At 61.4% G+C, this 57,671-nt stretch carries 54 protein-coding genes and 1 pseudogene (1 of these 55 running past the window's edge); 12 read left to right on the top strand and 43 right to left on the bottom strand.

Going from position 1 to position 57,671, the window contains the following annotated elements; genetic code table 11:
- The 3 genes in view from tagH to E2I15_RS03210 are tightly spaced (at most 12 nt apart) and all read right to left on the bottom strand, a layout consistent with a single transcriptional unit that may run on beyond the window.
- Nucleotides 1-447: the start of a type VI secretion system-associated FHA domain protein TagH gene (gene tagH, locus E2I15_RS03220; protein ID WP_155262195.1), read on the bottom strand. The gene continues 930 nt to the left of window position 1, outside the view; the window shows 447 of its 1,377 coding nt (coding positions 1-447); it begins with the start codon at nt 445-447; its stop codon lies off the left edge, out of view.
- 12 nt (nt 448-459) lie between these two features.
- A complete protein-coding gene (locus tag E2I15_RS03215) occupies nt 460-1,023 on the bottom strand; it encodes a DUF6931 family protein (RefSeq protein ID WP_137479828.1) in 564 nt (187 codons plus the stop codon).
- Between the two features lie 5 nt (nt 1,024-1,028).
- Entirely contained in the window at nt 1,029-2,897 is a 1,869-nt protein-coding gene (locus E2I15_RS03210; protein ID WP_016843427.1) for a type VI secretion system Vgr family protein, read from the bottom strand.
- Nucleotides 2,898-3,248: 351 nt separating this feature from the next.
- Between E2I15_RS03210 and E2I15_RS03205 the strand changes: the two genes are divergently transcribed.
- From E2I15_RS03205 to E2I15_RS03165, 9 genes are all read left to right on the top strand, one after another.
- Nucleotides 3,249-4,562, top strand: a complete 1,314-nt coding sequence (locus E2I15_RS03205; RefSeq protein WP_137479829.1) for a type VI secretion system protein TssA — start codon at nt 3,249-3,251, stop codon at nt 4,560-4,562.
- 129 nt (nt 4,563-4,691) lie between these two features.
- Entirely contained in the window at nt 4,692-5,219 is a 528-nt protein-coding gene (tssB, locus tag E2I15_RS03200) for a type VI secretion system contractile sheath small subunit (protein ID WP_137479830.1), read from the top strand.
- A gap of 17 nt (nt 5,220-5,236) precedes the next feature.
- The gene (gene tssC, locus E2I15_RS03195; protein ID WP_018272201.1) at nt 5,237-6,739 is read left to right on the top strand and encodes a type VI secretion system contractile sheath large subunit; all 1,503 of its coding nucleotides are present in this window, start codon (nt 5,237-5,239) and stop codon (nt 6,737-6,739) included.
- A 53-nt stretch (nt 6,740-6,792) separates the two neighbouring features.
- Nucleotides 6,793-7,278, top strand: a complete 486-nt coding sequence (locus E2I15_RS03190) for an Hcp family type VI secretion system effector (RefSeq protein ID WP_016843423.1) — start codon at nt 6,793-6,795, stop codon at nt 7,276-7,278.
- Nucleotides 7,279-7,346: 68 nt separating this feature from the next.
- Nucleotides 7,347-7,895, top strand: coding sequence for a type VI secretion system baseplate subunit TssE (tssE, locus tag E2I15_RS03185; RefSeq protein WP_092082332.1), 549 nt, complete (start codon nt 7,347-7,349; stop codon nt 7,893-7,895).
- 1 nt (nt 7,896) lies between these two features.
- A complete protein-coding gene (gene tssF, locus E2I15_RS03180; protein WP_137479831.1) occupies nt 7,897-9,864 on the top strand; it encodes a type VI secretion system baseplate subunit TssF in 1,968 nt (655 codons plus the stop codon).
- Nucleotides 9,828-10,892 carry a type VI secretion system baseplate subunit TssG gene (gene tssG, locus E2I15_RS03175; RefSeq protein WP_137479832.1) on the top strand — a complete coding sequence of 355 codons (1,065 nt, stop codon included), beginning with the start codon at nt 9,828-9,830 and terminating at the stop codon, nt 10,890-10,892. The genes tssF and tssG overlap by 37 nt, the downstream gene beginning before the upstream one ends.
- Before the next feature lie 98 nt (nt 10,893-10,990).
- On the top strand, nt 10,991-13,627 hold the full coding sequence (gene tssH / locus E2I15_RS03170; RefSeq protein ID WP_137479833.1) for a type VI secretion system ATPase TssH: 2,637 nt from the start codon (nt 10,991-10,993) through the stop codon (nt 13,625-13,627).
- Between the two features lie 5 nt (nt 13,628-13,632).
- On the top strand, nt 13,633-15,219 hold the full coding sequence (locus E2I15_RS03165) for a class I SAM-dependent methyltransferase (protein ID WP_155262194.1): 1,587 nt from the start codon (nt 13,633-13,635) through the stop codon (nt 15,217-15,219).
- An 89-nt stretch (nt 15,220-15,308) separates the two neighbouring features.
- On the opposite strand, the gene E2I15_RS03160 is transcribed toward E2I15_RS03165, so the two are convergent.
- A complete protein-coding gene (locus E2I15_RS03160; protein WP_137479835.1) occupies nt 15,309-15,938 on the bottom strand; it encodes a hypothetical protein in 630 nt (209 codons plus the stop codon).
- A gap of 297 nt (nt 15,939-16,235) precedes the next feature.
- Between E2I15_RS03160 and E2I15_RS03155 the strand changes: the two genes are divergently transcribed.
- From E2I15_RS03155 to E2I15_RS03145, 3 genes are all read left to right on the top strand, one after another.
- Nucleotides 16,236-16,946 carry a hypothetical protein gene (locus E2I15_RS03155; RefSeq protein ID WP_246668163.1) on the top strand — a complete coding sequence of 237 codons (711 nt, stop codon included), beginning with the start codon at nt 16,236-16,238 and terminating at the stop codon, nt 16,944-16,946.
- A gap of 162 nt (nt 16,947-17,108) precedes the next feature.
- Nucleotides 17,109-18,194: a hypothetical protein gene (locus E2I15_RS03150; protein ID WP_137479836.1), complete on the top strand. Its 1,086-nt coding sequence runs from the start codon at nt 17,109-17,111 to the stop codon at nt 18,192-18,194.
- A gap of 27 nt (nt 18,195-18,221) precedes the next feature.
- Nucleotides 18,222-19,604, top strand: coding sequence for a hypothetical protein (locus E2I15_RS03145; RefSeq protein ID WP_137479837.1), 1,383 nt, complete (start codon nt 18,222-18,224; stop codon nt 19,602-19,604).
- A gap of 221 nt (nt 19,605-19,825) precedes the next feature.
- Here the strand turns inward: E2I15_RS03145 and dhaK are convergent, their stop codons facing one another.
- The 39 genes and pseudogenes from dhaK to E2I15_RS02950 all read right to left on the bottom strand — a co-directional run bounded on the left by dhaK (nt 19,826) and on the right by E2I15_RS02950 (nt 57,512).
- The gene (gene dhaK, locus E2I15_RS03140; protein WP_137479838.1) at nt 19,826-20,809 is read right to left on the bottom strand and encodes a dihydroxyacetone kinase subunit DhaK; all 984 of its coding nucleotides are present in this window, start codon (nt 20,807-20,809) and stop codon (nt 19,826-19,828) included.
- Between the two features lie 37 nt (nt 20,810-20,846).
- The gene (locus tag E2I15_RS03135; protein WP_137479839.1) at nt 20,847-21,269 is read right to left on the bottom strand and encodes a hypothetical protein; all 423 of its coding nucleotides are present in this window, start codon (nt 21,267-21,269) and stop codon (nt 20,847-20,849) included.
- On the bottom strand, nt 21,262-22,878 hold the full coding sequence (gene ptsP / locus E2I15_RS03130) for a phosphoenolpyruvate--protein phosphotransferase (protein WP_137480001.1): 1,617 nt from the start codon (nt 22,876-22,878) through the stop codon (nt 21,262-21,264). The genes E2I15_RS03135 and ptsP overlap by 8 nt, the downstream gene beginning before the upstream one ends.
- A gap of 1 nt (nt 22,879) precedes the next feature.
- Nucleotides 22,880-23,182, bottom strand: coding sequence for an HPr family phosphocarrier protein (locus tag E2I15_RS03125; RefSeq protein WP_246668164.1), 303 nt, complete (start codon nt 23,180-23,182; stop codon nt 22,880-22,882).
- A gap of 31 nt (nt 23,183-23,213) precedes the next feature.
- The gene (gene dhaM / locus E2I15_RS03120; RefSeq protein ID WP_028163196.1) at nt 23,214-23,606 is read right to left on the bottom strand and encodes a dihydroxyacetone kinase phosphoryl donor subunit DhaM; all 393 of its coding nucleotides are present in this window, start codon (nt 23,604-23,606) and stop codon (nt 23,214-23,216) included.
- A complete protein-coding gene (gene dhaL / locus E2I15_RS03115; RefSeq protein WP_137479841.1) occupies nt 23,603-24,226 on the bottom strand; it encodes a dihydroxyacetone kinase subunit DhaL in 624 nt (207 codons plus the stop codon). Before dhaL ends, dhaM begins: the two co-directional genes overlap by 4 nt.
- Before the next feature lie 21 nt (nt 24,227-24,247).
- Nucleotides 24,248-25,273, bottom strand: a complete 1,026-nt coding sequence (locus E2I15_RS03110; RefSeq protein WP_137479842.1) for an ABC transporter ATP-binding protein — start codon at nt 25,271-25,273, stop codon at nt 24,248-24,250.
- Nucleotides 25,266-26,363: an ABC transporter ATP-binding protein gene (locus E2I15_RS03105; protein ID WP_137479843.1), complete on the bottom strand. Its 1,098-nt coding sequence runs from the start codon at nt 26,361-26,363 to the stop codon at nt 25,266-25,268. Before E2I15_RS03105 ends, E2I15_RS03110 begins: the two co-directional genes overlap by 8 nt.
- 4 nt (nt 26,364-26,367) lie before the next feature.
- Complete coding sequence (locus tag E2I15_RS03100) at nt 26,368-26,577, bottom strand: hypothetical protein (RefSeq protein WP_137479844.1); 210 nt, start codon at nt 26,575-26,577, stop codon at nt 26,368-26,370.
- Nucleotides 26,574-27,551 (bottom strand): carbohydrate ABC transporter permease, encoded by a 978-nt coding sequence (locus tag E2I15_RS03095; RefSeq protein ID WP_016843403.1) that lies wholly within the window; start codon nt 27,549-27,551, stop codon nt 26,574-26,576. The genes E2I15_RS03100 and E2I15_RS03095 overlap by 4 nt, the downstream gene beginning before the upstream one ends.
- Nucleotides 27,548-28,522, bottom strand: a complete 975-nt coding sequence (locus E2I15_RS03090; protein ID WP_137479845.1) for a carbohydrate ABC transporter permease — start codon at nt 28,520-28,522, stop codon at nt 27,548-27,550. The genes E2I15_RS03095 and E2I15_RS03090 overlap by 4 nt, the downstream gene beginning before the upstream one ends.
- A 69-nt stretch (nt 28,523-28,591) precedes the next feature.
- Nucleotides 28,592-29,953, bottom strand: a complete 1,362-nt coding sequence (locus E2I15_RS03085; protein ID WP_137479846.1) for an ABC transporter substrate-binding protein — start codon at nt 29,951-29,953, stop codon at nt 28,592-28,594.
- Between the two features lie 678 nt (nt 29,954-30,631).
- Entirely contained in the window at nt 30,632-31,450 is an 819-nt protein-coding gene (locus tag E2I15_RS03080; RefSeq protein ID WP_137479847.1) for a family 1 encapsulin nanocompartment shell protein, read from the bottom strand.
- Entirely contained in the window at nt 31,443-32,504 is a 1,062-nt protein-coding gene (locus tag E2I15_RS03075; RefSeq protein WP_137479848.1) for a Dyp-type peroxidase, read from the bottom strand. Before E2I15_RS03075 ends, E2I15_RS03080 begins: the two co-directional genes overlap by 8 nt.
- 202 nt (nt 32,505-32,706) lie before the next feature.
- A complete protein-coding gene (locus E2I15_RS03070; RefSeq protein ID WP_137480002.1) occupies nt 32,707-32,901 on the bottom strand; it encodes a hypothetical protein in 195 nt (64 codons plus the stop codon).
- A gap of 258 nt (nt 32,902-33,159) precedes the next feature.
- Nucleotides 33,160-33,414 carry a DUF2171 domain-containing protein gene (locus E2I15_RS03065; protein ID WP_137479849.1) on the bottom strand — a complete coding sequence of 85 codons (255 nt, stop codon included), beginning with the start codon at nt 33,412-33,414 and terminating at the stop codon, nt 33,160-33,162.
- Between the two features lie 50 nt (nt 33,415-33,464).
- Entirely contained in the window at nt 33,465-36,080 is a 2,616-nt protein-coding gene (gene clpB / locus E2I15_RS03060; RefSeq protein ID WP_137479850.1) for an ATP-dependent chaperone ClpB, read from the bottom strand.
- A gap of 52 nt (nt 36,081-36,132) precedes the next feature.
- A pseudogene (locus tag E2I15_RS03055) lies at nt 36,133-36,650 on the bottom strand (DUF1269 domain-containing protein).
- A 67-nt stretch (nt 36,651-36,717) separates the two neighbouring features.
- Entirely contained in the window at nt 36,718-37,143 is a 426-nt protein-coding gene (locus E2I15_RS03050; protein WP_137479851.1) for a thioesterase family protein, read from the bottom strand.
- A gap of 3 nt (nt 37,144-37,146) precedes the next feature.
- Entirely contained in the window at nt 37,147-37,743 is a 597-nt protein-coding gene (locus E2I15_RS03045; protein WP_137479852.1) for a superoxide dismutase, read from the bottom strand.
- Nucleotides 37,744-38,155: 412 nt separating this feature from the next.
- Entirely contained in the window at nt 38,156-38,548 is a 393-nt protein-coding gene (locus tag E2I15_RS03040; RefSeq protein ID WP_137479853.1) for a hypothetical protein, read from the bottom strand.
- A 466-nt stretch (nt 38,549-39,014) separates the two neighbouring features.
- On the bottom strand, nt 39,015-41,045 hold the full coding sequence (locus E2I15_RS03035; protein WP_137479855.1) for a sensor histidine kinase: 2,031 nt from the start codon (nt 41,043-41,045) through the stop codon (nt 39,015-39,017).
- Entirely contained in the window at nt 41,024-42,412 is a 1,389-nt protein-coding gene (locus E2I15_RS03030) for a sigma-54-dependent transcriptional regulator (protein WP_137479856.1), read from the bottom strand. Before E2I15_RS03030 ends, E2I15_RS03035 begins: the two co-directional genes overlap by 22 nt.
- A complete protein-coding gene (locus E2I15_RS39110) occupies nt 42,405-42,893 on the bottom strand; it encodes a hypothetical protein (RefSeq protein ID WP_246668165.1) in 489 nt (162 codons plus the stop codon). Before E2I15_RS39110 ends, E2I15_RS03030 begins: the two co-directional genes overlap by 8 nt.
- A 43-nt stretch (nt 42,894-42,936) precedes the next feature.
- On the bottom strand, nt 42,937-43,218 hold the full coding sequence (locus E2I15_RS03020) for a chaperone modulator CbpM (RefSeq protein WP_137480003.1): 282 nt from the start codon (nt 43,216-43,218) through the stop codon (nt 42,937-42,939).
- A gap of 2 nt (nt 43,219-43,220) precedes the next feature.
- A complete protein-coding gene (locus E2I15_RS03015; RefSeq protein WP_137479857.1) occupies nt 43,221-44,129 on the bottom strand; it encodes a DnaJ C-terminal domain-containing protein in 909 nt (302 codons plus the stop codon).
- An 85-nt stretch (nt 44,130-44,214) separates the two neighbouring features.
- Nucleotides 44,215-44,397, bottom strand: a complete 183-nt coding sequence (locus E2I15_RS03010; RefSeq protein WP_137479858.1) for a hypothetical protein — start codon at nt 44,395-44,397, stop codon at nt 44,215-44,217.
- An 88-nt stretch (nt 44,398-44,485) separates the two neighbouring features.
- Nucleotides 44,486-44,974 carry a DUF992 domain-containing protein gene (locus tag E2I15_RS03005; RefSeq protein ID WP_422109853.1) on the bottom strand — a complete coding sequence of 163 codons (489 nt, stop codon included), beginning with the start codon at nt 44,972-44,974 and terminating at the stop codon, nt 44,486-44,488.
- 168 nt (nt 44,975-45,142) lie between these two features.
- Complete coding sequence (gene dnaK, locus E2I15_RS03000) at nt 45,143-47,068, bottom strand: molecular chaperone DnaK (protein ID WP_137479859.1); 1,926 nt, start codon at nt 47,066-47,068, stop codon at nt 45,143-45,145.
- 271 nt (nt 47,069-47,339) lie between these two features.
- Nucleotides 47,340-48,272, bottom strand: coding sequence for a DUF5996 family protein (locus E2I15_RS02995; protein ID WP_137479860.1), 933 nt, complete (start codon nt 48,270-48,272; stop codon nt 47,340-47,342).
- A gap of 128 nt (nt 48,273-48,400) precedes the next feature.
- Nucleotides 48,401-49,057 carry a nucleotide exchange factor GrpE gene (grpE, locus tag E2I15_RS02990; protein ID WP_196238882.1) on the bottom strand — a complete coding sequence of 219 codons (657 nt, stop codon included), beginning with the start codon at nt 49,055-49,057 and terminating at the stop codon, nt 48,401-48,403.
- 82 nt (nt 49,058-49,139) lie between these two features.
- Entirely contained in the window at nt 49,140-49,667 is a 528-nt protein-coding gene (locus E2I15_RS02985) for an HdeD family acid-resistance protein (RefSeq protein ID WP_246668167.1), read from the bottom strand.
- Between the two features lie 305 nt (nt 49,668-49,972).
- Nucleotides 49,973-50,086, bottom strand: coding sequence for a DUF2474 family protein (locus tag E2I15_RS02980; RefSeq protein WP_137479863.1), 114 nt, complete (start codon nt 50,084-50,086; stop codon nt 49,973-49,975).
- Nucleotides 50,086-51,090 (bottom strand): cytochrome d ubiquinol oxidase subunit II, encoded by a 1,005-nt coding sequence (gene cydB / locus E2I15_RS02975; RefSeq protein ID WP_137479864.1) that lies wholly within the window; start codon nt 51,088-51,090, stop codon nt 50,086-50,088. The genes E2I15_RS02980 and cydB overlap by 1 nt, the downstream gene beginning before the upstream one ends.
- Nucleotides 51,091-51,094: 4 nt before the next feature.
- On the bottom strand, nt 51,095-52,507 hold the full coding sequence (locus E2I15_RS02970) for a cytochrome ubiquinol oxidase subunit I (RefSeq protein WP_170991594.1): 1,413 nt from the start codon (nt 52,505-52,507) through the stop codon (nt 51,095-51,097).
- A 65-nt stretch (nt 52,508-52,572) separates the two neighbouring features.
- Nucleotides 52,573-54,840 carry an FdhF/YdeP family oxidoreductase gene (locus E2I15_RS02965; protein ID WP_137479865.1) on the bottom strand — a complete coding sequence of 756 codons (2,268 nt, stop codon included), beginning with the start codon at nt 54,838-54,840 and terminating at the stop codon, nt 52,573-52,575.
- Nucleotides 54,841-55,170: 330 nt separating this feature from the next.
- Nucleotides 55,171-55,380: a hypothetical protein gene (locus E2I15_RS02960; protein WP_137479866.1), complete on the bottom strand. Its 210-nt coding sequence runs from the start codon at nt 55,378-55,380 to the stop codon at nt 55,171-55,173.
- Nucleotides 55,381-56,063: 683 nt separating this feature from the next.
- Nucleotides 56,064-56,960, bottom strand: coding sequence for a bestrophin family protein (locus tag E2I15_RS02955; RefSeq protein WP_137479867.1), 897 nt, complete (start codon nt 56,958-56,960; stop codon nt 56,064-56,066).
- Nucleotides 56,961-57,239: 279 nt separating this feature from the next.
- Nucleotides 57,240-57,512, bottom strand: coding sequence for a DUF1488 family protein (locus E2I15_RS02950; protein WP_137479868.1), 273 nt, complete (start codon nt 57,510-57,512; stop codon nt 57,240-57,242).
- Nucleotides 57,513-57,671: the final 159 nt, after the last annotated feature.

Genomic DNA, 57,671 nt, shown 5'->3' with positions numbered 1-57,671 from the left:
CTGCTGCGGGTCGATTGGCGGCGGCACGTCGCGACCGGGAGCCCACAGCTCCTGGTAATCGGCGTGCTGCTGAGCGAGCGGAGCTTGCTGCTGCGCACCATGGCTCGGCGTGCCCTCGGCAGGCTCATCCAGGTCCAGCGAAACGCCAATGACATAGTGGCCGATGACGAGCCGATCGCCATTGCGCAGCCGATGCGCTCCCCGCATGCGCTGGTCGGCACCATTGAGAAAGGTGCCGTTGGTCGAGACGTCGTGCAACCAGTAGCCGCCGTCGCGATAATGGATCTCGCAATGCTTCCCCGAAATCATCCGTGCCGGATCGGGCAATGTCCAGTCGAGATGGCGGTCCCGGCCAATGTCGACCGAACGCCTTCCGGTGACGGTAAATGACACGGGGCCGCCGTCTGGAAGGTTCGGCTCGTTCTCGATGTTAAAGCGAAGCACCATCACATCGTCTCGTCAGCGTGGAGGGCGCGGTTCGCCGCGTGCCAATTGAATACCATCCTCCAGGCAGGCCGTCATTATCCGGTCCCTGGACTCACGGGTAAGCCGGCAGAGGCCGATCAGAAGGGCCGCGCGAACCGCTCGCGCCGTCTGATCCGGCTTGGCTTCGACCGGTGTAAATTCCGCGGGAACCACGCTTCCGCCGGACCAACCCGCCGCCAGCGCCAGCCAGGTCGCCGGCTGCTCGGGATCGTTGGCGTTGCCGACCGCCAAAGCCTTGTTGCGCGATTGCTCGTCCGGCTGCCGAACCCAGGTCTCGGCAAAATTGAGCGACCTGCCTTCATTGCCGTCGAAATGGTCGAACATCTGCCGCAACGAGCGACAGCCCCAGGCGACGGCCACTCGCCTGGGGAGCAGATACGCGCAGAAGGACACAGCCTGGTGCCAGTTGCCCGCATCGGCCGCCTCCTGCAGGAAGTCCAACGACAACTTGTCCGGAGCGGCTTTGCCGACGTCGTAGCGCGCCAGCGGATAGGCTTCGAAGAGATCGTGGACTGTGCTGAACCGAACCTGATTCATGGCTGTCAGCCGACAATGGTTGGCGTGCCGTGGGCAACCAACGGGCCGCCGGCCGCGAGCGCCATGGCGGCCTGCGCGGTCATGGTGATGGTCGGCGCGTTGATGACGATGCCGGCTGGAGACAGGATGATCTGGCTTGGACCAACCTGCAGGGTGATATTGACGTTGGCCGTGAGGGTGATGCTCAGGCCCGCATCGACCGACTGATCCATCGCCAGCTTGATGTGCTGACCGCCCAATTCGATATCGAGCTTGTCGTTGCCGTTCTTGAGCGTGGTCTTGCGGGTATCGCCGCCGAACGCGGCCTCGCCAATGGTCCTGGTCTCTGTATCGCGGACCGTGACGTCGTAGTCCTTCTCGGCGTGCACGGTGATCTTCTCGGACCCCTTCTTGTCCTCGAAGTTCCATTCGTTGTAACCGCCACCTCCCTTGGTCGAGTCGGACTTCAAACCCGCAATCGTCTTCTTGGACGGCAGGTCGTAAGGCAGCTTGTATTCATCGTTGTAGACGGTCCCTATCACCAATGGCCGGTCGGGATCCCCTTCCAGGAATTCCACGACCACCTCCTGCCCGACGCGCGGGATGATCTGACCGCCCCAGCGCTTGCCGGACCAGACTTGCGCCACGCGCAGCCGGCACGAGCGCTTCTTCTTCCGATCCCAGAAAAAGCGAACATAGATTTCGCCCAGCGACTCGACGTCGATTTCCTCGCTCGAATTGTCGTCCTTGGTCACCACCTTGGCTGTCTGAATGCCGTTGATCCTCGGCTTCGGCGTCGTCATGGGAGATCGAAACGGCCGATCGCTTGGCAGAAATTCGTAGCTGCCGAAGTAGACGTGCTGTCCGGCGTCGCCGGGGCCGCCAGTGCGATAGGATTCGATAGAAAACGAGTGAGCGGCTCGTACCACGAGATATTCGACGTTCTGCGAGTCTTTCGCGTGCTTCTCGAGCTTGGTTAGTCCGCCGGGGAAAAGGTTGACGGCGTCGCCGTTGCCCCGGCGGCGCCGATCCATCGCCTGTTCGGCCTGGAGCTGGATCTTCGCGTATCGCTCGCCGTCGGATTTTTCCTTGAACTTGCCGGGATAGTCGTAGAACTCCATCTCGGATCGTGTGTAGTGCTCGGAGCCCTTGGCGTCGCTGATCATCTGCGCGTTGGGCTTCTGGTAATTGTAATCGTTGAGCTCGATCTTCCCGGTACGGAACCGGCGTTCGGAAGCCCATTCATAAATATGCTGCTCGCCGCGACGGTCGGAGCCGGTGAGCGGGATATAGGGGATCTTGGCGAGACCGTTGATGGGGCTGTGCGAGGACTTGGAGTCAGCCAGCACCAGCGTGTGCTTGCCGCCTTCATGCTTGAAGAAGTAGTAGATCCCGTGCTGCTCCATCAACCGGCACACGAAATCCAGATCGGTCTCGCGATATTGAACGCAGTATTCGAGCTTTGGACATGAGCCCTCTTCGGTAAGCTTGGACTCATAATCCGTGAAACCGCGCTCGTTGAAGACCTCCTTGATGATGTCGGGCGCCTTCTTGTCCTGAAAAATCCGGCAATCGGTGGTCCGCGACAGCAGCCACAACCAGGGCCTCAACACGATCCGGTAACTGAAATAGTCGTTCTTCACCCCCAGCCATTGGGCTTCCGTGAGAATGCCGCTGAACTCGCGTTCCTTCTCGTGCAATTTGATGGTGAGGGTGCACTGCTTGCCGATGGCCCGATCGAAGTCGAGATCGGCCTCCTCGCTGAGACACTCGATGCGATATTCGAACAGTTCACTCAGACCTTCGGCGGCCTCGAACCGGGCAAAAACCAGAACGTCCTTGCCAAGGGGGGTCTTGAGCTCGCAGAGGCGGGTATCCTGGGTAAGCTGGCCCATGTGGGCGTTAAACTCCCTCGTTGACCGCACCAGCGGCGCAACCTGCGCATCAGGCGGTCAAGCACGAACAACCGAAATCCGAGCCGGCCATCGGTGGGATGGCCGACAAGTCCGCCCGAGGTCGCCCTCTCCTGACGCGGCAAAGCACCCGCCCGAGGAAACCGCTGCGGCACTCATGTAGTCGGTTCCAAGCGCTTGCCGGTTCACGGGAAACCGCCATCATGCCGGGAATGAACCGAGGCCGGCGTTGATCTGACCTAACAGTCAATCGGATCATGATCCCCCGCGTGATCCGCCAGATGTCACGGACCTGGTGGAGGGACCAGGGCCCCGCAGACGGATCCTCTTTGCATGCTCGACGTCGCATCCCTGACCCAGCCCATCGACCCGGACGATCCCTGCGGGCCAGACCTCGATGCGGCCGGCGACGTTCAGTACCTGAATTTCTTCGCAGCTGCGGAATCGCTGCTGCCGATGTCGTATTTCGAGGTCGTCAACGCGAACGGAGAGCGCGGACGCTTCGACCCGAAGGCCATCGATATTGCCGGCCAGTTCGCCGCTGCGCAGCCCCTGTTGGCTCGCACCCGCGATCTGCGCCTGACCATGCTGCTCGCCAAGTTTTCCATCCTGAACCGCGATCTCGACGGCTTCCTCAGTTGCCTGAGGGCGACCACCCAGCTGCTCCGCGAACAATGGGAAGCCGTTCACCCGAGGGGCGAAGACGGCGACTATGCTTTTAGGGCCGTCACCATCGAGGCGATCGACGTGTTTCCGACGGTGATCAACCCACTCCAATTCCTTCCCCTGATCGAAAATCGAAGGCACGGCAGCCTCAACTACCGTGCCTATCAGATTGCCAAGGGCGAAATTCCCGCCGGCGATGCCGATGTCGACATGCCCGATCTCGGAACCATCGAGCGCATCATCGGCGAGACCGACCTCGACACCCTCAAGGCGGTGAGCGCCCGCTGTTCGGCGGTCGCTGCCGAGATCGCCGGCATCAAATCGGTCTGGCACGAAAAGTTGAACTCGGGGCAACCCATCAGTCTCGACAGGCTGGCGGGTGTCGCGAATGGCATGGACGGCTGGCTCGCGACTCTGGTCACCGCACGCGATCCGGCCGCAATTGCCCCGTCCCCGGACGAGTCTGCTCAAGACGGCCCGCAGCTTCCGATCGAAATCGCCGGCGCAGTGACCTCACCCGGACAGGCATCCGCGGCGCTGGCGGCGGCTGCCGACTACTTCGCTCGGAAGGAACCGTCGAGCCCGGCGCTGTTGCTGGTGCGGCAGGCGCAGGACATGGTTGGCAAATCGTTTATCGAAGTGATGCGGATGCTGATGCCGGCCCACGTGGAGACCGCCGCCATCAATATCGGTCGCGACAAGGTCTTCGACCTGCCGATCGAACGCATGGCGGAATTTGCCACCTCGCTCCCATCCGCGGCCGAAAATGAGGCTCAAGATGCTGTTTTTGCGGCAGAAAACAGAGCCCAGGCGTTGGACCTGCTGGGCAAGGTTGCGTCCTTCTTCCGGGCCGCGGAGCCGTCCAGCCCGATCCCGTTCCTGGTCGATCGCGCACGCGAACTCGCACAGCGAGACTTCCTCAGCCTGCTGAACGAAGTGCTGCCAGAGGGCGCTCTAAAGGCGATCGATAAATCGAATTGAACCCGCCTTCCGTTCGACGGGACTAACTGAACGGAAGGAAGCTCCGCCGACGAAAGACCGAGGCTCTTCCCCCGCCTGCGTCGCGCAAGTCGGCTTCCGCAGAGATTTTTTTGTGAAGAGGGCAACCCAATGGCAACCGACAGCGGTCAAAAATTCATTCGCCGAAACCGCGCACCGCGCGTGCACATCACTTACGAAGATCCATACGATGCCGAGCGGCTGATCGAACTGCCGTTCGTCATGGGCGTCCTGTCCGATCTGTCCGGCAACAATCCCGGCGTCGAGAAGGCGAAGGTCGAGGAGCGCAAGTTCCTCGAGTTCGACATGGACAATTTCGACAACCGCATGGCGGCGATCCAGCCCGGCGTGACGGCGCGCGTCGCCAATCGTCTCAGCGACGGGTCTGACGAAAAGATCTCCGTCAACCTGCGTTTCAACAAGATGTCCGACTTCACGCCGGTGGCGGTCGCCCGCCAGGTGCCGGCGACGGCGAAGCTGCTCGAAGCGCGCGAACAGCTCGCCAACCTGCTGCGCTACATGGATGGCAAGGTGGGCGCCGAGGACCAGCTGAAGAAGCTCCTCGCCGATCCTCAACTGATGGCCGCACTGCGCGAGCGCGCGACCAGCCAGTCCACCGAAGCCGACAGCAACAGCTAAGGGAAGGAATGGGGACCATGGCAAAAGAAGCAATCCATAAAGAGACCACCACCAAGGTCGGGACCGTCGAGGCTGACGAGTTCGCCGCCCTGCTGAAGCAAAGCTTCAAGCCGCGCACCGAACGTGCGGCAACCGAAGTCGAGAACGCGGTGTCCACGCTGGTTCAGGAGGCGCTGAAGGATACGAGCGTCATCAAGTCGGACGTGCTCGACACCATCGAGGAGATGATCGCGCGGATCGATCAGAAGCTGACCGCGCAGATGAACGAGATTCTGCACGCGCCGGAATTCCAGGCGATCGAGAGTGCCTGGCGCGGCCTCCACTACCTCGTCTTCAATTCCGAGACCGACGCCAATCTCAAGATCCGGGTGATGAACGTCTCCAAGAACGAGCTGTATCGGAACTTGCGGCTTTATCCCGATGCGCGCTGGGACCAGAGCCCGCTGTTCAAGCAGATCTACGAGTACGAGTTCGGCCAGCTCGGCGGCGAGCCGTTCGGCTGCCTGATCGGCGACTATTATTTCAGCCACCTTCCCACCGACGTACAGTTGCTCCGCGATCTCAGTAAAATCGCCGGCGCGGCGCACGCCCCCTTCTTCAGCGGCGCTGAGCCTACGCTGATGGGAATGGACTCATGGACCGAACTGTCCAACCCTCGCGACATCGGCAAGGTGTTCGACACGCCGGAATACGCCGCCTGGAAGGGACTGCGCGATCAGGACGACTCGCGCTATCTCGGCCTGTGCATGCCGCGTGCGCTAGGCCGCCTCCCCTACGGCGCCAAATCGGAGCCGGTGGAAGAGTTCGCCTTCGAAGAGGAGACGGACGGACACACCGGTGACAAATACGGCTGGATCAACGCCGCCTATGCGATGGCAGTCAACATCAACCGCGCCTTCAAGGAGTTCGGCTGGTGCACGCGCATCCGCGGCGTCCAGTCCGGCGGCGAGGTCATCAACCTGCCGACGCACACGTTCCCGACCGACGATGGTGGCGTCGACCTGAAATGCCCGACCGAGATCGCCATCAGCGATCGTCGCGAGCACGAGCTTGCAAAGGCGGGGCTCATCCCGCTGATCCATCGCAAGAACACCGACAAGGCCGCCTTCATCGGCGCCCAGTCGCTCTACAAGCCGAAGAAGTATTTCGGCGACAAGGGCGTGGATGCAACCGCGTCCGACAACCTGTCGTCACGTCTGCCCTACATGTTCGCAGTATCCCGCTTTGCGCATTATCTGAAGTGCATGGTTCGCGACAAGATCGGATCCATGAAGGAAAAGGATGAGCTGACGGTCTGGCTGCAGACCTGGATCAACGAGTACGTTGATGCCAATCCGGCCCTGTCGTCAGAAGCTCAGAAAGCGCGCAAGCCGCTGGCCGCTGCGAAGGTTGAGGTCATAGCAAACGAGGAGAACCCGGGATATTACAACGCGCGCTTCTTTCTCCGTCCCCACTTTCAATTGGAAGCAATGGACGTCGGTCTCAGTCTTGTTTCGCGCCTGCCAGGCCCGAGCTCCTGACACCACGCTATCGCAAACCGTCTATCATCAGAGCATTTTGAAAGGGCTATGCTATGGCTGTCGACATCTTTCTGAAACTCGATCCGATCAAGGGCGAGTCGCTCGACGACAAACACAAGGACGAAATCGACATTTTGAGCTGGTCGTTTGGCGAGAGCCAAAGCGGCACGTTCCACAGCGGGTCGGGCGGCGGCGCCGGCAAGGTCGCCGTTCAAGACCTCCACTTCACGCACTTCGTGGACAAGGCGACACCCGAGCTTTTCAAGGTCTGCGCGAATGGAAAGCACATCGACAGCGCCATTCTCACGGTACGCAAGGCCGGTGAACACCCGCTCGAATATCTCAAGATCGAGATGAAGCACGTTCTGGTTTCCAGCGTCTCGACGGGCGGATCGCACGGCGAGGATCGCCTTACCGAAAACGTCAGCCTGAACTTCCAGAAGGTCAAAATGACCTACAAGACCCAGACGGAAAAAGGCGGCGCCGGCGCGTCTCCGGTATTCGGATGGGACGTTGCGGCCAACAAGGAATGGGCCTGATCGCAAGCTTCCTGCCCGGCGCCGGTTGCCAATGGCGGCAATCGGCGCTGGCGGTACGGGGACCGTCAATGACTGTTACGCCAAGGAAGGACCGGCTCTCTCCGCCATTGATGCTGGCCTTTCGTGCGGCTCATGACGCACGCGATGCGCGCAAGGCACTCGAACTGCGGGATCAGTTCGGTGAGCGAGTGATAGCGGGACGGCGCAGCGCCGGTCGTTTCCCGATCTCGGAGACGCTGCTGAGGCGCGAGGTTTCGCAGGACGTCGAAACACTCCTCAACACCATTGCCCTCGAATCGACGCTTGACCTGACGGGTCGCGGCTGCGTCCGCACCTCGATCCTGAACTATGGATTCCCCGATATCGCAAACCGTTCGATCGACGAAGTCACCGACGAGGAGCTCAGCGATGCCCTGCGCATGTCGCTCACGACCTACGAGCCGAGACTCGATCGCAAGTCCATCCGGGTGCGGCGCGACACCTCCGTGGGCGCCGAGCAGCTCAAGCTGCGCTTTGTCGTGCATTCCGACCTGAAGTGCGAACCGCTCAACGTGCCCGTGGAATTCGTCGCAGACGTCGACCTCGACAGCGGCGATATACAGATCAACCGACTATAACATGAATCGCGAGTTTCTCGACTTTTACAATCGTGAACTGTCGCTGCTGTACGAGCATGCGGAGGGTTTTGCCGAGGAGTATCCTGGTATCGCCGAGCGGCTCGGCGGCCTGGTCCGCGACCGCTCAGATCCAATGATCTCGGGCCTGTTGGAGGGCGCTGCATTTCTCGCCGCTCGCGTTCAGCTCAAGCTCAAGCACGAGTTTCCGGAATTCACGGCGAACCTGCTTGAGCAGTTGGTTCCGAACTACCTCGCGCCGACTCCGTCCGCCATGCTGGTCAAGATTCAGCCGACCTACGCCGATCCGGCGTTGCGCGACGGCAAGAAGATTGCGCGGGGCGCCTATTTCGACGCGAACTACCGCGAAAGGGAACGAAGCCTCGCCTGCCGGTTCCGGCTTTGCCGCGATATCGCGCTTTGGCCTTTTGCCGTCACCGGCGCCGAATATTTCGCAACCGCAGGCGCGTTGCAGGCCCTCGGGATTCCAGTCGGCGGAGAAGTTATCGCCGGGCTCAGGCTCTCCTTGACACACCGTACCGCCGCGCGGCTCGACGACGAGCCGACGGACGTGGAGGCTCGCAACAAGCCGGACACCTGGTTCGCCGGCTGCCGCACCAGCGAACTGCCGATCTACCTGACCGGGGCGGAGTCGGATGCCATCGCACTTTACGAACAACTGACCTCGAACTGCGTCGGGGTCTATTTTCGCTATCTCGACGATTTCGGCGATCCGGTCGTCATCCGGGCTCCGAACGACTGTGTGCAGCAGGTCGGCTTCAGCGAGGACGAATCCCTGTTTCCGAACGACAACCGGGTCTTTCGCGGCTCGGAGTTGTTGCGGGAATATTTCGTGTTTCCGCGCAAGTTCCTTGGCGTCAATCTGACGCAGCTTCGCGCTGTGATGCCGCGGCTACGCAGCAAGTCCATCGATATCGTCTTCGCGTTCGATGAGCACAACTCGCGGCTCGCCGCCTCGGTCCGGGCGGATACTTTCAGTCTCTACACCGCCCCGGCGATCAATCTGTTCGAGAAGACCAGCGATCGCATCCCGATCAAGTCGAATACCTACGAATACCACGTGGTACCCGACCGAAGTCGCTATCTCGAATACGAGCCGCACCAGGTGCTGGAGGTCTACGCGCACTTTCCGGCAGAAAAGGACAAGCGCCGCGTGCGTCCGTTGTACTCCGCCGCCGTCGACCGGACGGCCGGATCGGTCGAGGGACTTTATTATACGGTTCGTCGGCTGCCGCGGCGTCGCACAGTCGAAGAGAAGACCTATGGCGCAGCCTCGGACTATACCGGGACGGACATGTTTCTTTCGCTGCTCGAGCCCGGCGACCCGAGCGGCGGCGGATCCGCCGCCGAACTGAGCGTGCGAGCGCTGTGCTCCAACCGGCATCTCACGGAACATCTGCCGGTCGGTCAGGGCGGAGCCGACTTTCGCCTGCTGGACGACACCTCGCTCGAGCTCATGTGCATAGCCGGCCCCACCCGGCCACGCGAGCCGGTGGTGGCGCAGTTGCGCAGCCGCAGCGAAATCGCCAATAGCGGCGTCGTCAGCTGGCGCCTGATCAACATGCTGAGCTTGAACTATCTCGGCCTCGTGGAACGCAGCGGCGGCAAGAACGCCGGGGCGTTGCGCGAGATGCTGTCCTTGTTCGCCGACCAGTTCGACGACGCGACGGAACGAAAGATTCGTGGCGTGCGCAGCGTCGAGAGCAGGCCCGTGGTGCGGCGGGTGCGTGAGCGTACCGGCAGTGGCGCAGCGCGCGGCCTCGAGATCACGGTCACGCTGGACGAGAAGGCATTCGAGGGCAGCGGCGTGTTCCTGCTCGGGGCGGTGCTGGAACGCTTCTTCGCCGACTATGCGGGCTTCAACACCTTCACCCAGACCGTCATCTCGACTCCGGAACGCGGCGAGATCGTGCGATGGCCGGCTCGCATGGGCACCCGGAGGCCGCTGTGACGCTGATCGACCAGATGAAGGCCGAGCCCTGGCGGTTCGATTTCTTTCAGACGCTCCGCCAGCTCGAGCGATGCAATCCGGATCGGCCGCGGATCGGCGACAGTGCAGCGCGTCGCGAGGAGTTCGTCGACCTCGGTCAAACCCCCTATCTGGAATTTCCCGCCTCCAACCTGAGCTCCGTCGACGACCGCGATGGCAGGCTCCGAATTCTGGTCAAATTCCTCGGCCTGCTCGGGCCGCAGGGCGCGCTGCCGCTGGCCACCACCGACGAGAGCGTCGGCTGGCAGTTGATGCGGGATGACGCTTTCCCTCGTTTTCTCGACCTGCTGAACGGACGCTTCCTGCAATTGTTCTTTCGAGCCTGGGCAGACGCACGGCCGATCGCCCAGCACGATCGGCCATCCGACGACCGCTTCATTGCCTATGTCGGCTCTTTCGCCGGCCTCGGCTCCGACATTTTTGCCAATCGGGATACCGTGCCTGACATGGCGAAGCTGAGCTTCGCCGGACTGGTTTCACCGAGAGCGAAATCCGCTTCACGGCTGGCGCGGCTCCTGCAAGGGCTGTTCGATGTCAGGGTCGAGATCGACGAGTTCGTTGGCACCTGGCTCCCGTTCGACCCGAGCCACTGCAGCCGGCTCGGCGGGACGCACGCCAGGCTCGGTCACGACGCGCTTCTGGGCTCGCGCGTGTTCAGCGTCGAAGACAAGATCAGGGTTCGCGTATTCGTGAAGGATTTTGCTCAATACGAGCAGTTTCTGCCCACCGAAGCGCCGAACCTCTCCGAGCCCCTGGCTGACGCCGTCTACTTCTATATCGGCGATGAACTCGAGTGGGAGGTGGAACTCGCCATTCCGGCCGGAGCGGTTGTCCCGATGAAGCTGGGGCAGAGCGGACGCCTTGGATGGACCAGCTGGGTTTCGCCGAACTGGGCCTCGACCGAGGAGTACCGGCGCGATGCGCGCTTTCACCTTGCCGAGCGTCTAAGGGCCCGGCGCAGCGCTGCGACAGGTAGGCCGCCGGTTTGAACCTAAGCATCGCTCGGATTGTCCTAACATCATGGGAATTCGAGCCGATTTCCGCGACGACCCCGGCATCGTCCAGGGATTGAGCAGGAGGCGCCATCGTGACCGATATCAGCCTTGAGGCCGTGACTGGCAAACTGAACCGGGCCGGCTACGACGCTTTCATACAGGCCCTGCGCCACGCCAAGAGCGCCAGCAACCGTAACGTGGAGCTTGCGCACTGGCTGTTTCACATCCTGCAACAGGAGCGGACCGACCTCAGCCTGTCGGCGGATCACTACAAGCTTGACCGCGCGCGGCTGTTGTCGGACCTCGCAGGCGTCATCAACGGTTTCCGCAAGAACGAAACCGACATGCCGGGCGTCGCCAATTCCGTCATCGATATTCTCGACCGTGGCTGGCACTATGCCACGCTGTTCTTCGGCGAGACCCAGATCCGCACCGGCCATCTCCTGGTCGCCGGATTGAAATCGAATGAGATCCGTCGTGCGCTCAACAACATCTCGCAGGAATTCGCCAAGATAAATGTCGACGCATTGGCTGCGGAGCACCGCGCCATCTGGGCAGGCTCCGAGGAGGAGACGATGCGTCCTATGGACGGCTCCGGATTGGCCGGTGCCGGCACCGACGGTGCGGACCGGGCGAATCCCAAGGGGACTACACCGCTCGACCGGTTCTCCCAGGATCTCACCGCAAGGGCCAGATCGGGCGAGATGGACCCGATCCTCGGTCGGGACGACGAAATCCGTCAATTGATCGACGTGCTGATGCGCCGGCGGCAAAACAATCCGATCCTCACCGGCGAGGCCGGCGTCGGCAAAACCGCCGTGGTCGAGGGATTTGCCCAGCGCATTGCCGCCGGCGAGGTGCCGCCGCCGCTGCGCAACGTCAGGCTCTGCGCACTGGATATCGGCCTGATGCAGGCCGGCGCCTCGATGAAGGGCGAATTCGAGCAGCGCCTGCGCTCGGTGATCGACGAGGTTCAGAACTCGCCTACCCCGATTATCCTGTTCATCGACGAGGCTCACACCCTGATCGGCGCCGGTGGCGCAGCCGGCACTGGCGACGCGGCCAATCTCCTCAAGCCTCCCCTCGCCCGCGGCACGCTGCGGACCATCGCCGCCACCACCTGGGCAGAGTATCGCCAGTACATCGAAAAGGATCCCGCCCTCACACGACGCTTTCAGCCGATCCAGGTCGATGAGCCGGATGTCGAGACCTGCTGCATCATGCTGCGCGGCCTCCTCGGCCCGATGGAGAAGCACCACGGCGTTCGCATCTCGGACGCCGCGATCGTGACCGCGGTCAACCTGTCGCATCGCTACATTCCGTCTCGACAGCTGCCGGACAAGGCGGTCAGCCTGCTGGACACAGCCTCGGCGCGGGTCGCCATCAGTCAAAGCGCGACGCCGGCCCTGATCGAGGACGCTCGCGTCGCCATCGCGGCTCGCGAGGCCGAACGATCGGCGCTGGTCAGCGACGGCGATCTCGGGGACGAGAACAACGAGCGCATCACCGCGATCGACGGCGACATAGCGGCGCTCAAGGACAAGCTGACCGGCTTGGAGGCCGATTGGGCCAAGGAACAGGAGCTCGTCAAGGACATCCGCAGCATTCGCGAAATCCTCTCCGGGAACGGAGACGAAGATCGAGCCACCAAACGCGTCGAGTTGCGCGGCAAGTTCGAGACACTGGAGGGCATCAATCCGGAAAAGCGGATGATCTATGCCCATGTCGACCAGCAGTCGGTGGCCTCGGTCGTGTCCGACTGGACCGGTATCCCGACCGGCAGAATGATGCGCGACGAAATCGAGACCGTCCTGAAGCTGCCCGAAATTCTCAATCGCCGCGTGGTCGGCCAGTCCCATGGACTGACGATGATTGCGAAACGAATCGAGACCAGCCGCGCCAAGTTGGACAACCCGTCCAAGCCGATCGGCGTTTTCATGCTGGCCGGACCGTCCGGCGTGGGCAAGACGGAAACCGCCCTCGCGCTTGCCGAAACCCTTTATGGCGGCGAGCAGAATATGATCACGATCAACATGTCGGAGTTCCAGGAGGCGCACACGGTCTCGACCTTGAAGGGCGCACCTCCGGGTTACGTCGGCTATGGAGAAGGCGGTCGGCTCACCGAAGCGGTCCGGCGCAAACCCTACAGCGTTATCCTGCTCGACGAGGTGGAGAAGGCCCATCCCGACGTTCATGAGATCTTCTTTCAGGTGTTCGACAAGGGAGTCATGGAAGACGGCAACGGTCGGCGAATCGACTTCAAGAACACATTGATCATTCTGACCACAAACGTCGGCACCGATCTCATCATGAGCCTGGCGCGCGATCCCAAGTATCGCAACGAGCCGGAAGAACTCGCCAGGCTGCTGCGGCCGGAATTGCTGAAGGTGTTCCCTGCCGCATTGCTCGGGCGCATTGTCTCGATCCCCTACTTTCCGCTTTCGGACGAGATGCTTGCCGGCATCGTCAGATTGCAGCTCGACCGGATCGGACAGCGTCTCCGCGACAATCACAAGGCTGCCTTCGGCTACGACGATGCAGTCGTCGAGCACATCGTATCCCGTTGCAACGATCCGGACTCCGGGGGGCGGATGATCGATAACATCATCACCAACACGCTGCTGCCCGAACTGTCGCGCGAATTCCTGAGCAAGTCTCTCGCCAAGGAGGAGGTCAAGCAGACGCGCGTCTCGATCGTGAACGACAAGTTTGCATATTCGTGGAACTGATTGCGATGAACATCCAGACCGAGCACCGCCAGCCGACCGCCGGTACCACAGCATACGACGAGGTGTATTATCCCGGGCATGTCTACGGGCTCACCCACCCGAACCATCTGGCAACGATCGCTTCGGTGTATGGCATGCAGCCGGCTCCGGTCGAGCGCTGCCGGGTCCTGGAGCTCGGCTGTGGCGTTGGCGGCAATCTGTTGCCGATGGCTTTTCAATATCCAGACAGCGAGTTCATCGGTATCGACCTGAGCGGCGTGACGATCGAACGCGGACAGCGAAACATCGCCGCATTGGGCTTGTGCAACATCAGGCTTCTGCATTGCGACATCATGGATGTCGACGCTGCCTTCGGACAGTTCGACTACATCATCGCCCATGGCGTGTATTCATGGGTGCCACCGATCGTGCGCGAGAAGATGATGTCCATCTTCAAACGAAATTTGGCGCCACAGGGGCTGTGCTACGTCAGTTATAACGCGCACCCGTTCTCGCACCTTCGCGACATGGTCCGCGACATGATGCGGTACCACACCCGGCGCATCACCGGGATGAAGGAGAAGGTCGGACAAGCTCGCGCCATCGTGAAATTTCTCAGCGAAGGGTCGAAGTCCAACTCGGTGCACGGTACAGTCATGCGCGATCAGTGCACCCGCGTGCTCAACGCTCCGGACGAGTTGCTTTTTCACGACGATCTCGATTCCGGCGCGACGGCCTTCCTTTTGCACGAAGTCGTCGAAGACGCCGGCCGACATGGGCTGCAATATCTGAGCGACGCCGACTTCTCGCGACGCTATCTTGCCGGTTACACCGAAGAGGTCCGCGCCACGCTGCAGCGCTTTCCCGAAAGCGAGTTCATGGCGCGCGATCAGTATCAGGACTTCATCGACGGCAACGGGTTTCGGCGTACGTTGCTCTGCCACGAAGGCATTTCCCTTGACCGCAAGGCCGATCTCGACTTCATCACCGCCTTCTATCTGCTGAGCACCGCCAGCCCATGTCGGCCCGACGGCTGCCTGACTGACGATTCCGAGATGGAATTTGAAAATCAGGACGGCAGCCGGATCACGGTGACCAATCCGCTCCTGAAGGCCGCACATCTTTGTCTCGGTCAGGCCTGGCCGCGCGCACTCTCCTTCACCGAACTGCTCGATGGCGCCCGGACGCTGCTGGAGGGCCGGCAAACAGCCGATGACCAACGGATATTGACGGAAGCGCTCTATATCCTGGCTTGCAGCGGCGAGGTCTCCTTTCTGAAATCACGGCCGTTTCTCGTGAAGGAAGTCACGGATTGTCCGCAGGCCAGCCTGCTCGCCCGCAGACAAGCGCAGAGCGGTCCGCTGGTCACCAATCTGCTTCACCAGACCGTGCAGTTGGAGGACGACAGGACGCGCCACTTCCTGCAGCTGCTCGACGGCTCCCGGACGATCGAGCAAATCACGGCCGAAATGACCGAAGCCTTCGGGCCGACCGTCCAGGTCAATCAACTGGACGATGCAGGACAGCCCACAGCGCCGCTGCTGCTGTCAACCCGACAAAGCGTTGACCGTTCGCTGGCGACGGTCGGCAAGCTGGGTTTGCTGGTTGCCTGAGGCTTTCGACGGCGTGGGCCTCGGTAAGGACGTGGCGGCAGGGAGCCGGGCCGCCAGCCAGTTTGTGGAGCGGAGGCCCCTCCGTCCCATCAGCCGTCGTGGGTGTATTGTTGGCCAAGGAGCCATCCGGTGACAATGCCGCCAGGTCCACTGGCATAGACGGCACTAAGGCCGACACCGGCGCGCAGCATCCGCCATTCATGCTCGCCGACCCAGGGAATGCCGGGATCACCCTTCTGATATTGCGCCAGCAGCGTTCGGGCGACCTCCGCGGCATTGGCGTAGATCGGGCCGTTCGCCCAGCGGGGGCGCGGCAGGCCTGTCATGCGGCAGTAGAGCGCGGTGCAGACATAGGCGGACGCCTCCTCCGCATTGCCGTCAAGGCCGGTCCGCAGCAGATCGTAAGCCGCATGCAAGGCCTCGTGGACGATATAGGCTTCGTCCATTCGCCCCGTCGCCGACACGACCTCCAGCGTATTGGCCGCCACGACCGTACCGTCCGCCCGGGTTCGCGCGACGTCGTTATATTGTGCCGCAACATTGGCCGCGAGGTCGGTCGGAACTCTGACGCTGACCTGTCCCAACCGGATCGCGCGAGCGACGTGATGGAACGTTTGCGGTGCAATCGTCACGTGGCTGCCACGGATCGGAAACCGAAAGCGAATACGCGCGACCGCCGGGCCGTTGAGTACGTCTAGCACCCTGCTCCGAAGCGACATCGGATCGTCCTTGCTGTTGACACTGCTCCACGAATGGTGGTCGGCGTTTCCGGTTGGGAGGTTCAGTTGAACCCGGCCCCGCCCGGACCAGACAAATCGGAGACTGGCTTTCGCTCGGAGGGCGGCCCCGTGACGACCACCAACCCGACCACGACCGACACTTACCGCAAGATCGCGGCGCGGCTGACCATGCTCCGGCCACAGATCGATCTGTCGAAATATTTCGCTGGGCCGAATCCCAATGTCCGCCTCTATGACGAAAAGCCCTATATCCGACACCAATTGGAGAAGTATGGCGTGGCGGCCGCGACGAGCACGCTCGACGGCGTCACCTTCCTGCCCAAGGACTGGGAAGACCTGATCAAGACGCTGCGCATTGCCAAGACCTCGGACGGATTCGACGCCTTCGCCGAAGGCAAAAGCCCGGAGAAGCCGTCGCATTGGGCCCTTGATCTGTCGATGGCAGCCACAATCGGCAAGGGATTCCGGGAGATCTGGCGCCCAAAGCTATCCGACCGGCCGCTCTCTACGCGAGACCTTCCGGGCCGGCACGGCTTCGGCCTGGGACGCGGCCGAGGGCAATGGAGCGACGACTATAGTGCGCAGTTCGGCAAGGACCCGCAGCCGCAAGACATCACGTCGCTGCATTTCGCGGTAGCGCCCGACCGGGTCAATGTTCACATCGACGAGACCGGCTTCGTGTTCGAGGGCGCGGACGGCGCCCTCACGGTCGGACCGAATTTCGGGCACCACGCTGTCAATGAACTGTTCTGGAAGAGCAATCCCCATCTGCCGCGCTGGGCGATCGATCACATTGACCTGATCCTGCCGAACAGCGCCAATGATTTTTCGCGATTTGGCGTTTCGGTCGACCTGTATCAACGCAGGGACTTGCGCGTCACCGTCACCGGATCCTGCGGCATTTTCGGGGGATTCGAGTGCTCGGGAACGTTAAGCGTCAGCGGCACGCACGATTTGCTTGGCTCTAAGCCGAAAGGCGCGCGCTGACGATCGCATTTCTGGGATCCAGATAGCGGCAGACTCATGGCCTCGATGGATCTCACTGGCGATATCGGGAGCCGCTTGAACCGGCGCTTCAGCAACCGCGACTGAGGGATAGGCTCGCTGACGCAAAATGCGTCCCATGCCGGTCAAGCCAATGGTGTTGCAATGGCGCCTTTAAAGCCCCCGGTCTGGCTCGATACCAATATTCTTATAGACATACAGAACGGGCAAAGAGCTGCGGCGAGCGCCGCCGAGAAAGCTCTCAGCCGACGCTTCGAGAATGAAATTCTCAACCTGGCCAGGGACGGTCACGAGGTCCTGATCTCACCACGGGTCAAGTTTGAATTTCTAAAAGGAGCGCGCGCTCAGTCAGGGGAAAAATTGCTCACCGACTTGCGGATCGTCGAAGACAAGATGATGACCCAGGTGCCCCGCGCGCAAGTTTGGAAGTGGGGCAATGAGGGTTTGAACCACGGGCTTTCCGCATTCGATTCCGATGTGGTCGCCCAGGTCAGGGCAGGCGGAGTGGCTCGCGGCATCAAGAATCCGGTGTTTCTGACCAGGGACAGCGGAGGAACGCTCATTGCGATGCGCAGGAGAGGCGTTCAGGCGCTCGACTTTCGGGCACCGGAGATACGGCTGAAGGTCCCGCGGAACACACCGACCCCGCCAGAAGTCCCGCCGCCGCCGGCCGGCTCAGTTGCTGGCGAAGGATTGTGGAGCGCGGCCAAGGCCGGCTTCAAGGCCGGGTTAAAGGAGGCTCTTAAGGCCGAGAATATCGCTGCGATGATTCCCGATCTGGTCCTTATGGTGGCTGACAAGGTCGCGGCTCGGGAGGCACTCAAGAACATTCAAGTCAAGTTCATCAAGGAAGGGTTTGCAAAGGGCGTTGCAGCGGGCGTCATGGGTTGGTCCGAGGAGGAGGTTGCATCAAATCTGATGAACCGCATCACCGCGTTCAGAGTTCAAGGCCTGGAAGATCCTGCTGGCATCCTGACGCGCGCGACCATTCTGCAAGTTGCCGAAGCGTACGAAAACTATGCGGTGGCAATTGGATTTCAGTTCAGCTCGGCCAAAGACCTGAAATGGAAGCGCGAGATGGTCGCCAAGGGCTCCAAGATTCTGCATCAGTATGGATATTATTTCGGAACCGACCCGCAGGCGCTGTTTGAGTACGAATTCATCGACAAGCTTGCCTGGACGCTTCAGCCGACCACCAACGCGATAGTTGAACCCGCAATACGCCACTGAAAACGACCATATTGCTGGTGATCAGTCATGCCGCAATTGAAAGACAAAGTCGGTCGGTTTGCCGCGACGGGTCGCAGCTGCCAGAACTGGAAGCAAGACCAGGAGCTGGTCATCTCCCTGCTCAACAAGATTGCCATCTCCGACGGAGGAGCCGAGACCACGCTCAAACCGCAAATGGTCGTGACGGGTCACGCCAGCGACAGTCTCTACAACTCAATCCTGTACTTCCAGAAAAAGAACTTCCCGGGCACGCCGGACGGCTATATTCGCCCCGGCGGGCCAACATTCACTCGGCTCGTCGACCTCGCGGCAAAGGCAGCCGCCAAGCCTCCTCCTCCCAAGGGTCAATGGGATGCGATCGCGACGCCATCCGTCGATGCCGCACTTCGCAAGGGTCTGCTCGACGATTCCAAGCTGGATTACGCGGAAGTCGTCGATATCATCAGGGCGACCGTCGCGGATGGCATGGTCACCGCATTCGAGCTGGACGACCTGACCACCATTGCAAACACCTCCAGAACGCTCTCTCCGACCTCGAAAAAGCTCATCACGCTCTTCGTCGGCGACGAAAAGAAGAAGTGGCTCGGAGTCGGTCCGTACGATCTCAATTCGGATCAGAAGAAGCTCGCTGCCGAGATGGTCTGCGATTTCCTCAAGAATACGAGAACCACGTTCTTTCCAAAACTCGACCCGCACCGCGTCGGGATAGGGATCCTCAGGCGCATAGCGAAGCCGAGCCTCATAGATCAGGATCAGGCGAGCATGTGCGGGCCCTCCGCGCTGATGTTCAGCTACGCATCCGACAAGCCGGGACAATATGCGCGGTTTGCCATCGACCTGTATCAGAAGGGGCAGGCGAACCTCGGCCGCCTGCTGATCAAGCCGGGAAAGGACGTGAAGAACTACACGCCGCCCTACTCGCTGGACCATGTCGATTGGCTGACATGCGCCTCGATTCGCGACTCCGAAAACTGGTTCCTCGATTTTGACGACACCGGCAGAATAAGCGATGTCGCGGGGATCACCTTGCCGAGCGAAATGGAGCAATGGTTCCGCAAGGCCGGATACCAGGACGTGCGCGAGGAGACCAATCTGAAATTCAGCAAAGGCCTCGACAGCGTCAACGAAGCCAACGCGCTGCTCGCCGGTGGCTATCGCGTATGCCTGTTCATAAGCGCCAACATGATCGAATACGACGACCAGTCGGACGAAGGCTCGGTGTTGACGCGGCATTGGGTCGTCTTGCGTGACAGGATTCAAGTGTCGAGCGGAAATGTGACGACAACGATCTTCACATGGGGCAAGGGAGATTACGCGATCCCACATCCGGGCAAGGGTGGCGCTCAGAAGCCTCTCTCAATTGGGGACTTCCTCATGAATTATTACGGGTACGTTGCTGCCAAAGCGTGAGTGGAGAACGAGCCTCTCACCGCGCGTTGAGGAATCACTTGGCACTCACGATCATCGATCGTCGGAGATTTCGTCTACTCCACACAAAAAGATGCCGTGCCCGACGGACACGGCAAGTTTCAGGGATGATGAACCGGCCGACGTCCGGTGCATGCCTGAGACCCCGGCCCCATCATCGGTCAGGGCGCAACCTGAAAATCAGCGGCCGCTCACCGCAGCGATTACCATTTCAATGCGGCCGTGCGCACGGGATGATCCCAGAGCGCTGTGGACTCGCTGTCGAGCACGCTCACGGTAAGCGAGCAGCCCGCCATGTCCAGCGATGTGACGTAGCTGCCGACCAGCGAACGGGCGATGCGCAGGCCCCGCTCCTCGAGCATCCGGCGCGCCGCGTTGTACATCAGATAGAGCTCGATCGTCGGCGTGCCGCCGAAGCCGTTGACGAGCAGCAGCGCCTCGCTACCGGCGCGCGCGCCGAGATCATCGGCGATCGCGGTGATCATCTCTGCGGCAATCGCGTCGGCCTGCGCGAGCTTGACGCGGCGGCGGCCCGGCTCGCCGTGAATGCCGACCCCCATCTCCATCTCGTCTTCACCAAGTGCAAAGGTCGGCGTGCCCGCAGCCGGGACGGTGCAACTGGTCAGCGCAACGCCCATCGAGCGCGTCTGTGCGTTGATGCGCTCGCCGAGCGCCACGCAGGAGGTGAGATCGGCGCCTCTCTCAGCGGCGGCGCCGACGATCTTCTCGACGATCAACGTGCCGGCGACGCCGCGGCGCCCGATACTGTAGGTCGACTTCTCGACCGCGACATCGTCATCGGTCACGATGGTGGCGGTGCGGCCTTCGGCGATCTCGGCTGCCATCTCGAAATTCATGCGGTCGCCAGCGTAATTCTTGACGATGAACAGGACGCCGGCGTCGCTCGCGACCGCCTGTGCGGCCTCGACGATCTGGTCCGGCGTCGGCGAAGTGAACACCTGGCCGGGACAGGCGGCATCCAGCATGCCGTAGCCGACGAAGCCCGCGTGCAGCGGCTCGTGCCCGCTGCCGCCCCCCGACACCAGCGCGACTTTCTTCGAGTTCAGCTCGCGGCGACGGACGAATTTCCGCTCAGCGTCGAGCATGACGAGGTCGGCATGCGCGGCGGCAAAGCCGTCGAGGCTCTCAGCGAGCATGTTGTCGACCGCATTGATGAACTTCTTCATTGTGTCCTCCCCGCTTCGTCCGTTCGGCGTTTCTCGCCTATTTTTCCCGCATGATGGCAATCAGTCGCCGCGTGAACTCCTGGAGCAGCGTATCAAGCTCGGCGTTGCGCTTGGCGCTGCCGAGGTCCGGCAGATGCAGCGTCAACGTCCGCTCATGCGATCCTTCGCTCAGCCGGCCGACGCGGCGCGGATGCGCGCGGGCATAGGCGCGAAGGAAGGCGCTCTTCGCCTGCGGCGGGAAGTGGCAGACATCGAAGATCGTGTTGAGATGCTGCACCGGGATCGGCACCGGATAGGCCGGGTTGCTGATCTGGCTGACGAAGCTGCGGTTCTTCCCCATGGCATGGGCGAGCCGCAGCCGCATGCCGGAAGGGCGGCTCTCAAGCACCTCCTTGAAGATCCGCTTGTAGACCGCAACCGCGCCGGCTTCGGGCACTTCATCGGCCGCCGTGTCAGCCAACGCCGCCTCCGCTGCTTAGCCGGTCGATGGTGTGCTTGATCTGCGCCAGCGCCGAGGCGTTCACGGACAATTCGCGCAGTCCGCAATTCAGCAATGCGGGCAGGCAGCGCGGATCACCGGCCATGTCGCCGCACAGGCTGACACTGATGCCGGCGCGGCGGCCGTGCTCCGCGGTCCGCGCGATCAGTTCGAGCACTGCGGGATGCAGCGGGTCCATCAAGGGGGCGAGAGCTCCGTTGGAACGATCGCAGGCCAGGACATATTGCGCGAGATCGTTCGAGCCGATCGAGAAGAAGGCGGCCTTGAAGCTCGATACCGCGAGGGCCGCCGCCGGGACTTCGACCATGATTCCCAGCTCGGGAAGCATTGCGGCAATGCCGTCCGCCTGCAAGCGCTGCACGATATCGGCGAACAGCTTCCGTCCCGCCTCGAGCTCATCCGCCGAGGTGACCATCGGGAACATGACCTTGAGATTGCCACGCACCGCCGCGCGCGCCAGCGCGCGGAGCTGGACGACAAAAATCTCAGGCCGGGCCAGGCAAAGCCGCAAGCCGCGCACGCCGAGGAACGGATTGGCCTCGCCATCCAGCGTGAACCCGGGCACCGGCTTGTCGCCGCCCGCATCGAACGTGCGGATGGTGACGGGCCGCTGGCCGGCCCAGCGCAACACCGCGTCATAGGCCTGGAATTGGGTCTCCTCGTCCGGCACGCTCCGGCCGGCGAGCAGGAATTCAGTCCGCATCAGGCCGATGCCGTCGGCATACTGCGCGTCGGCATGCTCGAGATCCTCGACGCGCTGGATGTTGATGAAGAGCTTGATGTGCTCGCCGCGCCAGGAGGCCGTCGGCCGCCGCAGGATCGCGCGCGCGGATGCCCTGCTCTTGAGATGGCTGTCGCGCCGCTTCTCGAAAGTGCGGACCTGTTCGGCATTGGGATCGAGCTCCAGCGTCGCGCCTCCGCCGTCGAGCAGCGCCGTGGTGCCGACGGCTGGAATGGAACCGAGCTGCACCACCATCGGGATGCCGCGCGCCCGCGCCAGCATCGCGACATGGCTGGTCGGGCTGCCGCGCAACAGAGCCAGGCCACCGCCGCCGGACCAGTCGATCTCGAGGAATCGCGACGGCGGCAGATCGTCGGCGCAGACCACGCCCCCGCTCGGGACGTTCAGCGGCTGCCCCTGGTCGCCACGCAGAATGTGGACCACGCGGTCGCGCAAATCCGCAAGATCGGAGGAACGCGCTTTCAGATAGTCGTCCGGTGCGGAATTGTAGTCGGCGATCTGCGCGTCGAGCGTCGAACGCCATGCGATATCGGCTGGACGACCCTCGCCGATCGACGCGAAGATCGCCTCGATCAAATCCTCGTCCTCCAGCAGCGCAACCTGGAATTCGAGAATCTGCGCGGCTTCGCCGCCGGCGCTGGCGGCAAGATCCGCGATCTGGCCGCTCGCGACGTCGATCGCATTGCGCAAGGCCAGCGCCTCCTCGACCAGTGTGCCGGCCACGCGCTCGCCGGCCGCGCCCGCGTCGACACGGACGAACGGGCCATGGGCAAAGCCGATCGAGGCGGTCCTGCCGCGGTAGGCCAGCCCTGCAGCGCCGCCCTGCATGCTATGGTGCTCCATCCGGGAAATCGCTTGCGATCAGATCGACCAACGCCGCGACCGCGGCCTCGGCATCGCTGCCGGAGGCCTTGATCTCGATCGTGCTGCCGTGTGCCGCGCGCATTGCCATGATCTTGGCCACGCTCTTGGCATTGATCCATTCAGGCGCGCCCGCGGCCCGCACCGAGATCTGCGCCTGGAATTTCTTGGCGAGCTTGGTCAGCTTGACCGCGGGGCGCGCGTGCATGCCAACCGCATGCACCAACCGCACATTGCCGGTGAAGATCTGTTCGTCCGCTTTATCAAGCATGCTCATCATCCATCATCGCTTCGCCGCCGCCTCAGTCGGCAGAGAGTTCTTCGGCCACGGCTCTGACCTGGGCCAGCGAGCTGCCGCCCGCAGCTTCGGTCGCGGCCATGACGGCGCCCTCGACGATCGGCGCGTTGCAGACGACAACGAGATCACGCCGCGCCGGCTCCAACATCTCGACCGCCATTTCGCTGTTCGTCTCGGCGCCGCCGAGGTCGACAAGCACAGCAACACCTTTCGACGACCAGGCGTCATTGATGGCGTCGATGATCAGCGGCACGCTGGTGCCGAGACCACCGTCGGGATTGCCGCCGCAAAAGGCGACCTTGACCTCGCTGCCGACCATTTGCCGCACCATGTCTGCGGTTCCCTTGGCGATGTCCCGGGAATGCGAGACGATCACGATCCCCACGGTGTCGGTCATTGCCGCGCCTCCAGGCCAGCGCAAACAGCGTGCAGCAGAACGCAGCTCGATCGCGCCCCGGGATCGACATGACCGACGCTGCGCGCGCCGAGGAACGACGCCCGGCCCTTGGTAGCTTGCATCGGCACCGTGCGCTCGACCGCTTCAGCCGCGGTGGTGCGCACCCGCGCGATTAGATCGGGTTGGCCGACGCCGGCCTTCAGTGTCTCCAGCACCGGAACGAGCACGTCGAGCATCGTCTTCTCGCCCGCCTGCGAGCGGCCGCGCGCGCTCACCGCGTCCACTCCGCTGCCGAACACGTCGGCGAGATCATCAGGCAGATGTTTGTCCTGCGACAGCGCCTCGCCCGCGGCGAGAAAGAAGCTGCCATAAAGCGGACCGGAGGCGCCGCCAACCGTCATGACCAGGGTCTTGCCGATCGTCTTGAATGCCTCGTTGAGCGGCTGCGCCGAGATGGCATCGAGCTTGCCGAGCACGGCTTCGAAGCCGCGTTTCATGTTGGTCCCGTGGTCGCCGTCGCCGATCGCCTGGTCCAGACTCGTGAGCTCCGGCGCGCTCGCGATGACCTGCTCCGCGGCCGCTTTGAGCAGCGACTTGAATGTCTCGGGTTGCACAGACATCTATCTGAACCTCTCGCTCCTCTATTGAACCATCGCGCCGATACGATGCCCGGCACGGTCGAAACACAGCGGCCGCACCAGTTGCAATTCAACCTCCTGGCCGGCCCGCAGCGGTTGGTGCGGATCTGCGAGCGTCACCAGTGTTTCGCCCTTATAGTCGAGGTAAACATGATTCTGCTCGCCGAGGTGCTCGACGCGATGCACCCGGCCGACCATCTGCCCGCCGTTGCGCGCGGCGATCTGGAGGTGCTCGGTGCGGATGCCGACCGTCTCGGTTTCCGGCGGCATCGCCACATCGGACAGCAGCCGTGCGTGCAGGAAATTGATCTGGGGCGTCCCGAGCCGCGACGCGACATAGCTGCTGGATGGATTTTCGTAGATCTCCCTCGGGGTGCCGAGCTGAAGCAGCCGGCCGTCCTTGATCACGCCGATCCTTGATGCCATCGTCATGGCTTCGACCTGATCGTGGGTCACATACAAAATGGTCGCGCCGAGCTCGAGCTGGATCCGCTTCAGCTCGAGGCGAAGCTCGGCGCGAAGCTTTGCATCCAGCGACGACAGCGGCTCGTCCATCAGATAGATCGAGGGATCGCGCACCAGCGCGCGGCCGATCGCGACCCGCTGCATCTCACCTCCCGACAGGCGGGTGGCGCGATTATTCAGCTTGCTGGCGATGTGCAGGAGCTCCGCGGTCTGCTCGACACGCCTGCGGATCAGCGGCTCCGGCACCCGCCGCGCCGGAGAGCGCAGCGGGAACGCGAGGTTGTCATAGACCGACAAATGCGGATACAGCGAATATTGCTGGAACACGAATGCGATGTCCCGCGCACCCGGCGGCTCACGCGTCACGTCGCGCCCCCCGATGATGACCGAACCGGCATCGGGGCTCTCGAGCCCGGTGATCAGTCGCAGCGTCGTGGTCTTGCCGGCACCGCTCGGCCCGAGCAGGACGAGGAATTCGCCGTCGTTCACCGTCAGCGAAAGGTCGCGCACCGCCTCCACCGCGCCGAAGCGCTTGCTGATATTGCGCAAGCTGACGTCAACCATGGCGCACGCCCTCCTCGCCGGCGGTCCTGATTGCAAGGCCGCTGCCGGCATCGAACAGTGAGAGCCGAACGGAGTTGAACTCGAGGCCGACGGTCTCTCCGATCCGCACAGAGGCGCTCGACGGTAGCCGCGCCGCGAGGCGCCCATACGCCGTGTCGATTGTGACGATCTGCGTCGTGCCGAGATATTCCGCGCCGAACACCTCGCCACGAACGGATCCGGCGTCGGTAAATCGAATATGCTCCGGACGAACCCCGAGCGCCAGCGCAGCGCTGGCGCGGTCCTCGCGGATCTCGGGCACCGCGAGCCTGGCGTCGTGGAAATCGATCGCCCGGTCACCAGATCGCAGGCCGCTCTCGAAGCGCAGGAAGTTCATCGGCGGCGAGCCGATGAAGTCCGCGACGAACATGCTGGCGGGCCGGTCGTAAACCTCCTGCGGTGTACCGATCTGTTCCACGCGCCCCTTGTTCATGATCGCGATCTGGTCGGCCATCGACATAGCCTCGAGCTGATCGTGGGTGACATAGACCGTGGTCGCCTTGATGCGATCGTGCAGGTCGCGCAGCTCACCGCACATCAGATGGCGAAACTCGGCGTCGAGCGCGCCCAGCGGCTCGTCCATCAGGAAGGCCTTCGGACGTCGCACCATGGCTCGCCCGAGCGCGACGCGCTGGCGGTCGCCGCCGGAGAGCTTCGATGTCTTGCTCGACAGCAGATGCTCGATCCGCAGCATCCGCGCGGTCTCCTGCACCCGCTCGCGAATCTCGTGCCGCGCCATGCCCTGGCACTTCAGTGGGAAGCCGATGTTCTGCCCGACATTCATGTGCGGATAGAGCGCGAACAGCTGGAACACGAACGCGATGTCGCGGGCAGCGGCCCGGTGGAACGTGACGTCCTCCCCGTCGAGCAGGATCTTGCCCTCGGTCGGAAGCTCGAGGCCGGCAATCATGCGCAAGGTGGTGGTCTTGCCGCAGCCGGAGGGGCCGAGCAGCGCGAAGAAGGTGCCGTCGTCGATGGTGAAGCTCGACCCTTCCACCGCGGTGAACTGATCGAACGACTTGCGAAGATCGTCGACGCGGATTTGAGCCATGGTCCTATTCCGGAAAGTGGCTGACGACGACGAAGCCGGCCGTGCCGGCCAGAATCGTCACGAATGAATAGCTGTACAGATCGATCGAGAACGGCTGCACCAGCATGAAGATGCCGCCCCCGATCAGGATCATCGCAGCAGCCTCCCAGCGCCCGCGGTTGAAGAGGCGATGCAATGTCGTCTTGGTCCCCTTGGCAACAGCAGAACCGCTCATTTGCGCACCGCTCCGAAGGTGATGCCGCGCAACAGATGCTTGCGGAGCAGCACGGTGAACATGACGATCGGGACGACGAACAGCGTGGTCGCGGCGGCAACCGCCGGCCAGTCCTGCCCGCCCTCACCGATGATGAAAGGGATGAAGGGCGGCATGGTCTGCGCCTCGCCGCTGGTCAGCAGGACCGCGAAGGCGTATTCGTTCCAAGAGAAGATCAGGCAGAAGATCGCGGTCGCCGCAATTCCGGTGACGGCCTGCGGCAGCACCACCTTGCGCAGCGCCTGCAACCGCGTGTAGCCGTCGACGAGGGCCGCCTCCTCGTACTCGCGCGGGATCTCGTCGATGAACCCCTTGAGCAGCCAGACCGCGAGCGAGACGTTCACGGCGGTATAGAGCAGGATCATTCCGAGCCTGGTGTCGGTCAGGTTGAGCTGCCGGTACATCAGATAGATCGGGATCGCGACCGCGACCGGCGGCATCATCCGCGTCGAGAGAATGAAGAACAGGAGATCGTCGGCCAGCGGAATGCGGAAGCGCGAGAACGCGTAGGCCGCGAGCGTACCGAGGAAGACGGCGAGGAAGGTCGAGCCGAATCCGATGATCAGCGAGTTGACGAAGCGCGGGACGACTTTGGACGGTCCGGCAATGACCATGTCATGCTTGCGGACGAGCTTGTCATACCACGTCTCCGGCGGCGGCAGCTTAGCGATGAAATCAGGTGTCTGGCGGGTGCGCACCGTGAACAGGTTGACGTAACCTTCGAGCGTCGGCTCGAAGATCACCTTGGGCGGATAGGCGATGGCATCGCTTTGCGACTTGAAAGCGGTGGCAACGATCCAGACTAGCGGCAGGATCGTGATCAACGCATAGAGGATGACGAGAGCACCAGCGAATGCCTTGGTGCGCGGCGAGGCCTCGACGATCGAGTGTGCGCTGGATCTGGCCAGGACGGACTTGGCTACGGCAGCGGTCATCGTTGCTTCACCTTGTTGAGCGCTTTGACGTAGATGTTGGCGGCACCGAACACGGTCACGAACAGGATGATGGCGAGCGCGGAGGAATAGCCGGTGCGCCACTTCTCGAATGCCGCGCGCTTGAGTGTGATCGATACGAGTTCGGTGGTCGACCCCGGTCCTCCCGACGTCAGCAGGTTGACCATGTCGAACATCTTGAAGTTCTCGATCGCGCGAAACAGCACCGCCAGCATCAGGAACGGCACCGTCATCGGCAGCGTGATCGACCAGAACTGCCGCCAGGCCGAGGCACGATCGACTTCAGCGGCCTCGTAGATATAATCCGGGATCGAGCGTAGCCCGGCGAGACAGATCAGCATCACGTACGGCGCCCACATCCAGGTGTCGACGAGCACGATGGTCCATGGCGCGAGCGCGACCTGCCCTGTCATGCTGAACGAGCTCGGCGGCACACCCGTGAACAAGCTGATCAGATAGTTGAACGGGCCGATCTGCGGCTGCAGCAGCAGCGTCCAGAAATTGCCGACAACCGCCGGCGACAGCATCATCGGCAGCAGGATGATCGTCGTCCAGAAGCTGTGGCCGCGGAATTGACGGTTGATCAGAAGCGCGAGCCCAAAGCCGACCACGACCTGCAAGGCGACCGAGCAGATCACGAATTGCGCCGTGGTCTGGAGTCGGAACCAGACGTCCTCGTCGTTGAGTATGTCGCTGAAATTGTCGAGCCCGACAAACCGCAGCGGCAGATAGGACATGCTGAGGTTCAGGCTGGTGAAGGACAGCCGGATCATCCAGACCAGCGGGAAGATATTGATCGCAAGCAGCAGCGCAATCGTCGGCGCGACGAACAGCCACGCGATGGTCCGGTCAGACAGACCATGGACGCGGCGCGCGGCGCGGGATTTGGCGGGCTCGCTCACGCCCGGGAGCGTAGCATGATCGGGTTGCAGGATCGTCGTCATCTTGTCCATCGGCTGGCTGGTTCGGCTTCCCCGAGGCTGCCCTCGGGGAAGCCAGTTCAGGTGACGTGCGGGCGCCGGCTATTGCGAGGAGGCGACTTCCTTGCCCTGCTCCTTGAATACCTTGGTCCAGTCCTTGACCAGGAGATCGAGCGCCTGCTGCGCCGTGCCCTTGTCGGCGACGACGTAGTCATGCACCCGCTTCTGCATATCAAGCAGCAGCTGGGCGTAGGACGGCTCGGCCCAGAAGTCCTTGACGATGCCCATCGACTCCAGGAATTGCGGCGCGAACGCCGCGCTCTTCGGGAAGTCCGGCGCGTCGACCACCGCCTTGAGCGCCGAGTAGCCGCCGATCTGCCACCATTTCTGCTGCACGGCGGGCTGCGCGAACCACTTGATATAAGCGAGCGCGTCGTCCTTGCGGTCGGACGTCGCAACCACCGAGATGCCTTGTCCGCCGAGCTGGGTGAAGTGCCCCTTCGGGCCGGCCGGATTGACGAAGAAGCCGATCTTGTCGCCGCCGACATTCGGATCCTTGTAGAGGCCGGGGAAGAAGGCGAACCAGTTCATCTGCATCGCGACCTGGCCGGACTTGAAGGCATCTAATCCTTCCTGCATGTAGGCGTTGGTCAAGCCCGGCGCGGTGCAGCACTTGTAGAGCTCCTTGTAGAATTCGAGTCCCTTGGCCGCCTCGGCGGAATTGACGATGCCCTGCATCTGGTACGGCTTCTTCGGATTGTCGTAGCTGAAGCCGTAATTGTAGAGCACGTTGGTCACGCCCATCGTGATGCCTTCGGAGCCGCGTTCGGTGAAGATGTAGGCGCCATAGACCTTCTTGCCGTCGATCTCGCGGCCCTGGAAGAACTCCGCGATCTGCTTCAACTCGTCATAGGTTTTCGGCGGCGCCAGATCACGACCGTACTTGGCCTTGAAAGCCGACTGAATGTCGGGTCGCGAGAACCAGTCCTTGCGATAGGTCCAACCCACGGCGTCGGCCATCGCCGGCAGCGCCCAGTAGTTCGCCGAGTTCTTTGGCCACCGCGAATAGCCGACAACCGTCGCCGGGACGAAGTCGTCCATCGAGATGTGCTCTTTGTCGAAGAAATCGTTGAGCTTGACGTACCACTTGTTCTCGGCGGCGCCGCCGATCCACTGGCTGTCGCCGATGATCAGGTCGCAGAGCTTGCCGTGGGAGTTGAGCTCGTTGAGGAAGCGATCGGCGTAGCTCGTCCAGGGGACAAACTCGTACTTCATCTCGATGCCGGATTGCTTGGTGAAATCCTTGCCAAGTTCGACCAGCGCGTTGGCCGGATCCCATGCCGCCCAGCACAGCGTGAGCTGCTTACCCTGGGCCGCAGCTTCGCCTCCGCCAAATATCCCCAGCAGCGCCGCCCCGAGAACCGTGGTGGCCGCCGAGCTTCTCAGCCAATTGAATGTTCGCATATCCGTTTCCTCTCTCGTTGAAGCATCCAACCCGCTCGGCGCGCTCTGCCGGAACGACGCCAAGACCCTGAAACCGAGTTTTGAGGAGCGACGAGTGAAGGACGAGACAGACCGTTGCCGGAGACGGCTCCGGCATTGGCTTGGGCTCCTCCTGCACATCGGCGCTCGATGCGCGATGTTTAGTTTTTTGTATTACTAAACGTAGTACTAAAATTTTTGAGCCGTCAAGCCGGTTCTCGTGACCCTGGCGAAAATATTCGGGACGCGCGCACGGGCAAGCGGCGCTGTTCGCAATGCAACAAAATGTCAGGGGTTTGCAACGAACGTGGCGGACCACGCTTGCCGATCTGGTCGACCGACGCAATTCGGCCCGTCCCGATAACAGGAAAGCCGGAAGGTCAGCCACAGCCGATATGTTTAGTATATTACTTTACTGAACGTCCAACAAAACGATTGAGAACGCGAGCAGCCTCCGCGTCGGCCGAAATCCGCCATTGCCGCGAACCGCACCAGTTTCGCGCCAGAAACGAGCCCATCAAAACGCAACGACGCGATCGACCTAAAACATGGTGCAGCCTCACCCAGCTCTGAGGCCGCTGACTCCAGCAGGCTTGCACGCCGATACAATTCAGCAGCAACCGCAAAACGCCTGTCTGCCCGAGACGGCAACCGAACACGTCATTTCGACATCTGTTTCTCGGCTGCGGCGAGTACCACCGAAGCCTCAGTGGTCAGCACCCGGAAGGTGAAAGTCTCCAGGAAATAGAGCTCGACGGTTGTATCGGTGTGGTTGAGATAGCCGATCGAAAGGTCTTGGCCGATATCCAGTTCAAAATCGCCTCCTCGTGTCGTTAGGACAAAGGCTCCGCTGATGGCGGGCGCCCAGAAAACGCCACCGTCGACGATCCGTTCGACGTGGTGAAAAACGGGGTATCCCTCATCGCTTCCGCCGCTGGCGGCCGTGTACCCCTCTGCCCCAAGGACGAGCGCATACGGTCCATTGCAGCCGGCAAGTCTGAGTTCACTCACCGCTTGCGCGACCGCCCTTGGATAGGCTTTCGCATTTGTCGGAAGGATGAGCCCTGAATTGCTGCTGGCCTGACGAATGCCCTCGATCCCCGCAGCCGCATATCCATCGAAGATCGCACGATCCTCGGCAAAAGCGATTCTGCGGGCGGCGTCCTTGACCGGCGTCCAGTCGGCATCCAGGGCACCGCACTCAACATCATCGATCTGTTGGCGCGAGAGTTGGAACGGAACGCGCAATTCGACGAGCGCCTTCACCTCGCGCTGTCGGGCCGTCATTCCCTCGCCTGGAGCCGGGAGTTGCTTGACATGGCCCGTGCCCACTCCTGAAAAGTCACTCCCCTTGGCTTCGGGGACGTCGACCACACGCCGGCCGGCAAGGTGTCGCTTCAGGGTACGGGAAGCCTCCTCTTCGATTTGATCCCAGGCCGCGTCGGATATTGGAGCGAGTTGGCGGTGGAGATTATTCATGGTTCGCCTTCCTGTTTAGGGAGCCAATTCCGAGCGACCCGTCGTTGACGCGCGGATGTTTACGAGCAGCATCTGGCGCAACGTCGACCGGCGCTTCCTCGCCGGATACTTTGGCGCCATTGCCTTCAGGCGAAACATCGTCGAGAAATGTCGCCGACGGCACGAAGAACAGCGAACCCGTGACGGCGCGGCTGAAATCCAGCAGCCGGTCATAGTTGCCGGACGGCCGGCCAACGAACATGTTCTCGAGCATCTGCTCGATCCGGTGGGGCGATCGAGCGTAGCCTATAAAATACGTGCCAAACTCACCCTTGCCGATCTCACCGAAAGGCATGTTATCGCGCACGATCTCAAGCTGCTCGCCGCCTTCGGTGATCGTCGTCAGAACATTATGTGCGTAAGGCGCCTTGGCCGCATCGTCCTGCTCGATGTCGGACAGTTTGTGGCGACCGATGATATTCTCCTGCTCCGAGGTGGATATCGTGTTCCACCGCTTCAGATCGTGCAGATACTTCTGGGTGATGACGTAGCTTCCGCCAGCGAATGCAGGGTCCTCTTGTCCGATGGTGGTCGCGCTAATCGCGTCTTGATCAACCGGGTTCTCGGTTCCATCGACAAATCCAAGCAGATCGCGATCGTCAAAGTATTTGAACCCGTGAACCTCGTCGATCGCCGTCACGGCCTTGCCCAGCCGGGACATGATCTGTGAGGCAAGCTCGAAACACAGATCCATGCGGACCGACCGGATATGAAAAAGCATGTCGCCCGGCGTGGATACTGCGTGATGCACCCCATGGATTTCTTTGAAGGGGTGAAGATACCTGGGCCGGGGACCGCCAAACAGTCGGTCCCAAGCATCGGAGCCGAGGGCCATCACGCATGACAGCCGCGCCTCGAGATCGCGAAATCCGACGGCCCGCAGGAGCGCCGATAGATCGGCACATAGACTGCGCACCGCAATTTCGCTGTCCTTTCCAGGATTGATCCTGACGATGAGAAATATGGCGGCTCGCGTCAGTCTTGCGACGACCGGTTGTGGGACGACAGTTGGCACAATCACTCCCTGGCGGTCTGTTCGGAACCCTCAATGCGCGAGCTAGCCCGTCCGCCTGAGCACCGCACCCGGGGACCGTCATCGGCCGGCCTCTCGAACGAGGCGTAGTGCGGACGTAACCGGCAATGCGACCGGGGTGGCGGCCGGACAAGGTCGCTGCCATTGAGGTGCATTCACTCCGACCAATCAGGCCGAGACCTGGTCAATCCATATCCCGAAAAGCATGGCCATCGGCCTTGACACCCTCGATCACGCTTGGCGGCAAAAGATCCTGAGCGGCCGTCCCGTCAAAAACCCAGTCGCCCTTGTCCGCGAGATCCGGGAGTTGCGCGCCTTTGCGGACATAAATCCCGATCGCCGGCTTCTTCACATTGATGTAGAGATCGTATTCTTCCATTGCGTCGATGCTTTCCTGTTGCTCTGCCGGGCCATCCATCGGCTACGGAGCAACCGCCATGCCAGTTTGAGTGCATCGAGATATCAAGAGCTTATGCCAACCTGACCGACCGGATCTGACAAACTGTCCGATCCTGCAAGGACAAATTGTCTGAGCTGCATGCGCAACGGGCTAGCGCAGCGTCGCGCCCGTTGTCGATGCCGTGAAGTCGAAACGCCCCGGACGAGAGCGGCCGCGGCGACCGCGGCGATATCCCGGCTATCCGAGATCGACCGGACGACCTGACGGTTCTTCTTCCAGTGTCAACGCAATATCGGCATTGGCAGACAAGCGCACCTTGTCGCCCTCGACCCCCGCGACAAACCCCATTTCGATGTAGTGGTGATGACCTTTATGGCGTCCGAAGCTGTCGCTCTTCTTGAGCTTGATACGATTTCCTTCGACCCGATCGACTGTGCCGACATGCAAACCATCGGCACCGATTACTTCCATGCCTTCATTGATCTTGTTCATGATTGTACCCTTTCTCCGTAAGATCTGTGCCTTGAGGGCTTACGCCCGCGCTAGACCGTCTCGACCTCATCCTCCTCGTCCACGGTTGGCGCCTTTTTGCCATTGAAGCTCAGCCCGTCCTTTGCGGCCGAAATCTTGATCTTCTCACCGTCACGTACGTCGCCTGCAAGGAGCATCTCTGCCAGCGGGTCCTGTACGTATCGTTGGATCACACGCTTGAGGGGACGTGCGCCGTAGGCGGGATCCCAGCCCTTCTCCGCAAGCCAGGCCTGAGCCTTGGCATCGAGCGACAGCGTAATCTTGCGATCGTCGAGCAGTTTGCGCAGACGCGCGAACTGAATGTCGACGATCCGACCCATGTCGTTCTTTTGCAGCCGCTGGAACAGGATGATCGCGTCGACGCGGTTGAGAAATTCCGGCCGGAAATGCGTGCGGACCATCTCCATGACTTTGTCGCGAACGACGCTCGTTTTCTCGCCTTCCGGCTGGGCGACGAGATATTCCGCACCGAGGTTCGAGGTCATGATGATGAGCGTGTTGCGGAAATCGACCGTCCGCCCTTGACCGTCGGTCAGCCGCCCGTCGTCCAGCACTTGCAGCAGCACGTTGAAGACATCCGGATGCGCCTTCTCGATCTCGTCGAACAGCACGACCTGATACGGACGTCGCCGCACAGCTTCCGTGAGCACGCCGCCCTCATCGTAGCCGACATAGCCCGGTGGTGCGCCGATCAGCCGTGCGACCGAATGCTTCTCCATGAACTCCGACATGTCGATGCGAAGGATTGCATGTTCGTCGTCAAACAGGAATTCAGCCAGGGCCTTGGCCAATTCCGTTTTGCCGACGCCGGTAGGGCCGAGGAACATGAACGAGCCCATCGGCCGGTTCGGGTCCTGCAATCCCGCGCGGGCCCGTCGTACGGCCGTCGACACCGCGCGAACGGCTTGCGTTTGTCCGACGACGCGTTTGGCGATCACTTCCTCCATCTGGAGGAGTTTCTCTCTCTCGCCCTCCAGCATCTTGTCGACCGGGACGCCGGTCCAGCGCGAAACCACCTGGGCGACGTTGTCGGCCGTCACCGCCTCGCTGATTGAGCTGCTTTCGCTGGACTCAACGGCCGCCAGCTTTTTCTCCAGCTCGGGAATCGTGCTGTACGACAATTCGCCGGCCCGCTGGTATTCGCCCTTGCGTTGCGCATTCGCCAGCTCTGTACGCAGCTGTTCGAGCTGCGCCTTCATCTTCTGGGCGTCCGAGAGCTTGCCCTTCTCGGCCTGCCATTTCGTCGTCATGTCGGCGGAGCGCTTCTCGAGAGAAACCAGATCGTGGTCGAGCGTCTTCAGACGGCTTTTGGACCCGGCATCGCTTTCCTTCTTGAGCGCCTCCTGCTCAATCTTGAGACGCACGATTTCGCGGTCAAGCGAATCCAGTTCCTCCGGCTTGGAGTCGACCTGCATCTTGAGCCGCGCCGCGGCTTCGTCGACGAGATCGATGGCCTTGTCAGGAAGGAACCGGTCGGTGATGTAGCGGTTGGATAACGTTGCGGCAGCGACCAGCGCCGCGTCCGAGATACGCACGCCATGATGCTGTTCATACTTGTCCTTGAGGCCGCGCAGGATCGATATCGTGTCCTCTATCGTGGGCTGCGACACGAATACCGGCTGGAAACGGCGGGCTAGCGCGGCGTCTTTCTCGACATGTTTGCGGTATTCGTCGAGCGTGGTCGCACCCACACAGTGCAACTCGCCGCGAGCCAGCGCGGGCTTGAGGAGATTGGAGGCATCCATCGCGCCGTCGGCCTTGCCCGCACCGATCAAGGTGTGCATCTCGTCGATGAAGAGGATGATACCGCCTTCCGCGGACGTCACCTCGGAAAGCACCGCTTTCAATCGTTCCTCGAACTCGCCGCGATACTTGGCACCCGCGATCAGGGCGCCCATGTCGAGCGCGAGCAGTTTCTTGTCTTTCAGACTCTCGGGAACGTCGCCGTTGACGATCCGCAGAGCGAGCCCCTCGACAATGGCGGTCTTGCCGACTCCCGGTTCGCCGATCAGTACGGGATTGTTCTTGGTCCGGCGCGACAGCACCTGGATCGTGCGACGAATCTCCTCGTCGCGACCGATCACCGGGTCGAGTTTGCCCTCACGCGCGGCCTGCGTCAGGTCGCGGGCGTACTTCTTCAGAGCGTCGTATGCATTCTCGGCAGATGCGCTGTCTGCAGTGCGGCCCTTGCGCAGCAAATCGATCGCGGCACCGAGAGCTTGCACTGTGGCTCCCCCCTGCGCCAGGATCTTCGCCGCCTCGCTGTTCTTGTCCGCAGACAAGGCCTGCAGCAGGCGTTCAACGGTGACGAAGCTGTCGCCCGCCTTGCTCGCCAGGTCCTCGGCAGCGGTAAACAGGCGGGCCGTATCGGGCGCCATGTAGACCTGCCCTGCCCCCGAACCGGACACCTTCGGCAATTTTGCCAAAGCCGATTCTGTCGCGTGGAGGATCGACCGCGAATTGCCGCCTGCCCGGTCAATCAGACCAGCGGCAAGGCCCTCATTGTCGTCGAGCAGCACTTTGAGCACGTGGAGAGGCGTGAACTGTTGGTTGCCCTCCCTCGTTGCCAGGGACTGCGCCGACTGGATAAAGCCCTTCGCGCGGTCGGTGAATTTTTCAGCATTCATAAAGCCACCTTTCAGACCCGCGGTCCGTCGTCAGAATTTGTCGGGAACGGCGCTACGACCGGGCTTGGCCCGGCGCAGCAGGCGGTGGCGTTGCCGCCAAGGCATCCCGCAGAGCTTGCTCCTTGGTGTGGTCGAGCGAGGTTTTGAGCACCGTGCCGCCGGTGCCTTTAAGTACATCGAGTACCTTATCCGTGGTCATCCGGCGAATGAGCACGAAGAGCGCTGCGTTGCCGGGCTTCAGATTTGCCGACAAATGCTTCATGAACTCGTCGTTGATGCCAACATCAGTCAATGCACCCATGAGCGCGCCGGAGGCTGCACCGAGAGAAGCCCGAGAAGCGGCGAGAGAAAGATCGCGCCGATCAGAAGGCCCCAGAAACCGCCGGAAACGGCGCCAGCCGCGGTCGTGTTCATAAGCTGAATGAGCTTGACCCTACCGCTGTCCTGCTTGACGGCGATCACGGCGTCGGAGAGCTCGATCAGGTATTCTTGCTGCATACCCAAAAGCTTCTGTCTGATCTCTTCAGCCTTGGCTTCAGTGGGATAGACGATGACAACGAGATCGGACATGACCACTACTCCCTACTTAACTCTCGATCCTTGTTCCAAACGCGAGACGTGCGAATTGACCATCGTTTCAGCGCGGCGCCGCCCGGATAGCCTCCGATCGCGCAATCTTTGCATCGAGGCGCTGCTGTAGCCTGGCGACCTCGACGACCATCCGCTCGTGGGTCCCCTTGCCGATTTCCTCGATCTCATCGGAGGCGCTGATGGCAAATACGATCCGGCGCCCCTCAACCGCGGTGACCTCGGCCGTGGCGGTGACCGTCTGCCCGATCGCGGTCGCAGCAAGATGCTGCACATTGACGATGGTGCCGACTACGCTCTCGCCTGGCTCGAGATAGCTGCGAACGGCATTCAAGGCGGCATTCTCCATCGCCATGATCATGACCGGTGTCGCCAGCACCGGCGGCAGGATGCTGTCCTTGAACCGGTTGGCCAGATGTTCGGGTTTCACAACAAGCGTGAAGCGTCCGGTTGTGCCGGTCGATATGAGATTCATCGGTCACGCCGCCTTCTTGAAGAGATCCTCGACATATTCCCAGTTCACGAGGAATTCGAGAAACGCCTTGATGTAGTCGGCCCTTCGATTGCGATAATCGATGTAGTAGGAATGTTCCCAAACGTCGCAACCCAGTATTGGCTTTGCACCATGGACGAACGGGCTCTCGCCGTTCGGCGTTTTCATGACGATCGTCTTGCCGTTCTTGACCGCCAGCCAACACCAGCCGGAGCCAAACTGTCCGACGCCGGCGGCAACGAACTCTTCTTTCATCTTCTCGATCGAGCCGAAGTCGGCCTTGATTTGCCGCTCCAGGATTCCGGGCAGCGTGCTTCCGGCGTGCGGCTTCATCCATTTCCAGAAGTAGGTGTGGTTCAGGTCCTGGCTCGCGTTGTTGAAAACTGGAACGTTCTTCCCGAACGAGCCGATCACGACCTCCTCCAGGCTCCTTCCCTCCCATTCGGTGCCCTTGATCAGGGTATTAAGGGCATTCACATAGGCGGCGTGGTGCTTGTCGTGGTGATATTCCAGCGTTTCCCTGGACATGTATGGAGCGAGCGCGTCGTGCGCGTACGGCAGGTCGGGAAGTTTAAACGACATGGACATCTCCTCTGGAGGTGCGTCGCCGCAGATGGCGTGGTTCAGATGCCGCCGTTACACAGCCGCGGCTGCAGGCCCCGGCGACCATCGCTTCAGTTCGCGCAACTCATCACTCCCTCACGACCACAACGCTCTGGTCAAACTTCTGAGCAACTCATATGCCACGCGGGAAACATTGCGATATCAATCAGTTGGATCGCGAGAAGGAGCCGGCTTTGGACAATTTGTCGAAAGCAACGCGGACAAACTGTCCCACGCGACTCCTGAGTGCCGTCAGATCGAGGATGAACGGATCGCTCGCAGCACTCGGAGCCAGGTCGAAGCCGCATGAGCGCGACCGGCGGGATGATGCGCCCCGTCAAAGTCGGCTTTCCCAGGCAGCGCTTCTGCAAGCAGCTCGCCTTTTGCGGCCCTAATGCTCCTGATCATACATGACCGCAAGGGCGGCAAGGGCGAGCAGGATGTAGCCGCCATTGTAGTCGGCGTCGTCATCAGTCGAAAGATCGAATTCCTTCCACACGCCGTCCAGCTTTCCCGCATCATGTTCGGCGATGACTTTGACGGCGACCTCGCGGATGGCGTCGAACTGGGAAAAGTCGAAGTGCAGCCCTTCGTCGTCCATGAAAAGCCCGTGGCTTTTCAGGAAGGCCGCCATCGGCATCGTCGTCTCACTGATGTAAAAGAGCAGGTCTTCCGCTTCCAATGGCCGATCCTGTGCCTGCGGCACGAGACAGACCTGATTGATGAGCAGATGCGCCTTGGCCTGCATATCCTTCGAGAGCTGCTGCGTGGACACAACGGTCATCTCTGAAGCTCCTCGCCCTCACACATCGGTCGATGCCCGGCCGTTAGAACCGGCCGAGACCCATCGCTCGACCTGGCGTCACTTAGCGCGGCGCCCCTGAAAGTAACCCGCGTTGGTCGTGTTCTCGCGAATGTTTGCTGTATCGCCCTGCTCCGCGTCGTTTTCCTCGCGCCTCTTCGACGACGTATCCTTGCGAACCTCGGGGTCGCCGCCAGTGCCCTTCGGGCTACGATTGGCGGGCGGAACAGGCGGCATCTTCCCATGATGACGTGGCATTGCTGCGGCTCCTATGTCTGAGGCTCAACGTTTCCACTCGGTTGAAGCTCCAACCGCTGTTCGCGATTCCAGCAACGGTCGTGCCAAGCTGGGTATAGCACGATATCAATCGCTTAGCGGGCGCGACGACGAGCCGGCGGACAATTTGTCCTTCAGGCAAGACGAAATGTCGCCGGCCCTTCGGTCGCCATCAGTCCTCTGCGGGTAGCCAGATCGTAAACGTCGTGCCCTTGCCGGGTTCGCTTTCGACGGAAATCTTGCCGCCTTGGCGCGTCACAAGCATCTGGCTGATGGACAGCCCCAGACCTGTGCCTTCCCGCCTCTTGGTGGTGAAGAATGGATCGAAAATCCGCTGCATCACGTCCGTCGTCATCCCGCCACCTGTGTCCGTCACATCGATCACAACACCAGGTCGCCGTCCCTCGTCCCGATCGAAGGTTCGAAGCGTCAAACGTCCGCCTCCGGACGTCGCATGGATCGCGTTGACCAGGAGATTGACAAGCACCTGTTGCAATTCGGTGCGATTCATCGAGATGTGACGTGAGGCGTGATATTCCGTCTCGACACTGATCGTTGTCTTGTTCAGCAGATGTTGAACGAGCGGCAGCGTGTCTGTCACGACGGCGGCGGCATTGTACTGATCGGTGAAGCCGGCATACTCCTGCGGCTTGGCGAACTGCAGGAGCCGCGTCACGATTTCGCTGACTCGATGCAACTGTTCGTCAATGAGCCGGAACTCAGTCTTTGCTTCGTCGGCCCTGGAGCCCATCATGTCCTTGATGATCTCCAGATTGCCTTGCATCACCGCGATCGGGTTATTGATCTCATGAGCCACGCCGGCGGTGATCTCGCCGATAGCGGCGAGCTTCTCGGACATGATCAGCTGCTTTGTGGTTGCCTCCAGCTGCTCGTTCGCGCGCACGAGTTTGCTCGTTCGTTCCTCGACCCGCTGGTTGAGTTCCTCGTTCCATTGTCGCAGCTGGGCGTCGCGCTCGTGAATCTGATCCAGCAATCGATCCAGGTGAGTTGCGACCTGTTCGATCTCGTCACGACCATCGACGGGTCCGGTGCGCGCTTCCAATTCGCCTCTTTCAACTTTCGCAATCGTGGTCGTCATCCGCTCGAGTGGCTTGAAAATGCCTGCAGCCCACCTCAGGAAAAGAGGCACGGTGGCTGCCACCGCGATGAGAAAGGCCAGCGCAATTTGTAGAAGCGTATCCCGCTTAGCTTCGGTAAACGGCTTCTGCAGATAGCCGGCATAGAGCATGCCGACGCGACGGTCATAGCTGTCAGTGAGCGGCTCGTAGGCGGAAATGTACCAATCGTCGACGACGAACGCGCTATCCAGCCACGTCCGGCCGCGATCGAGAACCGCATTGCGAACGTCCGCCGAGACGCGCGTGCCGATCGCACGCTGTCCTTCGAACATCCGCACGTTGGTACTGATGCGGACGTCATCGAGGAAAAGCGTAACGGTCCCGCGACTGCCTTCCGGCAAGCCCGACCCATGAAAAATCAGATCGTTGATTGTGTCGACAAAGGCAAGATTCTGGTTGAGTAGTATCCCGCCCACCAAAGCCGCGCGGCGCCCATTCGGCAATGAAACCGGCGTCGCTGACTGCAGCACCAACCCTCGGTTCTCTTGCCTTCGCGTGGTGGGCGTGCTTCCGGGCGTCGCGATGACGTCGATTTGCGCGCGTTTCGAAAGGTCCGCGGAGATCGCAGCAAGTTCCGCGGGCTCAAAGACATCGATCGCCGTTCGCGCTCGTCCCTCAAGCGCCGCGGTGGTGACCGGCCAATTGCGGCGTGGAATGGACGCCATCTGGAATTCGCTCGCGACGACCGCGCCGTCGTCGGCGGCAATGTAGAGAAAATCGAAGCCCTGCGCCTGCGCGATATCCGTGAGGTAGACATTCAGCGCCCCGTCCTCATAGCCCCGTGCTTGCACAATCGACTGAAAGCGCGCGGAGCTGACTGACGATGCCAGCTCTCCCTCTGTGTTCTCCAGAATGCGTGCGAGGTATTGTCGGGCGATCGTCAGGTCATCATGCACCTTGGACGTCAACGCCGCGTCGAACTTCGCGTTCCAGCGATAGATGGTGATCCCAAGAAGCAGCGGGAGGATGACGAGCATTGGCAGGAGTGCCATCGCCAGCAGCCGATAGCGCACCGAGCTCTTGTCGAGAGCAAGAGCCGGTATCAGAGGTGCCAGCTTGCGCATTTGCGGTCGATGGTTTTACGCGAAATGCCGAGCCGGCGCGCCGCCTCCTCGCGGTCGCCGCCCGTCTCGCGCAGCACAAAAAGGATATGTCGTCGTTCCACATCCGCGAGTGTGACATCATTCGTCGAGCTATCAACACGTGGCGGCAGATAGTCCTCGCGAAACTCACCGAGGATTACGGTTCGCTCGATCAGGTTGCGCAGCTCCCGGATGTTACCCGGCCAGTCGTACCGCGCCAGAAACGTACGCATCCTGGCATCGATCGGAACACGTGGCATGCCAAGCTGCTCGGAAATCTCGTTCATGAAGACCTCGGCGAGCTCGAGCACATCCTGATCCCGATCCCGAAGAGCCGGAAGATTGATCTGCATGATGTTGATGCGGAAGTAGAGGTCCGCCCGAAAGGTACCTGCCGCAACCCGCTTCTGCAAATCGGCGTTGGTTGCGAAGACAAAGCGAGCGTCGATCGGCACTTCTCGTTCTGAGCCGACGGGGCGCACCCGTTTGTCCTCCAGCACGCGCAACAGCTTACTCTGCAGGTGATGCGGGAGTTCACCGATCTCGTCCAAAAAGAGTGTGCCGCCCTGGGCGAACATGAATAGCCCCTCGCGCGCTTTCCCTGCGCCGGTGAACGCACCCTTCACGTGACCAAAGAGTTCGCTTTCGATCATCTCCGCAGGAATTGCTCCGCAGTTAACCGGCACAAAAAGCTTGTCCGCCCGACTCGACAGCGAATGGAGCGATCGGGCGGCAACCTCCTTGCCGGTTCCGGATTCGCCGGTAAACAGAATGGGCGTCGGCAAGGGCGCCACCCGGGCGATGGTGTCGCGCGCCCTCTGAACCGCCGCCGACGCCCCAAGCAGTTTGCTGCGCAGATACAGCGGACGCGACGACGACTTCAGCTCATGGTGCAGCACAAAATTCTCACGCTGCAGGCGCGCCCGATCAAGGCACCGTGCCACGGCGTTTAGCAATTGATTGGATCGGAAGGGCTTGATGACAAAGTCGATGACGCCGATGCGCAATGCGCCGATGGCGGTGTCGAGATCGGCATAGGCGGTCATAAGGATGACGTCGGTAAAGAAGCCGATCGCCCGCTGTTCCGCGAGCCAGTCGAGGCCGCTCCTGCCGGGCATGACATTGTCGAGAATCACGACGTCGAAATGTTGCCCGTCGAGTTTGCGCGACGCATCCTTGGCGTCCGCGGATTCCTCAATCAGTTTGCAGCGCGGTCGCAGGAGCTTGACGAGGAAGTTGCGTATCCCCGGTTCGTCGTCGACGACAAGGATCGAGGCTTGCGCAAGCCAGGGGCCAAATTCCGGGTCGATCACCGGCTCGGCGACTTCAGGGCGGGTCTCCTCAGACATACAGGTCTCTCCCGACTCCGGCTCTGGCGGCGATTATCTCAAAGCAGAGCGCTAACCTTCTCCAGCGCGATGCAAAGACCGAGGCCGACCGGAATGCGTGCCGCAAGCCAACCGGACCCGAGATCCCGGCAACCGCCCAGGCGCTGTTCAGGCACCATCGGCGACGCCTGCCGTCTGTGTCCCGATCATATTTGCAAGATAGGCCGGAACGGCCGCAACCGTCCAGAATATCGAGCAGCGCACCTTCTGAAAGGGTCGGATGATTACCGGGAAAGGCAGGTGCCAGATCTTCGTCGACGATGATTTTCGCCGCCTGCGGCGTTTGCCGGCTACCTTCTATGTCGAGCCTTGTCGCCGCATCGAATAGAATCGCCTTTACGTCATCGACCGTCAGAACATTCTTTGCGACGCACTTGCGGACCAGGGCCTGCAGGATAAGCGCATTGATCGATCCATCTCCGGGCGATGTCGTCCCTGCCATCAAAAATGCTCCTTATGGCCCATTCCGAACGACGTAGGTTCGATCAGACGCTCCCCGGCGTGTCGTTGACCATGGCACGCAGCAGCGCGAAAGCTTGCCGAGCACCGTGGAGCTGATCGATCAGATGCAGGATCACGTCGATACCCTCGTCGTTGATTCCGAAGTCGCCCTTGAGGTCCTGTATCAAGCGCGCACGCGCCACGTCTCCATCAGAGAACAGAACACCCGAAGCGGACTCGGTCGGAATAAGCCACCGTTGCTCCAGCCATAGCTCGAGCGTCTGCACGCGCAGTCCGGCCGAGGTCAGGAACTCCTGCTTGTTCAAGGTCATTTCGAACTACCTTCGCGCGGATTGAAATCCTTGCCCTTACTCCAGTTCCCGACAAATGCCTGCAACTCCGGATCCGGCGATTTCGGCAGCATCACCTTCAGTTTCACGAATTCATCACCGCTGCCGCCACCGGGGCGCGGCGCCCCTTTGCCCTTGAGGCGCAGCGTGGTGCCCGTGTTCGATCCCTTCGGTACGGCCATTGTCACGTCACCGGTCGGCGTCGGAACGCGGATATGCCCTCCCAGCACGGCTTCGGTCAGCGAAATCGGAAGTTCGAGAAGTATGTTGTCGCCTTCGCGCGTGAACCGCCGATCCGGCATCACCTCGACCTCGATGAGAGCGTCACCCGCGGCGCCCTTGCCGGCCCCGGGTGCTCCCTTTCCCTTCAAGCGCAGAACCTGTCTGTCAACCATTCCCGGAGGAATCTTCACGTCGAGCGTGCCGCCGTCGGGCAGCGTGATCCGTTTGCTCGCGCCATTAATCGATTCGACGAATTCGATCGGGAGACGGAAGTGCAGATCTTCCCCGCGTCGATTCGTTCGCGCGCGCTGGCTGCGCCTCAGCAGATCCGCGAACGCGTCGTCCGAATCCATGAAGTCGGCAAAACCGGCGCCGCTGGCGTAGACATGAGGATCGCCGGCATCGGCGTAGTCGCGATAGAAATGATGTTGCGGACGCTCGGTACCCGTCGCATCGATCTCGCCATTATCGAAGCGCTTGCGCTTGTCGGCATCACCGAGGAGGTCGTAGGCGGCGGCAACCTCCTTGAATTTCTCCTCGGCCGCCTTGTCCCCGGGATTGAGATCGGGATGCAGCTTCTTCGCGAGCTTCCGGTAGGCCTTCTGGATGTCGGCTGCCGAGGCCGAGGACGCCACTCCCAATACGTCATACGGATTCTTGGCCACTCACCGCTCCCGACGACGAACATGCTTGGACATGGCAGAAACCGCGCCTGTCATTGGCAAGCAACAACCAAGCTGCAACTCCGGATTATTCAACATGCCCGGAATCCACATATTTGGGGTATTTCTTCAATTGTTGAGGCGTCATTCGTGCGGGATCCGGCGCTCCCGGAACACCGCGCGGACCGAGTTTGACCCGCGTGATGTCGTCTTCCGTCAATCTCGGCTTACCGTCGTCGAGTTGCCCATCGCCACCGAGACTTGCTGTCATGGTCTTCCGATCTCCACATGCCATTCTGAACGACGCAGCGAGAGCCGCTTGCCGAACAAGGATGGGAACCAGTGTCAGTTCGGCGCCTCTATCGACCCGGCTGAAGGGTCATACTCTCCAATCCTGCCGCGACGATCAGGCCGGTTTCCGCCTGCACGCTCAGGGGTTGCAGCGCGATGCTGTTGTTCGAGCCTCCCAGAAGCACGTTGCCGCCCACGCCGACCACGGCCGCGGCCATGGCATCGACGCCGACATAGGTCCCTGCGATATCGCCACGGCCGGGCTGGGCGATAGGCGCAAACACCGACCAGGCAAGCGCGGTGCTCTCGGTGATACCGATGTCGAGACCGATCTTTTGGATCGTCGCGATGTAGTAGTCTTCGGGCAGACCGTTGACCCGCAGGACACACGCCAGGTTGGTTACCGCGCCCACGATAAAGCCGATGCTCGGGCCGCCCTTGCATTCAAGGACGCCGACCTGCACCTTTTGCACGGGCTGCTGGGCTTGCGCGGTGGATACCAGGGCGGCCAGCATTGCTCCGGCAAAGGCAGTGAGGACCGTCGAACGTCGTCGCATAAGAAAGCTCCTACAAAATGAAGGCGGAATGCCTTCAAGACTTCTGCTGATGTTTGAGTAAAAAGAGGCAATCGGATTCCATTCCAGCACCTGAGAGCCGGCGTTTCGTCCCGACAGCGGTGCCAAGCCAGGTAGTCGCAGGCTCGCGCCTGCGCTGGCCGTGGCGCGCTATTTCGAATTCTTCTTGTCGTCGTCGATTTCGGTGAATTCGGCGTCGACCACATTGTCGCCACCCGAACTCGGCGCAGAACCAGGAGCGGCCTGCGCCGCGTTCTGCATAGCTTCCGCAAGCTTCATTGCATGCTGCTGCAAGGCGTTCACTTTCGTGTTGATCGCGGCGGCATTGTCGCCCTTCAACGCCTCGCGCAAGTCAGACATCGCGCTTTCGATCGCGCTGCGATCTGGTGCCGCAAGCTTCGATCCGTGCTCGGCGACAGTCTTCTCCGTCGCATGCAGAAGTGCCTCGGCGGCGTTCTTCGCCTCGACTGCTTCCTTTCGCTTCTTGTCCTCGGCGGCATGAGCCTCCGCATCCTTGACCATGCGCTCGATATCAGCCTCCGAAAGACCGCCCGACGCCTGGATCTGAATGTTCTGCTCCTTGCCCGTGCCCTTGTCCTTGGCCGAGACGTTGACGATACCGTTTGCGTCGATGTCGAAGGTCACCTCGATCTGCGGCATGCCGCGCGGTGCCGGGGCGATACCGACGAGATCGAACTGACCGAGAAACTTGTTGTCGGCCGCCATCTCGCGCTCACCCTGGAAGACCCGGATCGTCACGGCATTCTGGTTGTCCTCCGCGGTCGAGAAGACCTGGCTCTTCTTCGCCGGAACCGTCGTGTTCCGCTCTATCAACCTCGTGAATACGCCGCCCAGCGTCTCAAGGCCGAGCGAAAGCGGCGTCACGTCGAGCAGCAGCACATCCTTGACGTCGCCCTGCAGCACCCCGGCCTGGATGGCCGCACCGACGGCGACGACTTCGTCGGGATTGACACCCTTGTGCGGCTCCTTGCCGAAGATCTTCTGAACGACCTCCTGGATCTTCGGCATGCGGGTCTGCCCGCCGACGAGCACGACCTCGTCAATGTCCTTGGCCGTCAGCCCGGCGTCCTTAAGGGCGTTGAGGCACGGCTCGATCGTCCGCTGAACGAGGTCCTCGACCAGCGACTCGAATTTGGCGCGCGTGATCTTGACCTGAAGATGCTTTGGGCCGGAGGCGTCCGCCGTGATGAACGGCAGGTTGACTTCCGTCTGGGTGACCGTGGAAAGCTCGATCTTCGCCTTCTCGGCCGCTTCCTTCAGGCGCTGCAGGGCGAGCTTATCCTTGCGCAGATCAATACCTTGCTGCTTCTGAAACTCGTCGGCGAGGTAATTGACCAGCCGCATGTCGAAGTCTTCGCCGCCGAGGAAGGTATCGCCGTTGGTCGCCTTCACCTCGAACACACCGTCGCCGATATCGAGAATGGAGATGTCAAAGGTGCCGCCGCCGAGATCGTAGACGGCGATCTTGGCCTGCTTCTTCTTGTCGAGACCGTAGGCAAGCGCAGCCGCAGTCGGCTCGTTGATAATGCGCAGAACTTCGAGTCCGGCGATTTTGCCGGCGTCCTTGGTGGCTTGGCGCTGTGCGTCGTTGAAATAGGCGGGAACGGTGATGACGGCCTGGGTTATCTTCTCGCCGAGATTGGCCTCGGCCGTTTCCTTCATCTTCTGCAGGATGAAAGCCGAGATCTGCGAGGGCGAATACGGCTTGCCTTCGGCCTCGACCCAGGCGTCGCCGTTGGACGCCTTGATGATCTTGTAGGGAACGAGCGCCTTGTCCTTCTCGACCGTGGGATCATCGTAGCGACGACCGATCAGGCGCTTCACCGCAAAGATGGTGTTGGTCGGATTTGTCACCGCCTGCCGCCGGGCCGGCTGCCCGACCAGACGTTCGCCATCGGATGTAAACGCCACGACAGAAGGTGTCGTGCGTGCACCTTCTGCATTCTCGATGATGCGTGTGTTCTTGCCGTCCATGACCGCGACGCATGAATTGGTCGTCCCGAGGTCGATTCCGATCACTTTTGCCACGTCGCGCTCCTCTGCTTCTTCGTTGATCGACGATGTTCGGTTTGCGTCCCTGCGCCACTCCTGTTGAGCAACACATGTGCCAAATCACGACCCGCGGGATTTCAACGACTTAAAGCTGCGCTGTCACGACAGGTCGGACATTTTGTCCGAAGCACGCCGGACAAAGTGTCTATTGGTCTAAGCGCGTATGATGCGTCAGCCTGTCCGGCCATTGCCGACGACTGCGGAAGGCTTGTCCATTGTCGCCGGACAAGCTGTCCGTCGCAGACCGGGCCAGGCTAGAGCGGCATGGCGGAGGTTATCCCGGACGTCCGCTGCCCAGCAAGGCGGAATCCCAGCCCGCTGCGGTCGTGCCAGCAACGTAGGCGGATTCCAGGAAGGCAAGCAGGTCACCGTCAGGATTGCCGGACTGGCGCAGGTCATCGTAGTCGAGAAGGAACTCGCCCATGCCGGCGTCCCATCGTGCGGCGCTCGGACCGATCTTCGCGTGTTCGATACCCGGCGGCTGGGGATAGGTGAAGGAGTAGAATGCGGGCCTGGGATACGAGGGATCGCCCGACCACCACCCCACCTCCACCAACTGCGCATTCATCGCATTGCGCCGGACGTAACCGACATTCGGCGCCGGCGAAGCGAGCTTGCCGTTGTAGAAGGGCACGCGAATGTCGAACATCCCCCACATCAGGCCGATCGGTTGCGTCTTGCCCGTGAACCGTCCCTGGAAGACCCGCAGGACGCGCTGAGTACTGAGCAGAATGCGCCACCAGGCGTTGACCATGTCGCGGTCGTACGGGCGCAGTTGCTCGTCCTCGTCGAACGGGATCGGGTTGGACACTTCTTGCGGCATGAGGGTGATCGAAGCGTTTATCCCCGCGCCGCGAAGCTGGCCGAGGAACGTCTCGACCAAAGCCGCGACGGATGTCGGGCCCAGGGGCAATTGTCCCGATCCGCCCGAACTCGCGAGCCACTGCAACTCGTGCGAGACGAAGTCGGCGCGGACCTCGTAGACGCCGCCGGCGTAGGGAATCGGGCCAGTGGTCAAGCCTCTCGCGCCGAGCCAAAGCGGGACCCCGGCCCATTGCGCCTGGAAAGGCTCCGCCAGCTTGAGCTTGCCGACCGTCTGCAACGCCATGTGAAGAAGATACCGCGTCGGCTCGAAGGCCTGGCAGGATAGAGCCGGCCAAGGATCGCCAGACGAGGGATTGGAAGATGATGACTTGCCGGTGCTCATGGCTTGTCCTCGCACAAACATCGCGTAAGAAGAGTTCGCACCGCTATTCCAAGAGAGACTCTGGTCATGGCGAGCTTGATTCGGACAATTGAGATTCCAGGAACGGGGCTCCTCTCGACTGTAGCAGTTCAGCTTGCGACGCCGACCTTCGCTGGCCTCAATGAGCGCGAGCCGATCGAATAGCCGGGCTGCACCACAGTCGTAACCGTACCGCTTCGCACTGACGGATCCTGAACCTGGAACATCGCCTCGTGAAAGTGAGGATCAAACGGGCTTCCCGTCGGATCAAGCTTCTTGACGCCATGCGCTTCGAGCGATCGGAGCAACTCCTTTTCGGTAAGCTCCACACCTTCCACAAAGGTCCTGAACGGTCCGGCGTCGTTGCGCAGCTCGGCGGGCAGGCTGGACATGGCACGCTCCAGATTATCCGCAACATTGATCATATCGCCGGCGAACCTGGTCACGCCATACTGCCGCACATCGTTCAGATCACGCTCCGCGCGGCGACGTACATTCTCGGCATCCGCGAGCGCACGCAGGAGCCGGTCCTTGAGATCGGCATTTTCCGCAACCAGCCGCGCAATCGCGTCATGTGTCTCTTGCGAGGCTACGTTTGGCGTCGGTTCAAGGCTCGCAGCGGCCGGCGATCCGGAAACGCCCTCCCTCGAGGGATCCTCGGGCGTCGCCTTCTCGACGTCCTTCCTCTGATGCGGCTCTTCCTGAGACTGCGGAAGGTAACCCTGCTTGTTGGCGTAAGGATTCCTGGGCGGGACGTTGTTGGACATGGCAGCTCTCTTATGTCTCGCTATGGTATGTCGCTCGAACCGCATCGGGTCGGGCCTTTTTTTAGGCCACGAAGCCGGCCATCTACCGTGCACTGCGAAGCTGCAAGCCGAGGCCAATCAGCGTACAGCCCTGGAAGACGAGGTCGACCGACAACAGCAAACCAAGCAGCCAAAGACTGTTGAGTGGCCATCCCAGAAGAAACGCCAATCCCGCGACCGCTGTGAGCAAGCCGGAAGCAAATAGCCAGCCCCAGCCACGGTCATCCCTTGCTCTGAAGCCGAGCAGCAGGCGCATCAGACCGGATGCGATCGTGAAAACGGCCAGCATCAGGGTCAGAACAAGCGAGGCGATCACTGGATCCAGAATGATTGTCGTGCCGGCCACGGCGTAGAATAAGCCACCCAAGCCCCAGATAAAGCGCCCGCGCCAACTCTCAACGCCAAACGCATGGACGACCTGGAGAACGCCCGCGACGATCATCAGAGCGCCGATGTAGAAGATCGTTGCGATGGTCGCCAACAGCAGATTGCTGACAGCACCGAAGCCCAGCAGGACAAAGAGGATGCCAAGGGCGACGAACCAGCCCCACTTCGCGCGCGCTTCGCTCAATATTCCCGTGAACGCTCGCCGCGGCTCTGACGTTGCAGTTGTGTGCGTCATAAGTGAATTGCCCGGAGCTTGAGTTGTCGTTGGTGGGCCGTGCGTCCTGTTGCCGCCGAGCCCAGCCGGCCCCGCGTTGCAGACGACGACGTTCCTGCAACCGACGACAACGCAACGGACGTGCCAGACTGCAAACGTCGCGATTTCAACGAGTTAGTGACGGCTCACGTCGCTTGAAGGTCATTTTGTCCGGAATCGTTCGGACAAAATGACCTCAACGCGAAGGGGCCGGCTCACCGGATGCGAGAGTTGAGTTAACGTAGCCACAGTCTGATCACGCCTCCGACCAAGCCAAGCGCCGCAACGCTGGCGATCCAGATCGCGGCCATCCACATGAGCCGGCGCCATAGCGGAAGCCGCGCCCGCATCAATGATAGCCCACGATGCCCGCCTTGCCGCGAAACACCCAATAGGCCCAGCCGGTGTAGGCAAGGATGAGCGGAATGATGACGCAGGCGCCGACCAGCATGAACAGTTGGCTCTCGACGGGCGCCGCCGCATCCCAGATCGTGATCGCCCGCGGCACCGCATAAGGATAAATGCTGATCCCAAGCCCGATAAAACTCAACAGGAACAGGGCCAGAGCCATCAGGAACGGCAACCGTTCGAACTCACGTTTCAGGCTCCAAAAGAAGGTGACCGCGCAGATCAGCACCAATAGCGGCACCTGCGCCGTCAACAAGACGCCGGGCATCGCGAACCATCGCCGCCAATAGTCGTAGTCGAGAAACGGTGTCACGGCGCTGACGGCCGCCAGCGCTACGAGGGTGCCGGCGCCGAGCCAAAACGCGGCACGGCGCGCGTGACGTTGGCTCGTCCCCTCCGTCTTCCAGATCAGCCACGTTGCGCCAAGCAGCGCATAGCCGATCACAACCGCGACGCCGGTGAGCATGCTGAATGGACTTAGCCAGTCGAGCCAGCCGCCAGCATATGCATCACTGACGACATGAATGCCCTGCAGAATTGCCCCAAGCGTCACGCCTTGCGCGAAGGCCGCAACCAGAGAACCCAGCCAGAACGCAACGTCCCATAGTGGCCGATGCCTTGGATCGCGCCAGCGGAACTCGAAGGCGACGCCGCGGAAGACCAGCCCGAGCAGCATCGCAATCATCAACGGGTAGGTGGCCGGAAGGATGATCGCATAGGCGAGCGGAAACGCCGCCAGCAGGCCGCCGCCACCCATCACCAGCCACGTCTCGTTGCCGTCCCAAACCGGCGCGATCGAATTCATCGCTTGGTCGCGCTCGTCACCGACCGCGAACGTTGGAAACAGAATTCCGATGCCAAGGTCGAACCCGTCCATGACGACGTAGGCCATCACCGCAAAGCCAATGATGGCGGCCCAGAAGGTGGTAAGGTCGATGCTGTACATGACCTCACTCCGCCGCTGTCAGAGGCACGCCGACGCTACCCGCCGGCGTAATGCCCGCGGCGCGCTGAGGCACCTTGGGCGGTTCCTTCTCGCCCGGCGCGGGCGGCTTCGCCATCAGGCGCAGTAGATAGTAGGTACCGGCGCCGAAGGCCGCGAAGTACACCAGTACGAAAGCGGCAAGGGAGGCCGCCAACGCCGGCGCCGCCAGCGGCGAGTGCGATTCCGCCGTTCGCAACAGCCCATAGACGGTGAAGGGCTGCCGGCCGACTTCCGTCGTCACCCATCCGGCGATCACCGCGACAAAGCCGGCCGGTCCGAGAACGACGCAGGCCCGATGCAGCCAAGGCCAGTCATAGAGCCGCCCCCGGAAGCGCGCGAGCAGGCTCCACAGACCGATGGCGAGCATCGCAAATCCCAGCCCGACCATGATGCGGAACGACCAGAATACGATCGGCACCGGCGGCCATTGATCACGCGGGAAATCGCCGAGACCCGGTAGAGGTGCATATGGATCATGTTTCAGGATCAACGAGCCGAGGCGCGGCACTTCCAGTTTGTAACGAACCTGCGCTTCCTCGTTGCTGGGAAGACCAAAGAGGATCAGCGAGGCGCCATCGGGGCTGGGCTCATAGTGCCCTTCCATGGCGAGAACCTTGGCGGGCTGGTGTTCCAGCGTGTTGAGCCCATGAGCGTCACCCGCAAGGATCTGGATCGGGGTCACGATCGCGGCCATCCACATCGCCATCGAAAACATCTTGCGCGCGCCGGCGTTGGTCCGGTCCCGCAGCAAATGCCAGGCGCCGACACCGCCAACCACGAACGCCGTCGTCAAATACGCCGCGATCACGGTGTGGACCAGGCGATACGGAAAACTCGCGGTGAAGATGATCGGAATCCAGGACCCGGCGGGCACGAACTGATCCTTCGCATTGATCGCGAATCCCGCCGGCGTCTGCATCCAGCTGTTCACCGCAATGATCCAGGTCGCCGAGATCAACGTACCAAGCGCCACCATGCAGGTTGCGAAGAAATGCAGGCCCTTGCCGACCTTGCTCATGCCGAACAGCATCACGCCGAGGAAGCCCGCCTCCAGAAAGAAGGCCGTCATCACCTCATAGGCCATCAGCGGACCGATGATCGGTCCGGCCTTGGTGGAGAATACCGACCAGTTCGTACCGAACTGATATGAGAGCACCACCCCTGAGACGACGCCCATGCCGAACACGACGGCGAAGATCTTCAGCCAGTAGCGGAACAGGTTGGCGTAGACGCCCTGCCCCGTCTTCAGCCACAGCGCTTCGAGCACCATCAGGTAGCTCGCAAGCCCGATCGAAAAGGACGGGAATATGAAATGGAACGAGACAGTGAACGCGAACTGGGCACGGCCCAGCATCACCGCATCGAGATTGTCCAGCAATGTCCTCTCCTTGCCTCAGGATATGAGTCCCGGTACTTCACTGCCCGCAGTGGGGGTCCGGCCGACTAAGCAGCAACAACGCGCACGGGAATCGACTTGGCTGCCGGCGTTCCGCTGATCTTGTCGTAATAGTCGAGAGGCAGCAGCGGATTGAGCTCGGGGTAGTATCCGGCGACCGATCCGCGCGGCATCGGATAATCCAGCACCTTCAATCCGCTCACGCGTCTCTGCACGCCATCATCGCTGATCGTTTCGAGCGCAATGCTCGAGCCGTCTTCGAGCCCTCGCGCCGCTCGATCCTCGGCGTTCATGAAGAGAACCATGCGGTCATTATAGACACCGCGGTAACGGTCATTGTTGCTGTAGATTGTCGTGTTGAACTGATCATGCGAGCGGATGGTTGCCAGTCGCAGCATCTTGGGATCCGAAACGGATGCGTTCACCTCCAGACCCGGCAAGAGCAGAAAGTTCGCCTTGCCGTTCGGCGTTGGCCACACCAACTGGCGCGGCGGCACGTCGAGGTGAAATCCTCTCGGGCTTTCGATACGCTCGGAGAAGTCGCTGTAGATCTCCGGATAGACCTCGGCGATCTTGTCGCGGATCAGACCGTAATCCTCGCTGTACCTTTTCCAGTCGACCTTGCTGTTCGGCAGCGCCGCTTGCGCGATCCGGCAGACGATTTCCACTTCGGGAAGCAGATGCGGGCTGGCGGGCGACAACACGCCGCGAGATGCCGTGACGTTTGACATCGAGTCCTCGATCGTCACGAATTGCTCACCGGCCGCCGTCCGGATGACTTCCGAACGCGCGATGACCGGCAGCATCACCGCATCGCGGCCGTGAACCAGATGCCCACGATTTAGCTTGGTGGTGATTGCGACCGTCAGCGCGAGCTTGCGCATCGCCGCATACGATCGTTCGGTATCAGGCACCGCACGAACGAAATTGCCGCCCAGCCCGATGAAAACCTTCGCCGTGCCCGCCTGCATTGCCGCGACCGACTCGACGGTGTGATGCCCGTGTTCGCGGGGCGGCTCGAACCCGAAGACGTCGCGAACCCGATCGAGATAGTCCTGGCTCGGCTGTTCGTCGATGCCGACGGTGCGGTCCCCCTGTACGTTGGAGTGACCGCGAATGGGAGAGATGCCGGCGCCCGGCTTGCCGAAATTGCCCTTCAGCAGGAGCAGGTTGACCAACTGCTGCACCAGCCGCGACCCCTCCTGGTGCTGCGTGATGCCCATCCCGTAGCAGATCATCGTCGCGCGCGAACGGATGTAGATCTCGGCGCATCTGCGGATCTGCGATTCCTCGAGCCCGGAGACCCTCTCCAATTCCGACCATGTCTGCGCCATCGCATCGTCCCGGACGGCATCGATGCCGACGGTATGCTCGCGGACAAACTCCCGGTCGACGATCTTTTCGCCGCGCGCCTCACGTTCGAAAATGACCTTCATCATGCCCTTGAGAAAGGCAAGGTCACCTCCGATGCGGACGTGAACGAATTCGCTGGCAATCTTGGTCGAACCGAAGGTTGCCATCTGGATGATATCCTGCGGATCGGCGAAGCGCACCAGCGCACGTTCGGGCATCGGATTGACGGCCACGATCGGAACCCCGCGCTTGCTCGCTTCGACCAGATTGCTCATCATCCGTGGCGAGTTGGTTCCGGTGTTCTGCCCGATGACGAAAATCGCTTCGGCGTGCTCGAAATCTTCGAGGATAACGGTACCCTTCCCGACTCCGATCGAGGGCGGCAAACCCCGGCTGGTCGGCTCGTGACACATGTTCGAGCAGTCGGGGAAATTGTTCGTGCCGAACTCTCGGACGAATATCGAGTAGAGAAACGCCGCTTCATTGGGCGTGCGGCCGGATGTGTAGAATTCTGCCTGGTGCGGACTTTCAAGGGCGCGGAGATGGCTGCCGATCAGCGCGAACGCGTCATCCCAGCTGCACGGCACGTAGCGATCCGACGATGCGTCGTAGCGCATCGGCTCCGTCAAACGCCCTTGCATCTCGAGCCAGTAGTCCGACCGTTCCATGAGTTCGGACACCGTGTGTCGCTCAAAGAACTCTCGCGTGACACGAAACTTGGTTGCTTCAAATGCCAACGCCTTGGCGCCGTTTTCGCAGAAATCGAGCGTCTTCTTGCATTCCGCGTCGGGGAACGCACAGCTCGAGCACTTGAATCCGCCGGGCTGATTCATCGCCAGCAGCGCGCGCGATCCCTTCGTCACCACGCTCTGCTCGAGAAGAATCTTTGCCGTCGCTGCGGCCGCCCCCCAACCGCCGGCAGGATGATTATACGTCTTGAAACGCGGCTTGCCGTCCAACATAAATCGACTCCGAAAATTGCCGGCTCTTCAGCAGGGTGACCCCAACAAAGACCCATCGCAGCAATACACGTGCCACGTGGCATATCCCGCAATTTCAACAGCTTACGGCTTTGCCCCACCAGCCGACGGACACTCTGTCCAATGCGATCAGACAAAGTGTCAGAATGCCGCAGCCTCGGCCGCGCCTCAGTCGTGTCGGCTTGCAGGATTGCCTCGACCTCGCGGCGAACGTCATGTCCGCCGCGATCATGGTGCCTGCCTGTCACGGCACCGCTTGCACGCGCCCCAACAATCCTGTTGAGGGCGCTCGGCCGTGTTGGCCGCGCTGGCTTATCGATCCTGATCGAGGTTCGCGACGATCACCTTGTCGATCAAGCCTTCATTGTGCCTGATAAAGTCATCGCGCGTCATGCCGGAGGCGCGCCAAGCATCCTGAAGGCCTGCGTCCCTGTGAAGCCACCCGTTTCGGGTTTGATGATCGATTTTATGACGTCGGGCGTCCTGCGATCCGTGCGATGCCTTGTCGTGGTCTTTGGACATTGCATTTATCCTTTCGGTTCGCCTTCTTACGCCCAACCATGGAAGCTGCATCGAGGAGAGACTAGCAACACATGTGCCAGCCTCGGCGCGTCGCGATGTCAATAAGTTGGACGGTGCTGGCTGCCGGCCATGGACAATTTGTCACGACAGATTTGGCCAAATTGTCTTCCGTGCTTGCCGCGCCAACGAGGCACAGGTGCCGACCAGCCTGAACGCGTTATCGTTGGGCGCAGGATGTGCTCGGTGTGTACAGGCGTTTGCCTGACACGATGAACGATCTGAGGAACGCGATGACGAATGACTTCACCACCGCTTTCGTTTAGCCTCACGAGAGTTGAGATGCCGCGTTCGAGCGCAAGGACGTCCTTGATCATTCGCGCCTGGTAGGAAATCAGATGAAGCGGGCTTCGAGAGACCGGCGACCAATCCATCATTCGCCCATGTTCTGGATTGGCGTCGCTTTGTGCCTTGCAGCCATAGCCATCTACGTTTGGTCCGACGATCTTTCCTGGCGACCTGCAGCAACCCCACACTGAATCGTTGGCGTGGTTGGGGTCCATTCCTCCCGGACAAGGCAATCTCGACAATCAGGATGCTTCAACCGTAGCAACTGAAGCACCTCGCATCCACCTGCGTCAGCAAACCCTGCTGCCATCTGCCCTCGGCCTCTTGCGCATTCAGCGTTACGTCAGCACATTCTGAAGAGGCTCTATGGGAGCGGGCAAATCGCGCTCTCCGAGCAGAGCGAGCATCTCGCGCTCGAGGGCTCGTCTCATCGCGTCAAGCGGAAGTGCATTTGGCTCCAGCCCAAAGGGGACCTCAAGCTGATGGCCCAGCGCATCAAGGCCGAAGAAGGTGTAGGCGACGAGCAGGACGGGCAGCAGCGTCCACCAGTCGAGCGATCCGGCGAGTGCGAACGGTAACGTCACGCAGAAGATCAGCGCGGTCCGATGCAGCAGCAGCGAATAGGCGAACGGCACCGGGGTGGACGCGATGCGCTCGCAGCCGCCCTGGACGTCCGAAAGGGCCGTGAGCTGTCCCTCCAGAACGGCGTAGTGGATCGGATCGATCCGATCCCGCTTCATCAGCATCAAGCAGTACAGCCCGATCTGGTTAAGCACGGCATTAGTCGGGTTTGGACCGCCTGAAGCCGCGTCGATCTCACTCCATGGTTTGATCGCCGCCACTTCGTCGTCACCCCGCAGGCGGGCTGTTAGTCCGGAGCAAAAGCCACACAAGCCGCGGAGAAGGACGCGTCGATCGTCGTCTTCGAGCGTTGATGTCTGGCGGGCGAACGAGCGGCAGGCGATGATCAGCTTCCCCCAAAGCTCGCGCCCCTCCCACCAGCGGGCGTAACATGTGCTGTTCCGGAAGCTCATGAAAACCGATAGCGCGATGCCGATCAGCGTGAAGGGAACGGCACTGATGCGCGCGAAGATGCCCGGATGCTCCATCGCAGCAAAAACCGCCAGCACACTGATGAGTGCGATCGCCACCAGATGCAGCGCAATCCGCGGCAGGATCGATCCATTGACTGCAAACGCGACGTCCCAGAAGCCGGGTTTGGAGCGGACGATCACCGCAGCCTCCACGGCATCCACAGTTGATTTCGATGCCCGTATTGCAAGGCAACGCTGGTCCCAACTTCGCTACCGCGGACGGAATAGCGCGGATATCCTGGCCATCGAGAGATCAGATCGGCCCGGGACAGGCGTGAGATCGCCCCGATGGACGACCAGCACCAAGGTCCGGCCGCTGTCGACATCGACGCTTCGAGTCCGGGACGATCTCCTGGTGACGAAGCAGAGCATTCGGCCACGGTGTCGGGTTGCAATATCATCGATGGGTCGAGTTCAGGTTCAGAAATCCACGTCGAACCGATCGAGCGAGACCACGCGGGTGACGTTGGAATGACGATTTTCAAACTTGTCGCTGGCCGCGCGCTCGATTCGCGCTCGGCGCGTGAGGAAGACTTCCTCGGCGCTGATAATTGGGTGGAATCGGACGCGCATCACGTTGAGGGCCCGGCGCGCGATCATGCAACTGACCTCCGCCGTATCGTTGTACATCACGAAATAAATTCCATGACGATGGACCTCATACTGACCATCGGGATCTCGCGCGAGCGCCATCTAACAGTCCTCAAATGACGGTCGCCCCGATCAAGCCCGGACCGAGCGACCATGCGATCATTTTGGCTTGCTTGCTCCCACAGCAAGGAGCGCGCCAACCCCGAAGACGACGCGAACTCAATAAGTTAGAGCGCATTCACCCTTTCCGGGGCAGACATT

The sequence above is a fragment of the Bradyrhizobium sp. BR2003 genome (assembly GCF_009720285.1).
GTDB classification, from domain to species: domain Bacteria; phylum Pseudomonadota; class Alphaproteobacteria; order Rhizobiales; family Xanthobacteraceae; genus Bradyrhizobium; species Bradyrhizobium elkanii.
This window is presented reverse-complemented; position numbering and strand designations above follow the sequence as displayed.

What these genes read in the sequence shown, in the direction of transcription:
- E2I15_RS03215 (WP_137479828.1), bottom strand. Translation starts at nt 1,023, where the DNA reads ATGAATCAGGTTCGGTTCAGCACAGTCCACGATCTCTTCGAAGCCTAT.
- E2I15_RS03210 (WP_016843427.1), bottom strand. Translation starts at nt 2,897, where the DNA reads ATGGGCCAGCTTACCCAGGATACCCGCCTCTGCGAGCTCAAGACCCCC.
- E2I15_RS03205 (WP_137479829.1), top strand. Translation starts at nt 3,249, where the DNA reads ATGCTCGACGTCGCATCCCTGACCCAGCCCATCGACCCGGACGATCCC.
- tssB (WP_137479830.1), top strand. Translation starts at nt 4,692, where the DNA reads ATGGCAACCGACAGCGGTCAAAAATTCATTCGCCGAAACCGCGCACCG.
- tssC (WP_018272201.1), top strand. Translation starts at nt 5,237, where the DNA reads ATGGCAAAAGAAGCAATCCATAAAGAGACCACCACCAAGGTCGGGACC.
- E2I15_RS03190 (WP_016843423.1), top strand. Translation starts at nt 6,793, where the DNA reads ATGGCTGTCGACATCTTTCTGAAACTCGATCCGATCAAGGGCGAGTCG.
- tssE (WP_092082332.1), top strand. Translation starts at nt 7,347, where the DNA reads ATGACTGTTACGCCAAGGAAGGACCGGCTCTCTCCGCCATTGATGCTG.
- tssF (WP_137479831.1), top strand. Translation starts at nt 7,897, where the DNA reads ATGAATCGCGAGTTTCTCGACTTTTACAATCGTGAACTGTCGCTGCTG.
- tssG (WP_137479832.1), top strand. Translation starts at nt 9,828, where the DNA reads ATGGCCGGCTCGCATGGGCACCCGGAGGCCGCTGTGACGCTGATCGAC.
- E2I15_RS03165 (WP_155262194.1), top strand. Translation starts at nt 13,633, where the DNA reads ATGAACATCCAGACCGAGCACCGCCAGCCGACCGCCGGTACCACAGCA.
- E2I15_RS03160 (WP_137479835.1), bottom strand. Translation starts at nt 15,938, where the DNA reads ATGTCGCTTCGGAGCAGGGTGCTAGACGTACTCAACGGCCCGGCGGTC.
- E2I15_RS03150 (WP_137479836.1), top strand. Translation starts at nt 17,109, where the DNA reads ATGGCGCCTTTAAAGCCCCCGGTCTGGCTCGATACCAATATTCTTATA.
- E2I15_RS03145 (WP_137479837.1), top strand. Translation starts at nt 18,222, where the DNA reads ATGCCGCAATTGAAAGACAAAGTCGGTCGGTTTGCCGCGACGGGTCGC.
- dhaK (WP_137479838.1), bottom strand. Translation starts at nt 20,809, where the DNA reads ATGAAGAAGTTCATCAATGCGGTCGACAACATGCTCGCTGAGAGCCTC.
- ptsP (WP_137480001.1), bottom strand. Translation starts at nt 22,878, where the DNA reads ATGCAGGGCGGCGCTGCAGGGCTGGCCTACCGCGGCAGGACCGCCTCG.
- E2I15_RS03125 (WP_246668164.1), bottom strand. Translation starts at nt 23,182, where the DNA reads ATGCTTGATAAAGCGGACGAACAGATCTTCACCGGCAATGTGCGGTTG.
- dhaM (WP_028163196.1), bottom strand. Translation starts at nt 23,606, where the DNA reads ATGACCGACACCGTGGGGATCGTGATCGTCTCGCATTCCCGGGACATC.
- dhaL (WP_137479841.1), bottom strand. Translation starts at nt 24,226, where the DNA reads ATGTCTGTGCAACCCGAGACATTCAAGTCGCTGCTCAAAGCGGCCGCG.
- E2I15_RS03110 (WP_137479842.1), bottom strand. Translation starts at nt 25,273, where the DNA reads ATGGTTGACGTCAGCTTGCGCAATATCAGCAAGCGCTTCGGCGCGGTG.
- E2I15_RS03105 (WP_137479843.1), bottom strand. Translation starts at nt 26,363, where the DNA reads ATGGCTCAAATCCGCGTCGACGATCTTCGCAAGTCGTTCGATCAGTTC.
- E2I15_RS03100 (WP_137479844.1), bottom strand. Translation starts at nt 26,577, where the DNA reads ATGAGCGGTTCTGCTGTTGCCAAGGGGACCAAGACGACATTGCATCGC.
- E2I15_RS03095 (WP_016843403.1), bottom strand. Translation starts at nt 27,551, where the DNA reads ATGACCGCTGCCGTAGCCAAGTCCGTCCTGGCCAGATCCAGCGCACAC.
- E2I15_RS03090 (WP_137479845.1), bottom strand. Translation starts at nt 28,522, where the DNA reads ATGGACAAGATGACGACGATCCTGCAACCCGATCATGCTACGCTCCCG.
- E2I15_RS03085 (WP_137479846.1), bottom strand. Translation starts at nt 29,953, where the DNA reads ATGCGAACATTCAATTGGCTGAGAAGCTCGGCGGCCACCACGGTTCTC.
- E2I15_RS03080 (WP_137479847.1), bottom strand. Translation starts at nt 31,450, where the DNA reads ATGAATAATCTCCACCGCCAACTCGCTCCAATATCCGACGCGGCCTGG.
- E2I15_RS03070 (WP_137480002.1), bottom strand. Translation starts at nt 32,901, where the DNA reads ATGGAAGAATACGATCTCTACATCAATGTGAAGAAGCCGGCGATCGGG.
- E2I15_RS03065 (WP_137479849.1), bottom strand. Translation starts at nt 33,414, where the DNA reads ATGAACAAGATCAATGAAGGCATGGAAGTAATCGGTGCCGATGGTTTG.
- clpB (WP_137479850.1), bottom strand. Translation starts at nt 36,080, where the DNA reads ATGAATGCTGAAAAATTCACCGACCGCGCGAAGGGCTTTATCCAGTCG.
- E2I15_RS03050 (WP_137479851.1), bottom strand. Translation starts at nt 37,143, where the DNA reads ATGAATCTCATATCGACCGGCACAACCGGACGCTTCACGCTTGTTGTG.
- E2I15_RS03045 (WP_137479852.1), bottom strand. Translation starts at nt 37,743, where the DNA reads ATGTCGTTTAAACTTCCCGACCTGCCGTACGCGCACGACGCGCTCGCT.
- E2I15_RS03040 (WP_137479853.1), bottom strand. Translation starts at nt 38,548, where the DNA reads ATGACCGTTGTGTCCACGCAGCAGCTCTCGAAGGATATGCAGGCCAAG.
- E2I15_RS03035 (WP_137479855.1), bottom strand. Translation starts at nt 41,045, where the DNA reads ATGCGCAAGCTGGCACCTCTGATACCGGCTCTTGCTCTCGACAAGAGC.
- E2I15_RS03030 (WP_137479856.1), bottom strand. Translation starts at nt 42,412, where the DNA reads ATGTCTGAGGAGACCCGCCCTGAAGTCGCCGAGCCGGTGATCGACCCG.
- E2I15_RS39110 (WP_246668165.1), bottom strand. Translation starts at nt 42,893, where the DNA reads ATGGCAGGGACGACATCGCCCGGAGATGGATCGATCAATGCGCTTATC.
- E2I15_RS03010 (WP_137479858.1), bottom strand. Translation starts at nt 44,397, where the DNA reads ATGACAGCAAGTCTCGGTGGCGATGGGCAACTCGACGACGGTAAGCCG.
- E2I15_RS03005 (WP_422109853.1), bottom strand. Translation starts at nt 44,974, where the DNA reads ATGCGACGACGTTCGACGGTCCTCACTGCCTTTGCCGGAGCAATGCTG.
- E2I15_RS02995 (WP_137479860.1), bottom strand. Translation starts at nt 48,272, where the DNA reads ATGAGCACCGGCAAGTCATCATCTTCCAATCCCTCGTCTGGCGATCCT.
- grpE (WP_196238882.1), bottom strand. Translation starts at nt 49,057, where the DNA reads ATGTCCAACAACGTCCCGCCCAGGAATCCTTACGCCAACAAGCAGGGT.
- E2I15_RS02980 (WP_137479863.1), bottom strand. Translation starts at nt 50,086, where the DNA reads ATGCGGGCGCGGCTTCCGCTATGGCGCCGGCTCATGTGGATGGCCGCG.
- cydB (WP_137479864.1), bottom strand. Translation starts at nt 51,090, where the DNA reads ATGTACAGCATCGACCTTACCACCTTCTGGGCCGCCATCATTGGCTTT.
- E2I15_RS02965 (WP_137479865.1), bottom strand. Translation starts at nt 54,840, where the DNA reads ATGTTGGACGGCAAGCCGCGTTTCAAGACGTATAATCATCCTGCCGGC.
- E2I15_RS02960 (WP_137479866.1), bottom strand. Translation starts at nt 55,380, where the DNA reads ATGTCCAAAGACCACGACAAGGCATCGCACGGATCGCAGGACGCCCGA.
- E2I15_RS02950 (WP_137479868.1), bottom strand. Translation starts at nt 57,512, where the DNA reads ATGGCGCTCGCGCGAGATCCCGATGGTCAGTATGAGGTCCATCGTCAT.